General features: G+C 41.0%; 46 protein-coding genes. 22 read left to right on the forward strand and 24 right to left on the reverse strand.

The genetic code is table 11. The features are described 5' to 3' along the window. The 3 genes from ACR5KR_RS35060 to ACR5KR_RS35070 all read right to left on the reverse strand — a co-directional run. Nucleotides 1-2,248 (reverse strand): NACHT domain-containing protein (locus ACR5KR_RS35060; RefSeq protein WP_448270465.1); only part of this gene is annotated, 2,248 nt, incomplete at its 3' end. A 9-nt stretch (nucleotides 2,249-2,257) separates the two neighbouring features. Further along, complete coding sequence (locus ACR5KR_RS35065; protein ID WP_448270466.1) at nucleotides 2,258-4,462, reverse strand: pentapeptide repeat-containing protein; 2,205 nt, start codon at nucleotides 4,460-4,462, stop codon at nucleotides 2,258-2,260. Between the two features lie 441 nt (nucleotides 4,463-4,903). Next, nucleotides 4,904-5,044, reverse strand: coding sequence for a hypothetical protein (locus ACR5KR_RS35070; protein ID WP_340097004.1), 141 nt, complete (start codon nucleotides 5,042-5,044; stop codon nucleotides 4,904-4,906). Nucleotides 5,045-5,477: 433 nt separating this feature from the next. Here ACR5KR_RS35070 and ACR5KR_RS35075 point away from each other — a divergent pair, with 433 nt between their 5' ends. After that, nucleotides 5,478-5,792 carry a hypothetical protein gene (locus ACR5KR_RS35075; protein WP_448270467.1) on the forward strand — a complete coding sequence of 105 codons (315 nt, stop codon included), beginning with the start codon at nucleotides 5,478-5,480 and terminating at the stop codon, nucleotides 5,790-5,792. A 332-nt stretch (nucleotides 5,793-6,124) separates the two neighbouring features. Further along, nucleotides 6,125-6,412 carry a peptidase gene (locus tag ACR5KR_RS35080; RefSeq protein WP_448270469.1) on the forward strand — a complete coding sequence of 96 codons (288 nt, stop codon included), beginning with the start codon at nucleotides 6,125-6,127 and terminating at the stop codon, nucleotides 6,410-6,412. A gap of 325 nt (nucleotides 6,413-6,737) precedes the next feature. Here the strand turns inward: ACR5KR_RS35080 and ACR5KR_RS35085 are convergent, their stop codons facing one another. The 9 genes from ACR5KR_RS35085 to ACR5KR_RS35125 all read right to left on the reverse strand — a co-directional run bounded on the left by ACR5KR_RS35085 (nucleotide 6,738) and on the right by ACR5KR_RS35125 (nucleotide 12,548). Next, the gene (locus tag ACR5KR_RS35085) at nucleotides 6,738-8,561 is read right to left on the reverse strand and encodes a type IV secretory system conjugative DNA transfer family protein (RefSeq protein WP_448270471.1); all 1,824 of its coding nucleotides are present in this window, start codon (nucleotides 8,559-8,561) and stop codon (nucleotides 6,738-6,740) included. Continuing rightward, nucleotides 8,558-9,136, reverse strand: a complete 579-nt coding sequence (locus ACR5KR_RS35090; RefSeq protein WP_448270472.1) for a hypothetical protein — start codon at nucleotides 9,134-9,136, stop codon at nucleotides 8,558-8,560. The genes ACR5KR_RS35085 and ACR5KR_RS35090 overlap by 4 nt, the downstream gene beginning before the upstream one ends. Before the next feature lie 76 nt (nucleotides 9,137-9,212). Continuing rightward, nucleotides 9,213-9,884 carry a hypothetical protein gene (locus ACR5KR_RS35095; protein ID WP_448270474.1) on the reverse strand — a complete coding sequence of 224 codons (672 nt, stop codon included), beginning with the start codon at nucleotides 9,882-9,884 and terminating at the stop codon, nucleotides 9,213-9,215. An 8-nt stretch (nucleotides 9,885-9,892) separates the two neighbouring features. Continuing rightward, a complete protein-coding gene (locus ACR5KR_RS35100; RefSeq protein WP_448270476.1) occupies nucleotides 9,893-10,348 on the reverse strand; it encodes a hypothetical protein in 456 nt (151 codons plus the stop codon). 92 nt (nucleotides 10,349-10,440) lie between these two features. Continuing rightward, the gene (locus ACR5KR_RS35105) at nucleotides 10,441-10,635 is read right to left on the reverse strand and encodes a hypothetical protein (protein WP_448270538.1); all 195 of its coding nucleotides are present in this window, start codon (nucleotides 10,633-10,635) and stop codon (nucleotides 10,441-10,443) included. Next, complete coding sequence (locus ACR5KR_RS35110; RefSeq protein ID WP_448270478.1) at nucleotides 10,607-10,882, reverse strand: hypothetical protein; 276 nt, start codon at nucleotides 10,880-10,882, stop codon at nucleotides 10,607-10,609. Before ACR5KR_RS35110 ends, ACR5KR_RS35105 begins: the two co-directional genes overlap by 29 nt. Next, complete coding sequence (locus ACR5KR_RS35115) at nucleotides 10,879-11,103, reverse strand: hypothetical protein (RefSeq protein WP_448270480.1); 225 nt, start codon at nucleotides 11,101-11,103, stop codon at nucleotides 10,879-10,881. The genes ACR5KR_RS35110 and ACR5KR_RS35115 overlap by 4 nt, the downstream gene beginning before the upstream one ends. Then, the gene (locus tag ACR5KR_RS35120) at nucleotides 11,100-11,333 is read right to left on the reverse strand and encodes a hypothetical protein (protein WP_448270482.1); all 234 of its coding nucleotides are present in this window, start codon (nucleotides 11,331-11,333) and stop codon (nucleotides 11,100-11,102) included. The genes ACR5KR_RS35115 and ACR5KR_RS35120 overlap by 4 nt, the downstream gene beginning before the upstream one ends. A 3-nt stretch (nucleotides 11,334-11,336) precedes the next feature. Then, nucleotides 11,337-12,548, reverse strand: coding sequence for a ParM/StbA family protein (locus ACR5KR_RS35125; RefSeq protein WP_448270483.1), 1,212 nt, complete (start codon nucleotides 12,546-12,548; stop codon nucleotides 11,337-11,339). Nucleotides 12,549-12,691: 143 nt separating this feature from the next. Between ACR5KR_RS35125 and ACR5KR_RS35130 the strand changes: the two genes are divergently transcribed. The 4 genes from ACR5KR_RS35130 (at nucleotide 12,692) to ACR5KR_RS35145 (ending at nucleotide 17,311) form a co-directional block, all read left to right on the forward strand. Further along, nucleotides 12,692-12,871 carry a hypothetical protein gene (locus ACR5KR_RS35130; RefSeq protein ID WP_179076071.1) on the forward strand — a complete coding sequence of 60 codons (180 nt, stop codon included), beginning with the start codon at nucleotides 12,692-12,694 and terminating at the stop codon, nucleotides 12,869-12,871. A 224-nt stretch (nucleotides 12,872-13,095) separates the two neighbouring features. Next, nucleotides 13,096-13,818 (forward strand): hypothetical protein, encoded by a 723-nt coding sequence (locus ACR5KR_RS35135; RefSeq protein WP_448270486.1) that lies wholly within the window; start codon nucleotides 13,096-13,098, stop codon nucleotides 13,816-13,818. Nucleotides 13,819-14,099: 281 nt separating this feature from the next. Then, nucleotides 14,100-14,339 (forward strand): hypothetical protein, encoded by a 240-nt coding sequence (locus ACR5KR_RS35140; protein WP_448270487.1) that lies wholly within the window; start codon nucleotides 14,100-14,102, stop codon nucleotides 14,337-14,339. Further along, nucleotides 14,339-17,311, forward strand: a complete 2,973-nt coding sequence (locus tag ACR5KR_RS35145; RefSeq protein ID WP_448270489.1) for a DUF5906 domain-containing protein — start codon at nucleotides 14,339-14,341, stop codon at nucleotides 17,309-17,311. Before ACR5KR_RS35140 ends, ACR5KR_RS35145 begins: the two co-directional genes overlap by 1 nt. On the opposite strand, the gene ACR5KR_RS35150 is transcribed toward ACR5KR_RS35145, so the two are convergent. Further along, nucleotides 17,281-17,469 carry a hypothetical protein gene (locus tag ACR5KR_RS35150; protein ID WP_448270491.1) on the reverse strand — a complete coding sequence of 63 codons (189 nt, stop codon included), beginning with the start codon at nucleotides 17,467-17,469 and terminating at the stop codon, nucleotides 17,281-17,283. The two genes, ACR5KR_RS35145 and ACR5KR_RS35150, sit on opposite strands and share 31 nt — an antisense overlap. Nucleotides 17,470-17,673: 204 nt before the next feature. Between ACR5KR_RS35150 and ACR5KR_RS35155 the strand changes: the two genes are divergently transcribed. Next, nucleotides 17,674-18,315: a hypothetical protein gene (locus ACR5KR_RS35155; RefSeq protein ID WP_448270493.1), complete on the forward strand. Its 642-nt coding sequence runs from the start codon at nucleotides 17,674-17,676 to the stop codon at nucleotides 18,313-18,315. Between the two features lie 25 nt (nucleotides 18,316-18,340). Then, entirely contained in the window at nucleotides 18,341-18,661 is a 321-nt protein-coding gene (locus ACR5KR_RS35160; protein WP_448270495.1) for a hypothetical protein, read from the forward strand. 54 nt (nucleotides 18,662-18,715) lie between these two features. Here the strand turns inward: ACR5KR_RS35160 and ACR5KR_RS35165 are convergent, their stop codons facing one another. Then, nucleotides 18,716-19,129 carry a hypothetical protein gene (locus ACR5KR_RS35165; RefSeq protein WP_448270496.1) on the reverse strand — a complete coding sequence of 138 codons (414 nt, stop codon included), beginning with the start codon at nucleotides 19,127-19,129 and terminating at the stop codon, nucleotides 18,716-18,718. A 186-nt stretch (nucleotides 19,130-19,315) separates the two neighbouring features. Here ACR5KR_RS35165 and ACR5KR_RS35170 point away from each other — a divergent pair, with 186 nt between their 5' ends. Further along, on the forward strand, nucleotides 19,316-19,483 hold the full coding sequence (locus ACR5KR_RS35170; protein WP_448270498.1) for a hypothetical protein: 168 nt from the start codon (nucleotides 19,316-19,318) through the stop codon (nucleotides 19,481-19,483). Between the two features lie 15 nt (nucleotides 19,484-19,498). Here the strand turns inward: ACR5KR_RS35170 and ACR5KR_RS35175 are convergent, their stop codons facing one another. Beyond that, entirely contained in the window at nucleotides 19,499-19,717 is a 219-nt protein-coding gene (locus tag ACR5KR_RS35175) for a hypothetical protein (RefSeq protein ID WP_448270500.1), read from the reverse strand. A gap of 426 nt (nucleotides 19,718-20,143) precedes the next feature. Then, complete coding sequence (mobV, locus tag ACR5KR_RS35180; protein ID WP_448270502.1) at nucleotides 20,144-21,955, reverse strand: MobV family relaxase; 1,812 nt, start codon at nucleotides 21,953-21,955, stop codon at nucleotides 20,144-20,146. Nucleotides 21,956-21,964: 9 nt separating this feature from the next. Between mobV and ACR5KR_RS35185 the strand changes: the two genes are divergently transcribed. The 6 genes from ACR5KR_RS35185 (at nucleotide 21,965) to ACR5KR_RS35210 (ending at nucleotide 25,679) form a co-directional block, all read left to right on the forward strand. Then, nucleotides 21,965-22,177 (forward strand): hypothetical protein, encoded by a 213-nt coding sequence (locus ACR5KR_RS35185; RefSeq protein WP_448270504.1) that lies wholly within the window; start codon nucleotides 21,965-21,967, stop codon nucleotides 22,175-22,177. A 187-nt stretch (nucleotides 22,178-22,364) separates the two neighbouring features. Further along, nucleotides 22,365-22,631, forward strand: coding sequence for a hypothetical protein (locus ACR5KR_RS35190; protein WP_448270506.1), 267 nt, complete (start codon nucleotides 22,365-22,367; stop codon nucleotides 22,629-22,631). Nucleotides 22,632-23,506: 875 nt separating this feature from the next. After that, nucleotides 23,507-23,758, forward strand: coding sequence for an HU family DNA-binding protein (locus ACR5KR_RS35195; protein WP_448270508.1), 252 nt, complete (start codon nucleotides 23,507-23,509; stop codon nucleotides 23,756-23,758). A 113-nt stretch (nucleotides 23,759-23,871) separates the two neighbouring features. After that, nucleotides 23,872-24,198 carry a hypothetical protein gene (locus tag ACR5KR_RS35200; protein WP_448270510.1) on the forward strand — a complete coding sequence of 109 codons (327 nt, stop codon included), beginning with the start codon at nucleotides 23,872-23,874 and terminating at the stop codon, nucleotides 24,196-24,198. An 89-nt stretch (nucleotides 24,199-24,287) separates the two neighbouring features. Further along, the gene (locus ACR5KR_RS35205) at nucleotides 24,288-24,956 is read left to right on the forward strand and encodes a hypothetical protein (protein WP_448270512.1); all 669 of its coding nucleotides are present in this window, start codon (nucleotides 24,288-24,290) and stop codon (nucleotides 24,954-24,956) included. Nucleotides 24,957-25,028: 72 nt separating this feature from the next. Beyond that, entirely contained in the window at nucleotides 25,029-25,679 is a 651-nt protein-coding gene (locus ACR5KR_RS35210) for a hypothetical protein (RefSeq protein WP_448270513.1), read from the forward strand. Nucleotides 25,680-26,083: 404 nt separating this feature from the next. Here the strand turns inward: ACR5KR_RS35210 and ACR5KR_RS35215 are convergent, their stop codons facing one another. From ACR5KR_RS35215 to ACR5KR_RS35235, 5 genes are read right to left on the reverse strand one after another with little or no spacing between them, the layout of a single operon-like run. Further along, nucleotides 26,084-26,218 (reverse strand): hypothetical protein, encoded by a 135-nt coding sequence (locus tag ACR5KR_RS35215; protein WP_448270515.1) that lies wholly within the window; start codon nucleotides 26,216-26,218, stop codon nucleotides 26,084-26,086. Further along, nucleotides 26,208-28,877 (reverse strand): pPIWI_RE module domain-containing protein, encoded by a 2,670-nt coding sequence (locus ACR5KR_RS35220; protein WP_448270517.1) that lies wholly within the window; start codon nucleotides 28,875-28,877, stop codon nucleotides 26,208-26,210. Before ACR5KR_RS35220 ends, ACR5KR_RS35215 begins: the two co-directional genes overlap by 11 nt. Continuing rightward, nucleotides 28,867-29,142 carry a hypothetical protein gene (locus ACR5KR_RS35225; RefSeq protein ID WP_448270540.1) on the reverse strand — a complete coding sequence of 92 codons (276 nt, stop codon included), beginning with the start codon at nucleotides 29,140-29,142 and terminating at the stop codon, nucleotides 28,867-28,869. Before ACR5KR_RS35225 ends, ACR5KR_RS35220 begins: the two co-directional genes overlap by 11 nt. After that, the gene (locus tag ACR5KR_RS35230; RefSeq protein ID WP_448270519.1) at nucleotides 29,073-32,078 is read right to left on the reverse strand and encodes a pPIWI_RE_Z domain-containing protein; all 3,006 of its coding nucleotides are present in this window, start codon (nucleotides 32,076-32,078) and stop codon (nucleotides 29,073-29,075) included. Before ACR5KR_RS35230 ends, ACR5KR_RS35225 begins: the two co-directional genes overlap by 70 nt. Further along, nucleotides 32,075-33,325, reverse strand: a complete 1,251-nt coding sequence (locus tag ACR5KR_RS35235) for a restriction endonuclease-related protein (protein WP_448270520.1) — start codon at nucleotides 33,323-33,325, stop codon at nucleotides 32,075-32,077. Before ACR5KR_RS35235 ends, ACR5KR_RS35230 begins: the two co-directional genes overlap by 4 nt. 664 nt (nucleotides 33,326-33,989) lie before the next feature. Here ACR5KR_RS35235 and ACR5KR_RS35240 point away from each other — a divergent pair. The 5 genes from ACR5KR_RS35240 (at nucleotide 33,990) to ACR5KR_RS35260 (ending at nucleotide 36,945) form a co-directional block, all read left to right on the forward strand. After that, entirely contained in the window at nucleotides 33,990-34,583 is a 594-nt protein-coding gene (locus ACR5KR_RS35240) for a ParA family protein (protein WP_448270522.1), read from the forward strand. Then, nucleotides 34,580-34,984, forward strand: coding sequence for a hypothetical protein (locus ACR5KR_RS35245; protein ID WP_448270524.1), 405 nt, complete (start codon nucleotides 34,580-34,582; stop codon nucleotides 34,982-34,984). The genes ACR5KR_RS35240 and ACR5KR_RS35245 overlap by 4 nt, the downstream gene beginning before the upstream one ends. A gap of 416 nt (nucleotides 34,985-35,400) precedes the next feature. Then, nucleotides 35,401-35,694, forward strand: coding sequence for a DUF2281 domain-containing protein (locus ACR5KR_RS35250; RefSeq protein ID WP_448270526.1), 294 nt, complete (start codon nucleotides 35,401-35,403; stop codon nucleotides 35,692-35,694). Then, nucleotides 35,694-36,137 (forward strand): type II toxin-antitoxin system VapC family toxin, encoded by a 444-nt coding sequence (locus tag ACR5KR_RS35255; protein ID WP_196523921.1) that lies wholly within the window; start codon nucleotides 35,694-35,696, stop codon nucleotides 36,135-36,137. The genes ACR5KR_RS35250 and ACR5KR_RS35255 overlap by 1 nt, the downstream gene beginning before the upstream one ends. Nucleotides 36,138-36,387: 250 nt before the next feature. After that, nucleotides 36,388-36,945 (forward strand): GIY-YIG nuclease family protein, encoded by a 558-nt coding sequence (locus ACR5KR_RS35260; RefSeq protein WP_448270528.1) that lies wholly within the window; start codon nucleotides 36,388-36,390, stop codon nucleotides 36,943-36,945. Between the two features lie 222 nt (nucleotides 36,946-37,167). Here ACR5KR_RS35260 and ACR5KR_RS35265 read toward each other — a convergent pair whose 3' ends face one another. Continuing rightward, entirely contained in the window at nucleotides 37,168-37,314 is a 147-nt protein-coding gene (locus ACR5KR_RS35265) for a hypothetical protein (RefSeq protein ID WP_448270529.1), read from the reverse strand. A gap of 120 nt (nucleotides 37,315-37,434) precedes the next feature. On the opposite strand from ACR5KR_RS35265, the gene ACR5KR_RS35270 reads away from it, so the two are divergent. Together ACR5KR_RS35270 and ACR5KR_RS35275 are read left to right on the forward strand one after the other, a co-directional pair. Beyond that, nucleotides 37,435-38,454, forward strand: coding sequence for a tyrosine-type recombinase/integrase (locus tag ACR5KR_RS35270; protein ID WP_448270531.1), 1,020 nt, complete (start codon nucleotides 37,435-37,437; stop codon nucleotides 38,452-38,454). Between the two features lie 21 nt (nucleotides 38,455-38,475). After that, nucleotides 38,476-38,613 carry a hypothetical protein gene (locus ACR5KR_RS35275; protein WP_448270533.1) on the forward strand — a complete coding sequence of 46 codons (138 nt, stop codon included), beginning with the start codon at nucleotides 38,476-38,478 and terminating at the stop codon, nucleotides 38,611-38,613. Here the strand turns inward: ACR5KR_RS35275 and ACR5KR_RS35280 are convergent. Beyond that, the gene (locus ACR5KR_RS35280) at nucleotides 38,605-42,201 is read right to left on the reverse strand and encodes a hypothetical protein (RefSeq protein WP_448270535.1); all 3,597 of its coding nucleotides are present in this window, start codon (nucleotides 42,199-42,201) and stop codon (nucleotides 38,605-38,607) included. The two genes, ACR5KR_RS35275 and ACR5KR_RS35280, sit on opposite strands and share 9 nt — an antisense overlap. 87 nt (nucleotides 42,202-42,288) lie before the next feature. Beyond that, nucleotides 42,289-43,407 carry an AbiTii domain-containing protein gene (locus ACR5KR_RS35285; RefSeq protein ID WP_448270537.1) on the reverse strand — a complete coding sequence of 373 codons (1,119 nt, stop codon included), beginning with the start codon at nucleotides 43,405-43,407 and terminating at the stop codon, nucleotides 42,289-42,291. Nucleotides 43,408-43,614: the final 207 nt, after the last annotated feature.

Raw genomic sequence — 43,614 nt, forward strand, 5'->3', positions numbered from 1 at the left:
AGCGGCCACCAACACGCTGGAGTAACATACGCTCGGTGCAGTAGTCGAGGAAACGGGCATAGTTCCAGGGGATGTAGCCGTTGAAGTAAAGGATAAGGCGTAAAGTGAAGTGTTTAATAACGGGTGTTCCACTTCTAGGTATCGCCACCAATAATCCAAAAAGTAATCCAGACACAAAGCTAAAAATTAAAGCTTCATTTAAACTATTCTTTTGTAGAATTCGTTGAATCAAAAAGATTAATATTGTGGAAGGTAAAAACACGAAGACTGATAACTTGACTGTATTTTTAGCAGATTGCCAAATACCTTGGTTAGAAATAATTTTATTTTCTATTTCTAAACCATGAAATCCAAAAATCAGCCCCAAAATCAGCCCAGAAATCAGCCCAAAAATCAGCCCAAAAATCACCGGAGAATTCAGCCTAAAAGTCACCTGAGAATTTAGCCCAGAATTCAGCCTAAAAAGCACCTGAGAAATCAGCCCAAAAATCAGCCCCAAAATTAGCCCTCCACTCAGCCCCAAAATCAGCCCAAAAATCAGCCCATTTTTCAAATTATGATAAGAAAACTTTAGAATTTCAATTGCTTCAATTTTATCTCCAATCAGCCCAGAAATCAGCCCCAAAATCAGCCCTCCACTCAGCCCAGAAATCAGCCCTCCACTCAGCCCTCCACTCAGCAGCCCTCCACTCAGCCCTCCACTCAGCCCAGAAATCAGCCCTAAAATCAGCCATTTTATAATGGTTTTGTTGAAAAATTTATTAGACTTAATTAAACCTATCTTTTCAAGTTTATACTCTATTATCTCGCCAAATAATCCATTAAGCAGCCCTCCACTCAGCCCTCCACTCAGCCCAGAAATCAGCCCTCCACTCAGCCCAGAAATCAGCCCTCCACTCAGCCCCAAAATCAGCCCCAAAATCAGCATTTGTATAAATCCCCAAACAATCAAATTATAAATAACTTGGGGAATTTTAGTTTTTAACAAACTAGGTTGGATTTCTTCTATTAAAAACTCAGTTTTCGATTCTTGCAGCATTTCTTGAGCTAACCAAACAAGCCACATTCGCGTTTGTTTAGCATTAGGATGTTTTTTATCAAAATATACTCTAATATTAATATCTCGTGTCAGCATCCGCCCTACATAAGCATCTAGCAAATACTGAATACGGTCTGTTATAGAAGTCAAATTCTGCAATTGTTCAACAGATATTTCTTGAGATGCTAGAACAGTAATGCTAAGTAGTAAAGGAGTTTTAACTAACTCTAGTAACTCTAAGTCACTACTGATAGTTGACCACAGTTCTATATAATTTATAGACGTTAGATAATCACAAATTTGATTGTTAGTTAAAGGCTGTAAATAAATAGCACCATTAAGTTGTAATTGAGTAGCATAGTTACTATATTCCTCAATCCGACTACAAACAACTAAATAAAACGCTCTAGTTTCGCCTGCTAAAAACTGATTAATTTTTTGGACACAAAGTTCTTGACGTTGTGGTTCAAGCTCATCAAGACCATCAAGTAATGGTAGTAATTGCTTATTGTCTACCCACTCTTCACCAAGCTTTTTTGAAACACCATATTTAGATTTAAGTTCTGCCACCAACCAATCAGTTATAGATTGGCGGTCATCTTTCCATGAGGATAAGTTAAATAAAACTGGAACGGGATACTCAGGCTCTTCTTCTGCACGGCTAGCTAAAGCTTGAGCCAGTTCTAATTGTGTGGTAGTCTTTCCTGACCCTGGCGCACCCAATATTAATAGTTTACCTGCAATTTCTTCTGAGTCAAAAACTTTTAAAATTGTTGTGGTGTCTGGGAGAGGTTCAGCAGGCTTTGAACCAATTTTTATCTCTGCATCCCAAGAACGTTTTACCTGTTGTGGTTGTGACTCTTTACCTAAATTAATTAGCACAGCATTGTGTAGAGACTGCCTTAATCGTGCTGTAACTTCTTCCTTGACTGCGGCTAATAGTATCCGTTCATTCTTTGGTCGTGCAGGGTCGCCTATTGGTGCTGTTGTCTGCTCTCTAAAGACAAAATTCCAGGTATTCCCTAGCCAGTTATTGTTACCTTGAACTACTGTATTATTGTCACCTAAAACAGATTTATTATTATCACCTTGAACTACTCGATTTTGATTTCCCTGCACTACATTTTGGGACGTAGAACTATCAGCCTGTTGCCTTGAGCTTGCATCAGGCTGTTGTGGTTCAGAGTTATCAGGTGGCTGCTGACTCATAATTCAGTTTTATAACCCCAATAGGTGAGAACCAGCAGCAACACCTAACCAAGTTGCAACTTTTACAATAATCGGCTTGGCTATTGTCCAGATTTTCTGACCCCCTTCTATGCCCTTGCTCGTTTTATCAAGTGTTTCTGCCACACTTGTTAAACGCTCTAATGCTCGTTGCTTATTTGGTTCTTCTTTATCCGTTGCTTTCTTAGCTGCACTCAAATCTTCAACTATTTCTTCTTTGGTATCGGCTGGTAATTCTGCCCCTTTAATTAAAGCTTCGAGTTGAGCCAGTAACTTGACAACATCTTCTTTAGTGAGTGATTCAGAGGTATCTGCACCCACTTGATTTTGTTGCGTTACCTGATTATTGTCACCAAGGACAGCCTGATTATTATCTCCTTGAACTGCGCGGTTGTTATCGCCTTGAACGTTGTTGACGTTGCCGCCTACAGAACCACCAACTGAAAAGCCACCGGGGTTATTAGTCATAGTACCTACCTCTTCTACTTGGATATTTGAATAAAAGCTTGGGCGCTCTAACGCCGTCATTACCATATTCTCTAATCTGCCGATTTGATTATCTTTTTCGGCTAAAAGTAATTTAATTTCTCGCTCCGGCAAGCTTTTTATCTCATTGTAAGCGTCAAAATATTCTGCACTCAGTTGAGATTTATCAGCTTTTGGTGCTGTCTTAGCACGAAGTAAAAACTTATCCTGTCCCCGTTTCTCCATTGCAACAATTTCAAGTTCAGCTTCAGGGTTATTCTCTGCCAACTGCTTAAATGAAATTGCGATCGCTCTGGGGTCAACTCCTTGGTTATGGTAAAGGTCAAGGGTATCAAAAATTGGTTGAATAAAATCCCCAAACTCTCCATCTGCAAAAACTTCTTTATTGTTATCAGGTTTGCGGAGTGGATCAGGATTTTCTTTTGTGTGCAGTCGCATATAAACGTATTCACACCGCACTCCATCAAATTTGGTGTCGGTGGTAATGCCCCAATCTTGAATGTATGCCCCGGTGAGAGTAGCTCCCGTTAAATCAGTTCCATTAAGTTGTGTCTGTACTAATTTCGCCCTTGATAAATCTGCGTCTTGTAAGTTAGCTTGGCTCAGGTCAGCACCAATAAAACTTGCATCTACCAAATTGACTCCTTGAAAATTGACTCCTCGCAAGTCTTCACGGTCAAAATTCAAGTCTTGTCCTTGAAGAGTCATCAGAACTTGACACACTTGTGTTTTTTGTAGGTAACTTGTTCCCGGACGGACACGGTCGAGCTTTTTAGTTTTGTTGAAACAGGTGCGAGTCAAATCAGCTTTTCTAAAATCCGTACTTTTTAGTGTGGCGGCTGTGAAATTAGCATCAGTTAAGTTGGCATTGCGAAAGCTTGTACCGTTAAAGGCTGCAAAAGCAACAGCGATGTTCCGAATAATGGCGTATTTTTCATCTCCTTTCATTGCTCTCCAACCAATGTAAGCACTAAATAAAACTCCGGCGACGGCGAAGGCTCTGGCGACGGCGAAGGCTTCGGCTAAGGCTCCGGCTCTGGCGAAGAAGTCTCCGGCTCCTCCGACGAAGGCTTCGGCTCCGACTCCGGCTCCGGCTAAGGCGACGGCGAAGGCGACGGCGAAGGCTAAGGCTCCGGCTCCGGCGAAGGCGACGGCGAAGGCGACGGCGAAGGCTAAGGCTCCGGCTCCGGCGAAGGCGACGGCGAAGGCGACGGCGAAGGCTAAGGCTCCGGCTCCGGCGAAGGCGACGGCGAAGGCGACGGCGATGACGAAGGCTCCGGCTAATTGTCCGACGAAGGCTCCGGTTAAGGCGAAGGCTCCGGCGAAGGCTAAGGCTCCGGCGAAGGCGACGGCGACGGCTGAATTTAATCCTTGGCGAAGGATAATTATAAAAATAACAATTACTACTATTAAGGCAGTCCAGCCCATACTCTGATTTGCTAGATTTGAATTGAATATATAAGTTATAAGCGTTCCAGTGAATGCTGAGAAAAATCCTGAAATTCCAGATAGGACGCAAGAAACACAAACTAAAAAAATAGCCCAACGCTTTTGCAATCCAGCAGTAGCATGGCTGAAGTTTGCCCGTTGAAGATTCGCAAGAGTAAAATCTGTACTGCGAATATCTGCATCGCTAAAGTTTGCACCCTCAAGATTTTGACCTTTGAAGGAGCGCCCACGGAGATTTTGACCGGAGTAGTCCTGGAGCATGGCAAGTGCTGTATACAAATTTCTTTTTGGCTACAGATATACCATGAACAATTCCAGAATTTTAACGTTTTAAGTTGATTTTCTATTTCTAGCGTCAGAATTCACTCGGAAATTGCAAGTCATAAACACCCTCGCTACGACGCTCCGCGATCGCGGATTTTAGGCAAGAGGTAGACGAGCGCCTGGGGGAAGAGAGCCTTCTTCAGCAGTTCTGGCTCAAGCCACCAACAGAAAACCCCGGTGATGAACCGAGGGCTAATGTCTGCTGTCTAGTTTCTGTCTGTCTGGTCTGTCCCTTATTCCATAAGGATTCTGTCTCGTTCTGTCCGTCTGCCTGATTAGAAGTGATTTCGATGGTCGAGGCATCTTGCCAGATGGCCAGTCAAAGAGAACAGGGTGGGGTATTATTCGCAATTGACGACAGAGGATTGAGTCATGTCGTCAGTCTTCTGGAGGGCAAGCGCGATGGCGTAACCGCCCGCTAATAGAGCGAACGCGTGGGTTGACAAAGCCCTTTGGAAATAGGAGATTAATTTGGTCAGGGGTGAGGATTTCTGCCCTGCCGAATCTGTTTATTTTCATAGGTTATAGCCTACATTGTCTAATTGCGGCTTCGATTTTCTGACGATAATCTTCATAACCAGATAATAGTTTTATTCCTGCGTCTTCCAAGGTATAAGACATAGTAAATACCTCTAATAATATCCTCATAAGCTCATTTTCCGCCAAAGAGCGCGATAACCAAAAGCAGGTATAGTCCGCACTAATAGGATTCGCTCATGTTGCAGCTGTTTCATTCGATTGTCGGCATTTATTTTCGTTTGGCGTTGTCGATACTGTCCCCGGTTGTGGGCGGGAATGTCGGGAAATGGGTGACTTTAGTCATATTTAAGTAGTGACGTTTAGTATATATGTGTTTTTGATTATTCCGAATATATTGAGAATATTCAAATGAAGTAATACAAGACATAAAAGGTATATGAACCGCTTAAAATCTTTTCTTTTTGGTAGTTTATTGACATCTATTTCAATCGTTGCTCTTTCAACTCATGCTAATGCCAGCGAAGGCAATTTTAAGCATGACCATTTAAATACTAATGCTATAGCTTTTAATAGTCCTAAAGTAATTCGTGAGCGTCAATTGCATGAACAACAGGTTCGTGAACAAAAGGCTCGTGAATTACGTGAGCGTCAAGCTCGTGAACAAAAGGCTCGTGAATTACGCGAGCGTCAAGCTCGTGAACAAAAAGCTCGTGAATTACGTGAACGCCAAGCTCATGAACGCCAAGCCCGTGAATTACGTGAACGTCAAGCTCGCCTTCACTACTAAGATTTAATAGGTTGAATATTTATTCATTGCTATTAGAGAGCTTTCAAAGCTCTCACTCTTCTCAGAAAAAAACCTTATAGTACTAGAATCTGGCATAGTGACTCATTCTCAGTGCTATCAAGAAAGCAACACTTCTGTGCGGCTGTACCTTATTAGTACTTAATTAGATATATACAAATATAGTGAATTAGTTAAATATCACTACTTATGTTTTCGTACCCAGGAGAGAAGTAATAGTACTTGAAGTTTAATAAAAATTATAGTTTAGTTCTGTATAGACTCCCAAAAGTATTCTCTCTTTGAGAATTTAATTTGATAATATAAGGTCACTTATGAACCGAGCTGTTCGCAAATATCATCGTCAGATTGCCATCATTTTATGCTTGCCTTTATTTCTGACTGTACTCACAGGTATGTGTTTTACTGTTGTTCATGAGTGGTTTCACCAACGTGAATTAGGTGAGTTGATTCTACATATTCACACTTTAGAAATCATCCATTTAGAAAAAATATATCCAATTTTCAATGGGTTGGGATTAATTGGTTTGTTAATTACTGGTTTGAGTATGACGGGTTTATTTCATAAACGTACAGATTCAAAATCAAAATATAGCTCATAAACCTACTAGACTTTCTATACAAGTGCGCTCACATTTTCATTCTCAAGAGATAAACCCTTTATGAGCAAGTTCTCTCACAAGGGGAAATCTCTTTTATTCCCGTTTTTTATCGTCTGATTTTTATATTTTTATTGTTACTAATGCTTTTCTTAAATACGCGATTTCTTATTGGTGTCTCTGCCGTGGTTGTCCGCGATGCCGTAAAGCTGCCGTAGGCTACGACCTATACAGGGCAAGAATTGTCGTAATTGTGCCGTATGCCGTGGACATCTAGAAAAGCCCGTAAAACATCCCTTATTATGACCACGGCATCACGGCAGGACTTTCACCAATCAGGCAGGGAATAGCTATCAAAAGCGTCAGAATTTATCTTATCCCTCTCAACTAATTCAGCTAACCCATCAATTAAGTCTTGCTCTGAGTAGCCAGATAGCCTGTCAGCTTTCTTCAAATCGCGTAATGTTTTTGGCGTTTTATTCTTGACATTCTGGAAGTATTCATAAATCTTTTTAGCCACCTCAGATAATGGTTTTGGATGTAGATTGTGAGCAGCAGTTAAATTAAATTCCATGTCAAATACTCTATCTAGATATTCCTGCTCCGAAGCAATGGAGTTGACTTGATTAGATAAAAGGGGCATTAATGCCACAACAAAACCCCCAACGGAAGCAATCATAACTGGACGCAGGTTTTGATAAGAGACTGCTTTAATATCCAAGTATTTAGATTTAATTTGCTCCCTTTCTTGCTTACCGGGAATAATGTCACCTCTATTTAAAATCAGTTCCAGCACCCCATAAGATTCTTGCTCCCTAGAGTTCTTGATATACCTGTTACCTAACAACAATAAATTGAGACAAAGACGAGTTTGTGCATCCATCTTCTCAATGCCCAAAGCCGCCAAATTAAAAGACTGTAAGGAGGCAATAAACTTAGTATTAAACTCTCTGCCAATCAGTAAAACATCAAGTAATTTACCTCCATAATTCCAATCAGAGTAATGCCTGCTCAATTGGTCAGCAATCACTAACCAATCATCCAGAATTAGAATCAATGGTGGTAAGGATTCGCGCTTTGATTCTGGTAGCTGTTTACGCTTTTTGTAGTCCGTGTAAAAGTTGTCAATTACCTCTTTGGCTAGGTCTGGGTTTTCCCCGTCAAAAACAATTACCCTTTCTTTCTCTCGTAAACCACAGAAACTATCATTCTTAGCACTAATTACCCAGATATCCGCGTTGGGAGAATCTGCAAGGATTTTCTCAATCAAATAATTGAGGGTGACTGATTTACCGCTTCCCGGTGCGGCAACTAAAGCAGTGGAACTATCTGCTCTGGCTAGGGCTTGCAAAGTATTCAGGGCAAGAGATTCTGATGGGTCAAGGCTACCATTCGTATTTTGTTGTAGCGTCTCTTGAGAGCTTCCTTCAACCTTATCCCCAGGATTAGCAATATCCTGCATTGACTGCCCTGGTAATGCCCCGGCTGGTTGACCCATTGCCTGTTGCAGTTGCACCCGTGCTTCGGCTTCTGCCCTTAACCTCACTTGCTCCTGAAAGATAGCTAACTCTTGCGGTGTCATTTGAGACAACTGCGCGGTTCTTACCCGTCTATTCTCAGACCATTGGTGAAATTCGTAGTCTAACTGCGCGGTGTAGCTTTCTTTGTGGAGCCTTAAACCGTATCTTAGTTTGGCGATTAGCCAATTGCTACGAATTTCTTCCCTAACTGAAGGCATTAGTTGTAGCAATCGCCATTCCCTAGCTTTAGATAAAGCGAAAGCGCTACCAGTTGCCACAACGGAGGCTAGGCCCCAAAGCGATTTATCAGGGTTGCTTGGTGGAATAATTCTTAATCTGGTTGCTTTGGTTGGTAGAAAATTATCACGTTGAAACTCTGGGTTAGCTGGGGCATAAGCTTCAGCATAAAATTCCGACTCTGGCATTATGTAACGCTTGTTGGGAGTGCAGTACCTTTGACGGTTAACGGGTTTGGTGAGCGTTGAGGGGATGAAGCAATATTCAACCAAACTCTGCTGAGTTCCTGTAAATGACTTTGCCCCACAAATTAACCCGATGGCCGCCAGCACTCCCACGGTGATATTGTTCACAGTACCAGAGCGCAAATATTCTTCAAATTGTTTGCGTTTCATTGGTTTGTTCCCCTGACGATTGCTGCCAACACCAACAACCCAAAAGCAGCTAACCCAAAACTGAGCCAAGGTGTTTCATTTTTTGGAGTTGGCTTAACTTCATAGCTTTTAACCTCCTGATAGAACCGCGTCTTACCTGCTTTTGATGCATTGGAGACTGCTCGATATTCGTCAAAGGCAATCCACAGCGAAGCTCCTACACTTGCAGTTTGGGCAGTCGCTACCAAAAAATCTTTGTCAATGTGGATTTGTCCATCGTATTGAAGCTTGGTCAGGGTATTGGCAAAAAATAGCCCAAGTACAATGCTGCCGAGTGTCCCAGAAGCGATCGCGGAAATCCCTAGAGTTGTTAGTAGGCTGACTCCAGCATTGGCGGTGAACACTCCCAAGAATGTGGCTAGGGCTTTGTTGAGCAGTTGCTTGTTAGCGAAAACATCGCGGATAGATTGCTCTAACCGTTCGCCGTCTTCGCTCTCCGGGGTCGGTTTTTCTGAAGTAGTTTCACCCCAGAGCATTGGTGTGGACTGTTCACTGGTGTTTTGGAACTGCGATAATAGGGAATCAATTTCATTCATGTTTACCTCGCAAGAGGGGTGAAACAGAAAAAGCCAGAGTTTTTGCTAACAACTGGCTTTCCGACTTACTTATGGGTTAGATGCCCATAAAATTGCGGAACCACTGCCCTACACGACTAATGCCAGCAGTGCGCGAGTAATTGGGCTTGGGTATGCGGTCGGTTGAGGCTTCACTGCCATTTGTCCACAGTGCGCTAGTTACGGCGGTTTCGTATGCCCTATCCGCCGCGTCTTGAGTCTCAGGCAGTTTGTTAGAAGCTTTGATTAAATCAACTTCATACTTAGCCAATGCCATAAGGTCGGCAGTAGCCCCAGATATCTGAATCAAGGATGAGCGTTGAGCGTGACGGGTTGCCTCCGCAGTGGTGGCGTTGACGTGTTCTGCCTGCATCTCGGACATCTCATTTTTGAAACGCTGCTCTCCTGTCTTACTAGTGTTGATAGCTTTCAGGGTTTGCGTTCCGTGCTTCTGGGTTAGTTGCACTAGTTCAGCGTAGGCTTGATTTATATCGCCTGTGGTTTCAATGATTTTCCGGTATGCCTCCAAAGCCTTGGGTAAATTGGCTTTGGCAGTGTCAGACAGTCGCGCCATGTCTGCAATTTTGGTGATTACCGTTTGATCGCCAAGGAGGGCTTTGTTGAAGTCCGATTCTGAGACATCAAACAGTCTGCCCATTGCTCCTAACGTACCGGGGGCATTGTTGGGAATATGGTTTTTGAGTTTTGCTGCTCCAAAATTACGTGCCATTTTATCTCCTAATAAGGGATGTAGTCATAGTCGATATTGCTGGATGATTGGGGCAACTTATCCCAGTAACCCATCTCTGAAAATCGGCTATAAATTCTCGTTGCTAATTGCCGTATTGGGTCGTCAAAATCATCAGAGATTAAATCAAATCTCTTCTCACCAAACGCCAATATATTTGCAATATCAGGGTCAATCCCATTACCCAAGAATTGACCAAATGCAGCAGAGTATGGATGGTCATCGATGGTTGAATGAGTTGCTAAGAATTCAGTTCCAGTGAAGGGTGGGTAATCTTCACTCTCGAATAACGGTGTGGAGAGTGCCTGAATATCTGCCTCAATATCCGCCTCAATCATTGCTGCCCATTGTTCAGGATTTTCTACTTTGAATTGCTGCTTTCTTAGGGCGGAGTCAGTCAGAGGTGATTTGCCCCAGTCGTTGGGATTTTTGTAATCGAGTGCCATGCTGCTAAAATCCTTGTAACGATGTGTACTTGATGCACTTTCGGATGAGGCGATTGCACTTACTTTGCTCGGTCAGGGCAATCGCTTTATCATCAGTTCTCACAAAACTCATTTAATTCAAAAACCTCTCTCTGCACTTGGTTTTGGCTTAGTTCAAAGCGTCTAGCTTTCGAGTCATTGAAAATGAAAGGTGCATTGACTCGACAATTAGAGTGGTGGCTGTAGCGCAGTTGTTGACCACGGAATTCGTAGAGGTGGTTACGTTGCAAGGCTGTCGTTGAAAGCATAAGGTTGTCCCTCAACTTGGGAATAAAACTCGATATTTAGGATTGCTTCGTGAATCTCCATCAAGGCTTGCACTGCATCGCCCAGACGCAGGTCATTCGATGTACTGAACTGCTCGGAGGCTTCGATTTGCTTGTAATTGGGAGATGCTTGCACGAACCGAAGAATCTGTTCGCAACCGAGGATGATGGTCATTATTTCGGTTGTTGTTAGGCTTGGCTGTGTCTTTTGGGTGTCTTGGTCGCTCATGACTTCCTTCCTTTTCTTTGAGCTTTTATCGGTGCGGTTGGGGCTTGTGGCTGGTTCGGTTTTTGAAGTACATAGCTGATTGCACCTCCACCCCCGATAGCTGCGGCGATAGTGAACATATTGTTACGACCGAAGTACTGGACTCCGAAATAGCCAAAAGCGATCGCTGCTGCTGTTGCACCAATGCCTAAAATCGTGTTTCTGAATCTGGTTCTGTTCATGCTGCCCCTTTAAAATTAGTGACCATTGCGCTAAGTGCCGATTTATTGGGCTGTGTAGATTGCACTGTTTCGGGTTTGGGCGATGGTTGTACATTGCCATGTTGAAAAATCAACTTCTCTACACCTGCTGATAATGCCTGTGTCGGTGCATCTTGAGGTAAATCAAACATCTTGCACAATTCAATTACTGCTAGGTAGGAGATGGTTATACGCCGAGATTCGTAATTCATTAATTAGGCTCCCAAAGATATTTGAGTTAATAGTTTCAACCCCAAGGCATTGATAAATTGGGGATTATTCAAAATCACAAAGCCTAAACCGGCTAAGTTTTGATCCACTACTGGCAGCGAAACACCCCCACCCCAGGCGACAAGGTATTTAGCGCGGTCTAGATAATTGCCAGCAGTCACAAAGTTGGCGAATTTCTCAATCCTGGTACTCCACCATTCATCTAGGCACTGGCTGTACTCTGCCTCAAACTTCTTGCCCGTGAGGTGGTTGCCTCCATAAGTGAAAGTTCCTTCAAGAATCCCCTGGTTAACGAGGCTGGGCGAGTGTTTCACATCCTTGGACAACAGACTTACTCGGTCGTTTCGCTTGTCGAGAGATCCGGCAATCATGCTGTGCAGTTCACCGCAACCACCCTCAATTAGGTGACGGTCAATCACTGCACCGCTACCGTTAAAGACAGTTACCAACCAAGTTGATGAACCGATATCGAGTGCGATCGCTAATTCTGAGGGGTCAAGAATTAGGGATGCTTCACCGAATAAACAATGGGCAATGCTGCCAAATCCTTCGGGGTAAATGCCTGCAACCGCGATGTCAACTGTCTTGCTGACAATGGAACGAGTAAGTGGGTGCAGATGTTCAAAGGTGTGAGTACCAGACACTCTGCGTTTAATCTCAGTTGCCCAGCGTTCTGGGTTGTGATTGCTCAAACTAATCGAAAGCTTGAACCCATCGGGAATATTCAGAACCGCTAAGTCTGCAAGTATGCTTTCTAGTGCCAGTTCTGCTTTTTTGGCTTTATCCTCGTGCAGCAAAGTGTGGTCACTTTGGGCTAGAGCCGCACTACCCCAAAAGAATTGAACGTCTTTTAAGTCCAGGCGTGAACCTTCTACATATCGAACCCATGCCCCATCTTTTGAGATGGTTTCGTGGTGCATGATGTTTCGGTTGCGAACAAGTGAGTATGCGGCAGGCATCATGATAGAAAAATCACCGATGATTGCCTTGCCATACCCTGCACCTGAGTCTTTTCCGACGATCAAGTCAGTTAGCCCTGATTTGGCTAACAAATCCGCTTGAACTAGCCAATTTTTGGCATTGGTGTATGTGGTTGTCATGGTTCTGTTGTTTGTTAAAGTCTTGTTTTTTCTGGCTTGGCGTTGATTTTTAGGCAAATCACGATAAATCCAAATATCCAGTTTGGGGCTTGCCATCACTTCGCTTTCCGGCTTCTATCACCTCTGTTCTGCGTCGTTTTTTGGCTTGCTAATGTTATGTTAACGCAATATTGTGCTGTTGCAACAGCGTGTTAAATGATGTTTTGTTATTGCAACAGTAAAATGAAGCAATAAATCTTATGAGTAATGGCATGGGGAGACGTAATAATCCAGACTATTCACAAATAACCGCTTTAATATCAAAAGATATAGCTAAAAAGTTTCGCCTCTACTGCACGGATCAGGAAATTCAGATTACAGACGCGGTTGAAGAAGCAATTAAAGAGTATCTGAGTAAAAGAGGTGTCTCACTAACTTGATGTTGCAACATTGCGCTAAAATCGCTGTGAAGCTGAAAAGCGATCGCAGAACATAAACAGACTAATCAAAACAAACCAGTATGACGATGACTATATAAAACGTTTGATACTACCTGCACTGGATAAAGAGTCTAACAAATGGCTATTAGTTCAGAAATGCAGTGTCAAGCATTAGTATCAGTACAGCCCGTATTAATTTCACATCATTAATTTTGATGCTGCCAATGTTAGCCGTGAAAGACCCACAAAGCGATTTTCAACTCCCCCTGCATAACGAAGCAGCATTAAAGTGGATTAGGGAGACGAAAAATTACTACTCCACTGTTGCTCTAGCAGTTGGTGGTACTGCGCTGGTATCTGGCAGCTTCATTAATCCGGCTGCCTGGGCTGCTTTTGCATTGGCTTACAAACCGTTGGTGATCATTCAAAAACTTGCACGGTTGGAAAAATTAACCGACCTACTTTTACAAGAGTTTAAAAGCCAGGGGATAGAAATCTTTCCATTTCCGGGAGGAGAGAAAAACCCTATTGACTTGTTTATTAGATTTCCACGAACAACTCACCTGTTTATCTCCATTCGTTCGATAGGAGATAGGGAGGTAGTCTACAACGAAGCCAGGGAAGCTTTACAACTCAGAAAGAAGGATAAGAATGGTTTGACAACCTGGAAACCTTGTCCACTACTTGAGTTGGCTGATTACGAAAAGTGGCTTAACAAAAACAGAGACTTGTTCGCAATGTCTTCTCGTGAAGCTACAAAAACGCCAACAGCAAAAGTTTTAGCCTTATGGACTCCTACTAGAGCGGCTTCAAATCTCAATGAACATTTATATTCGTCCGTGGGAAGTATGAGAATTCTGGCTCTTAGGAGAAAAGGTACTATGTTTGTGATTCAAGAGGGGGAAGTAATCGAGTTTGTTAGGGCTTGGTTAGCCCAATACAAATAGGCTAAAAGTTGAAAACCCCTTCGTCCAGTGTGGACAACGGGGCTTTCAAAATTAATTCCATTGGAATTGGGGATTGGGTTTCGCAGCCTAATTAGTATCCCTAATAGTAATTTTATCTTACACGATCAGGTGTAAAGCCAATGTAATACTGGCTCACCAGATATAAAGAGTGTTTCAAGAATTTTAGCAAAGCATGATTTTTGAACGTTTGTACTAGAAAATTACTGCCACGGGATAGCTCCAATTCCTCCACTACATACACATACTGGAGGATTTGTAAAGTGTCAAAAAAACAGCTATTTCATACTGATACTACCAGCAAGCTGCTATTCGCAACTATTGCTAACCCTTACCCCCACTGCGGTAAAACAGACTGGTGCTGCTTAATAGGTTCTTTTACAGTCTGCGATCGCGATCGCTTTTATCAGCCTAGCTATGCACTGGGCCAACCTAAACAATCGCCAACTTATGTATTAAGCAATTGTCAAAAATTAAATAATGTTCAAGGAGGTATCGCGTAATGGTTGCACAATTCCCCAATCAACAGGCGTTTTCCTCCTTCGACATCCGAAATTTTCAAGATCAGCTAGAGCCGTCCAAAACTAAAAATAAGTTTATTTGTCCAGTTTGTGGCGGTAATGACTTATCTATTGTCCCAGAAACCGGGAAGTACAGATGCTTCAATAATTGTGAGTGTAAGGACATCAGAGAGGCGATTAAACCTTGGGCTGAAGTTTTAGCAGAAAGGACAGGGGCTAATTACACTCCCTCACCCAGAAGAAATTCACCTCAGCCCAAGACGGTCAAGCCCAAAACAACAATAATTCCCGATGATTTTGCACTGGTCAGGTTAACTGAGCCAGCAACAGATATTCCCCAGCCCCAGCCACTAACAAGCAAGCCGCCAAAAGGCATCCCCGGTCATGCTTCACAAGTAACCTATCCTTACGGAAAATCCCAATGGGTAGTTCGCTATCAGTGGAAAGATACCAGCAAAGAGAAGGGTTATGATAAGTCCTTCCGCCAATGGCACAGGCTCCCGGACGGCACACCAGAGATGAGAAAAGGGGATGAACCCTGGAAAGCTTACCGCATTGAAGAAGCGATCGCCGCTAGTAAATTGGTGCAAGGAACCCCGGCAATACTCCAGCACGAAGGGGAGGGGTGCGTTGAAGTTGCTCGAGAGCATGGGCTTGCTGGATTTACGTTCCAGGGCAGTGCATGGGACAAAAAATCAATCCTGCCAGAATACCAACTCTTGAAAGAGTCAGGCATAGGGCTAATCATTTTTCTACATGACCCAGACAACACTGGACTAAAGAAACTCCAGACCTGCCTTGAATGTGCGGCTGAAGTAGGAATTGCTCTTGTTGGGATTAACCCAAATGACATCTGCCCCGATTTACCATATAAATCAAGTGACATCAAAGAAATCTTGGGGCAGATGGAAGTACCAGAGTTTATCCGCAGGTTAGAAGCAGAAATTCATGTGGCAGTTAACGCTCGTCAAGCAGCCGAAAGTCACATAAATAATGATGCTTCGACTCAAGAAACAGGTACAAGTTTTTTACAGCAAGCTTATCATTATCTATTCGGTGATAAATCTTGGATTTGTGCAAACGATGAGCTTTATTACCATGCACGGAATCATTACAAGTATTCCCCAGACTCAAAAGAACGTAGGCGCATTTCTGATTTCTGTGATGCTTACAAAGTTGAAGCTCCGAACGGAAAAATAACTTACCCTTACGCTTCTCCTACCTGGGTAAAGAAAGTTTTAGAGTGGGCGAAAATGCGAACAGAAATCGACCCAGAATTAATCAATCCACCAGGAGTTAACTGCATTAATGGAATCGTTCGAGCCGTCTGGAATGGCAAGAATTTTACTATAACGCTATCCCCACATACCCCCGAAGATTACTTTATTTATGAGCCATTAATAGAGTACGACCCCAACGCTGATAGTACAGATTGTGAGCGCTTACTCGCTTGCTTAGATAAGCCACAGCAAGAAGTTCTTTTACGAAATCTTGCTGTATCCCTTGACCTCCAAACTGTTAGAAAGGTTAGAGGAAGAGAAGCGAAAGCATTACTGGCGGTAGGACTAGGGTCAAACGGTAAAGATGCGATTCGCAAATGTGTATCTATTATTTATGGAGAGACTGGGATAACCAGCATATCTCTATCTGACTTTCAAGCTTACGATGAGGGCAGAAAGTTCGGACTTGCGCCACTAATGCATTCTCGGCTTAATTGGGCATCAGAAAACCCACAAACTTGCAGACTTGATAGAATACAAAGTCTGAAATTATTTGTCACAGGTAATAAGTTACATTGCGAACGAAAGGGTAAAGACCACATCGAGTTTACCCCGAACGCAACAGGCATATTCAACTTAAATGAAACGCCACCATTACAAGGGGTAATGCAAGCTACTCAAGATAGAATCGCAGTTTTGGAGTTTCTAAAAACATTTGTAAAAAATCCTGACCCCAACAACCCGAACGAATTACAAGCTGACTCACGTTTTGCTGATGATTCAGAGTTTGTTAGAACGAAAGTAGCCCCAGCGTTTTTAAATAAAATGTTAGAGGCTCTTAACAATCTTATCAAAGAAGGCATTGACTACGAATGTACAACTGATGCCTTCCGTAACGTTCAAAAAGACAACAATCATTTATTCCAATTCCTAGAAGATAACAACATAGGTTATTTGGAAGGGGGAGAGATTAGCGCACGGGCTTTATGGTCAATGTTAGAGATGTGGTACACCCAAAACGGCACACTCACTATAGATGAGAGCAACCGCAGATCATGGATCGACCAAGCCCGCCCCAGTGATAAAAACGTGAAGGGCATTAACCAAATCATTCCCCGCATCTCCCAACTGTTTCCGAAAGCGGTCAAAGGGACTAGGTACTGTGAAGTTTCAAAAAGAAACATCCCAATACTGAAAGGCATTGGGATTTTAGAAGTTACCCGCACCACTTTAGGCGAAACCCGCACCACTTCCGCACCACTTTCCGCACCAGAAACAACGCAAAATCAGGACTTCCGCACCACCCGCACCACTTTTTCGGATTCCACAGAAAACATTGAAGATCGGGAAATGCAATTAAATCTTCTGACTGCTCCAATGGAAAAAGAAGAATATGTACCCTCAACTGGTGCAAGTGGTGCGGAACCCTTGCCAAATAAGGAAAACTGCTGCGTAAACTCCTGCGTCACTGGTGCGGAGCAGCTAGAAAGTGGTGCGGGTGAATCCGAAGAGGTTGAATTTCTCGATAACCCAATCTCGCTGCTACAGGCTGAAAGCGAGGGCGACGATATCAACCTATATATTGGGCATCTGGTTGAAGTGCGATCGCTTTCCGGGGCTGTTAAGTTCGCGGGTGAGATGATCGGTTACGACCCAACTCACGGGACTATTACTGTAGCGACTGAGGAAGGCAACCGAGATGTCTACCTCAGAGAAACATTTGTAATTGGTTGAGTTGTCTTATTAACACCAGAGATTTCTTGAATAGAGGCGATCGCTTTCTTAACTGCGCGGAACGTGCGATCGCGGTCATTGTCTAAGCCATGACTGAAGATTAGCTGTATTTCTGACTGCGTTAGAACTTTGGCGCGTCCATGCCAATTGATTTTCATTGGCAGACTGTAGACCCTGCGATCCACAGCCTACAAGATTTGAATCCAATTAATCAAAGTAGCTTGACTCAAGTTAGGAAGAAGTCGCCAAAATCTGATCATGCTGATGACGACATTCAGCGAGTTGAATAAAGATCATTATTCTTTTCCAAGATAGGTGTTCGTTTTTTAACTATTTATTGGGTACTCTAACCTCAGAATGTCTTGAAAGAATATAAAAATTTACAAGGAAAGATGATGATTAGTTTTTCTCGCAATCAAGAAAACTGGATTAGCTATGAAAAAGGTTATGAGCCATATATAGGAATAATGACAGCAGATAAGCTGGAGAAAGCTTTTGAAAGAACAGAAAAAACTTTTAATCAAGCAATTATAGAAGAAGATTCTAAAAGATTGCTTGATATTATGAACAGTTTGAAAAAGCATAATAAATTTTTCAGGCTACCTAGTATTGCATACGTTGAAATTGAAAGAGAAGAAGATAATGATGATGATAATCCTATACGAAATAATTACATCATAGGAGGCAGGCATAGAATAACAGCATTACTAAGATTACTGGAGAAAAGTAATAAAAATAAATCTCATTTTGAAGTTCAGGTAGAAATGAGAAAAGTAAATAAATTTTTGGATATTATTGAATTAATTATTGCAGATAATGAAGGAAGGAGTATGTCAAAAAGTGAAGAAATTTACTTACGACAGCTTCAAGAAATTTTGCCTCTGATTCAAGATCCTAATATAACTTTCGCTCAATTTATAAATCAAATTCTAAATAATAATGCTGTTAATAAAAAAGGAAAAGAAAACATCATATCTGCTTATGTAGATTACCAAAAAAAATAATTTGGGTTTCAATTCAATTAGAAAATTGCACGGCAGCAAAACATATACACAATTAATAATAAAGTCGTTATTAAATAATCTTTTAAATACAAATCCTAAATTAGGAAAATGGGATGGAATAAAGTTGGAACGTGCAATAAAGTGGTGCTGGGGAGGTTACAAAGAAAGCCCTATTACAAATGTAATTAACAAATCCAATATTCCTTGGCGTAGTAAAAATAAGCCATTTATAGCAACATTACGGGAAACTCAGAAGTTAGCTAATGGCGATATTTATATAGGTAGATGCTATAAGGAGATAGCAGATTACGCGCTAGAAGAATGGGAGTTTGCTAATAAGCCTTGAGACAAATTAAATAAAAAACTACTCTCCTCCTCAGTCTTTTCTCTAGTCCCATCACTACCAACCTCTCGCACCTATTTTTTTACACACATAGATCATTCCCATTCCACTGCCAGATTGTGACTTAAAAGTTATTTCTTCGGGTGCCTCATCTTGTTCTAATAGTTGCCCTGACTTACTGTAAGTTTCCATACTAGTAACTGTTAATCTAGAATCAGCACAATCAGCATAGAAAGTAATTTTAAAAATTTTACCAGCATGACTTGTAATTAATTTAAATTCAGTTCCTTCGATTTCTTGTGTATCAAGGAGGATGGATTCACCTCTTTCGTTAGCACCTAAATATTTATATCTTTCAGCTTGTTGTGCATTCGCACTTCCGGCAATTAAAATTCCAGTGATAATTGTGAATGCTGTAATTATTTTAAGACGCATATAAGTTTTGGCTATTTGACTTTTTTTAGCTTGCACCTTAATACTTTTTTAATCCTCAGTAATCACATCAGAAGTTGTATAAAGACTTAGTAAACTGTTCCTTAATTTGCAGAAGACAACAAAATTTATTTGTAGCGACTATTATCGCCAAAAAGAATGCTGAGGATGATTTGAGGCAGTTGTTAGAGAACAGCACCACAGAACCCACGCTACTAAAGGTGAATGATGGCAACATACGTCGCGGATTCTTGCAGCGCTGAACAGGCATACGCCGAACTTTCGTGCGATGGCGTAACCGCCATGAGTCGGTGGCGATCGCTCCCACCATTGCAATGCTTTAGCGTTGGGCTAACTCAAATTTCCGCTTTTGCAGTTAGAAGTCAGCATTGAAGCGCTTTTTGGCTTCTACCCTACAGCAAGACACTTCTGTTCATATTCAATGCAAGCACTATCTTCAGAATTTGACTCAGCTATCAAAATTTGTTCATAAATTTCTAAACTTTCTCGCGGGGCTGTCGCTACCGTAGGCTCCATCAAAATCAATTCTGGATTGAAGGAATCCAAGTCTAAAATCCCAGTCATTGATGAACCACCCGGATCTACAACTAACTTTAGTAGACTCATCACAAGCACCTCACTTTTGGAAATTCAGTATGGCAATTTCCAGTAGCAAAATGCATCAGTATTGATATTATTTATCTTGCGTTATTCTGATGCTAATTCTCAGGCAAAATAATGCAAATAGTAGAAATATTGAGAAATTTGTCTATGATTTTTAGATGACTTCCTAGCACTTCTCGGAACTTCCTAGAAGTGATTTATGCCATTATTATGATTCTAAAAAGTCCTTTCTCTGAAACGCTTGTGGCATTAATAAGGCATATTTTTAAAATCTACGACGCACAGTACGCCATCTTTGGCGGAAAGTTTTTTGGAGCGAAAAATGATGATTTAAGTGAATTTCCAATCACTTGAACCAAAAAAGACTACTAAAAAACTACCTTTATACTACAAAACTAACTGTACAGTTCACTACTAGAACGTTGACTATTAAAGACTCAATTCATCATCCTGCTCCTGCTGTTGCTGATTCTGTTGCCTTAACTGCTGCCCATAATCGAGTAGCTGCTGATTCCAATCGTCAGCCTTGCACTTGAGCCGCTTGGACTGTGGCAGTAGTTCCTTAACAACTCGTGCAGCTGCATTGCCAGCATCGTCCGAGTCAAAAGCCACTTGTACATGATTGATATGCTGCAATTGCTCTACTGGTAAACTTTTGGGATTATCTACCGCCATGTACAAAGTTCTATTGGGTGGCACGTCGCCTCTAAGCTGATATTCCAGCATGGCAAAAGACACGGTATCAATGGGCGACTTCAAAAGCACTAATCTTTCTGCTGGATCTGTTGGCTGTCCGCCTAAGTGAAAGTAAAACCAGCCCTCACGCCGCTTAGTCCCAAACTCGTAGCCTTTGAAAGTGTTGTTTTCTCCCCGTGTCCCTCGCAGGAACGCACCTTGAGCTTGGGCTAGTGAGCCAAGATTCCGCATGACGAACACAGCGTTTTGTTGATCATCAGCGTAAACTAACCCCCTTTTATGCAGAAGTTCCACAAAATTTTCAGGTATTCCCCGTTTTTGGGTCAGGTAGTTGGAGACAGAAGACCACTTGCTTTTATCCTCAACTGGTAGCCTAAATTTGTCGCGCGGTTCTAACTGGATAATTTCAGCAGTCACTTTCTGAGCTTTGGCGATCGCTGCCCCAATAGCCCCAGCTTCGCCAAATCGCTCATGCAACCAGACGACCGCTTGCCGTAGATTGCAATTGTTAACGTGCATCACCAAATCAATTGCACCGCCTGATCCCTTTTGTTGATCGGGAGCGAAATCGTAGAATTTCTCGCCATCTATATTAATGATGTGTCCGTGACCCTTCCATCTGCTCTGATGAGTGCGATCGCAATTTAGCCCCAACTCCCAAGCCACATCAACAAGTGGCAAGTCGCGCAGTTGTTGGGTTTTCAATTCAAGCGTTCGCACAATTTCTTCTAGCCGTTGTCGTTCCTTCTCGCTGGCCCTAGCCCGTTGCTCTGCCCTCTCCAATCGCTCTGCCATAAAGGAGCGGTCAGCCAGTTGGTGGTTAATCGCTTGGAAGTGTTCATCAGACTGAATCCTGGCAACGTAATTCCTAGCTGATTCAAATGGCGTTGGCGCTAATTGGTTATTTGTAATGACTGCGGTGAGTGGTTCACTGTTAACCGCTTGGTAATATTCCTTTACTTTGGTGTGGGTTGCCTTACTGCCCTTGACCCCCCGTTCAATGCCCAAAGGAGCAAGTGCAGCAGCATAACTATCTTGCAGCTTGGATAACTTAATCCTTCCCTGTCCACCTCTGCCGCCAAACATCGCGTCATGACTGACTCTCCCGGTTTTCTCGTTCAATGGCACGATGTAGGCGTGAATGTGTGGGGTACTTTCATCTAGGTGAAGTTCTGCCCTGACGCACTTTGCCCCATAGTTTTGAGCTAGCCAGTCACGCGATGCTAAAGCCCATTGCTGCATCTTCTCATCAGACCACTGCCCATAAAGAGATGGATCAACGGGACGGAAATATTCAGGCGATGCCGAGAGAAACATCTCGGTGCATAACACTGCATCATGCCGTGGGCGATGCAGTAGCGTAGAGATTTTCTCCTTGACTATTTCCTCCAGGGCGCGTGAGTCTTCTCCCCCAATTAACCGGACATTCTCTCTAGTTGGATCTGCGTTGGGTGTTTCTCTGTTTCTGGTAACATGGTCATCACTTCCCGCAACGTTGCCGAATGTTTTTAGTTTCTCAATCCTGAGAATTGTTAGTGGCGACATCAAAGATTTATGCTACAAATGCAGTGCGAGTGTAGTACGAAAAAACCCCTTTGGGCGAACGGTGGTTTCATGTCACGAGCGCAGCGAGAGATGGCGCAGCCACCCGCAGGGCATGAAACCATAGTGAGTATGGTATCACTGATACAAAACCCCCAAATCCACTTTTGGGGGAGAAATCGCGCTTACTGCTTGGTGCGAAAATACGCCCAAAAGCACCTTTAGGGGGTATAACGACAGTCGTTTGACAGTCATCGGGGTTTTGGACAATGACTGTCAAACGACTGTCATTTGGTACAGTAGAGGGATACTAGGGGTAGTTTACGGCGCATTTTGACAGTCATTGAAATTTGGTATCAATCAAAACGATGGCTTACTTATAAACCCCTCTAATTCGGTAGGAATACAGGACATGGAGCAACCTGATTTAGAAGTGCTTTCGATTAAGCGCAGTCACGACAGTAGCGATGGCCAGTTGCTGCAATTTTTACGAGAGCGTGAGCGTCGAATGTCGGGCAGAGGTCTGACTAAAATTGTTTTGAGTACTTTAAGGATGTGCTGGGGGCCTTTTGTTTTTAAGAATCAGGGGGCTGACAGCGACACTCTTAAGACTGCTGTGATTTACTCTATCTCACAGTTGGAATTACAGATTCATTTGCTCAAGCAGTTACTCGATTGAGCAGTTTTTTGAAGTATCTTTGCAACACAAGTGTATTATATATTCTCAATAATTTTAGAGTTATTGAGAATGAATCCAGCGCTCAAAATTTGCTGTAAGTCATAGTCAGTCAGCATTACGCCAGAATTTTTCGCAAAAAGTCTTATGCTCAACTGGTAGCAGTAGGGCTACCGTATAGCTACCAGTTGGGGAATCATCAAATTTTCAACAACTCGCTTTTTTACTGCTCAACTGGTAGCGGGGTGTCACCAGTTGAGCTACCCAACAGCTACCACTTGAGCAAGGTATTTAGAACTACTATTTCAATACTGATAAACCACATAAAGCCTATGCAATAAGCGGTGTTTGCAGCATAGCTTTGGTATAACTCACAAGTGGAGTGCAGTTGTGATACTACAAAAGTAGTTATTGAGTAGTGTTTTTTGACGTTGGTTCAAAGTTTTTTTAGTTTTGGTTCAAAAAATCTGGCCAAACTTTTTGGCGTACTGTGCGTAAGTTTTGGTCAGGAATTTTTGGCGGAGAAATCAGGGTCGTTTATGAGGTTTTTGGGGTCGAAATCCTTACATTTACCTTGTGTTTACCTTGTAAATACCTTGGAGATGCCATTGCAGAACCTTATTTTTGGCAAAAAAGAGGCATTTTGTAAAAAACGGTGATTTTCAGTGTTGAAGGTGCAAATAAATCCTTATATTTGCCATTGGAATACCATTGAAATGCCATTGATTTACCTTATATTTGCCTTTAAAGAGAAAATCCTTGTTTATGCCTGATAAATGCCTTTTGGGTCAAATAATGTTTAGTATGCGAAGTTTTTCGGGAATAAAAAAAATAGTATGATTTCGCCACCTGCACATAAAAAATCGTTAGGAGGCAAGATGTCTATCGATAAAAAAGAACTGGTAAGGCGCGTTGGAAAACGCTTAAGCAAGGGTAGTGGCACAGTTGAAGAAATTATTGATGCCGCCCTCGAAGAAATATATGAATCGCTAAAACTTGGCGAGAGTGTTTCTCTACGGAACTTCGGGACTTTTTACGTCAGGACAGGGCGAGAGTGTTGGGTGTTTAAGTTCAATCCCTCCCAACGGTTGCGTCAGTTGTTTGGCTGGTCATCTACTTATAAGCCGTAACATCATCTGGAGGCGAACTCTCTACCGTGCCCCTTTAGGTGCGGTGGTCAACCTGAATGTCTGATAATATCAAGAGCGAAAAATTTGAATTTTTAATGAGCCAGGGGTAAGGTATGGAAGCTAAAAGCGAGGTAACAATAAAATTTAGCGGCGAATTACCAACAGCTACACCAGCCGCGAACAAAAAAGTTGAAATCGAGTTGACTGATCAGAACGGTATAGTGTTCACCGCTCAAGTTAATGCAAAAAGTTGGCGGAAGGCAGAAACTAGCGCCTCGGAATTCGCAGACTGGGCAGGGGCAGTTTCGGGCAAGCTTGGCCAACGCACAGAGAACGGTTTTGAGATCATTGACGCAGGAATCCAACTTTTTGAGAAAAAAGCGAAGGAAGTCAAACCAGATGTAGGGGCTACTGTATCTGAAGCTGGCGCTTCTTCATAGACAGTTTTTCTTGGCGCTCTCAGTTTTCTTTAAAAGCGATCGCTTTTCCAAAGGTTAGTGTTCTCATATATATATTCAAGATTGTCAGTATGACCATTACGAACGATACACAGCAGTTATCAGTCAATAATCAACCGATAACGCCGACAGATTCTCTACAATACCGTGCAATTGGGCGGCTATGGGGAAGATATGTTCCTTCCCCTGAGCTTATTTATAAAGGTCAGCTAATAACTGTTGATGGTGTAATCCTGAATGCTACTCTCAAAAAAAGAGCATCGAAAGTAGTTCAAGCTCAACTTGATTTATCACAAAATTATTTGTGGACTATCTACCCTAAAACACTATTAGAAACCTCTGGCATAGGACTAGATGTGAGTTTAATAAGTGTGAGGAAACCATCGGAGGATACCGAATCAGTTCAGACGGAATTTCAGTCACTAGCTGATAATTTTTCTGTTCAAGGTCTTGTCGTATATCAGGATTTTAACTCAGGAATAGTAGAAGTCAAGATTCAGCAAGAGCCTCGGAGTATAAATGATACTCCCAAGAATTTTAAACTGAGACTAATCGGATTTTTACCGCCCAATTCGGTGAAGTGTTTCTGGAATTTTCAGGTACGGCGTGTGGGGACTGACTTAGTAATTCAATCAGGAGAATGCATTAAATATATGGGTGCTAGGCAATCAAAAATTGAAAAATTATCAACAACGCCATCATCAAATACCCACGAGCAAGCCGAAGTTAATCCAACATAATAGGCGTAATCATCACCCTGTTATTACTCATTTACTTAATGCCAAAGAGTGTATCCCTGCAAATAATCAGTTATGCCCAAACGTAAATCAAATCAAAGAAATAGTTCACCATCACCAGAAATAGTCACGCCTCAAAAACCAGCTATTGTACGTGTCGTCAAGCAAGAAACTACTGATACCCCTGCACCATCTGAATCATCATCAACCACCGCACCAAAAGAAAATCAAAATAGTGTACCTGAGTTACACGTTTTGAATAACCAGAGTCAAAGCATTGAGATGGAGCCATCAAACAGTACTCTTCAAGCTGATGCTGGACTTGAAAAAATCAATGCAGCTATAGACTCGTCTGACTTCCCATTAACCGCATCAACACCAACAGTTAATCTAGAAGAATTAGCTCAAAACTCGTCAAGTAAAGCTATTGATTTAGCACAACCAGAACTAGAAAATAAACAACCCCAACTAGAGAAACGAATACCACCATATAAAAAATTAGAGACAGTTACTAATAGTACTGGACAGACCTTTGCTCTTGGGGAGGAGATACAAGTGAGTACCTGTAACTTTGGTTCTCAATCGGCTGTAATTACATTTTTTTATTCAGCACCAGATGGAAGTATTTGGTCTAGTTATTATCCTTTGACTAAAGACCAATGGCGGCGCGGTTGCTGCCGGATTGAATATTTGAAAAAGCTTGATGAAAATTTTTGCAATGGTTAACGGTGTAAAAGCACAGTTATTGAAAAGTTGTTGTGAAGCGATTTTGAAGAAAAGGTGATCACCGAAGACATCCACCGACAGTTCATTCTAAGATGGGCATATATACAGAAATCCTTATAGCGAACTCTCATTATTCGATTGTGTGCTTTTAGGCACATCAACCACATCAATCACCCCCAGAATATGGGGGTATTTTTCTGGCGGTAGTGGCTCTTGTAGAAGGACTTTCATTCCTGTATTCCACGAATGACTAAATAGGTGGAATCTCCGTCAGCATCAATCAAAAATTAAGAAACGCTTGCGTTCTCAAAACCGTAGATGGCTTACTACAAGCGTTTTTGTTAGGTAATGTTGTGCAACACTTTTGTGCGGGGGTAGCTAGCTAATGCGATCGCAACCCCACCTTAATTTTCATCCTTTAGCTCGGCTAAAAGCTTGTCTAGTCTATCGTTTGCATCTTTAGCAAGCTGAATGCATCGCACGCTTGCAGCCATTCCACCACCAGTAATAACAGTTCCCTCTGCAACACTATGGTTCACGAATAGCTTGAATTGGTCGATAGGCATCAAGTCCAACCGCACGGTGGAGTACTTCGGGAAAAATTGTAGCGTCAAGATACTGAATCATCCCATAAAGTCGCTGACACTGAACAAACGTTGCCCAATCACTAAAGCAGTCTGCTTCTTGAAGTGTCAAGCTTAAAATAACGCCACGGGGATTATAGCCTTGGGCTTGGGGTTTTGGTTTTTTAGGTTTCCCTGTCTTGTCGTTTTTAGTTATTGCTAATGGCACTAACTTACTTTCTTGGAGAATGCCACCGCTACGAGACTCAGGACGTTGGTTGCTTAAATAATAGTACCCACACTCAGAACCTTTTGATGAAGGGTGAAAAACACCTGTGGTATGTCCTTCAAGGTTCCCGTCTTCATCACAAGCACGATAAATAGGAACTTCTGTTGTATTAGGTGCAATGATATTAGCTATACGTATGTGGGGATATTTTGAAGTAGAGATAAAAGTAATATCTTCATTTTTGGGATTTTCTGAAGTGTCAAAAGCAAGGAAGTGCTTGCGCCATAATTTTTTCTGGAGAAATAGCAAACCATGAGAGCGAAGGTTATCAGCATCAAAGCAATAGATTGTTGGTTGTTTCGTTTCTTGGAATAAGTTGTTGAATACCCAGTTTTGGACTTTCTTCTTATTAAATTCGATGCTTTCAAATGCTCCTGATGCCATTTTTATTTGAAATAAGTAAAAATCTAACCATTCATCACATCCGTAAGCCTTAGCAGTAACACCGCTTTTGTCCATACGCACTGCTACAGGAAGGTACTTAGTTATTTCACCTGTATAAAAAGGAATTTTATAGACACCGACGCTAGCAACATCTGTAGGGAAATTTTCTACCTCAAAAGTTGGATAAAAATATGCACCAGCCATCGATAATCCGCTTTTTAGGGATGATTCTATACGATGAGAGAAATTACTTTTTAGAGACTTCTTTTTAACGAATTTACCTTGTTCTTTAGCAGCAGCTTGGGCTGCCTCCAATTTAGTAATTTCATCATTAAATTCTGCTTCTGTCAGGAAATCACCTTTGTCGTTTTCATCTTTAGGCTCAAAGTGGTCAGTAACGCTACCAAGCATTGCTAATGCAGGACGAAAGCAAGGTTTTGGGTCTTTTCTTGCATCTTTCCAAAAATGTTTCTTAGGTAGGATTTCAATTAAAGTCAAGGTTTTCTGATTTTGAGGTGATGGAGGAAGTAATTTTTGGAATTCTTTGATTCTATTAGCACAGTCAGTCCTCCAATTTTTTCCAGACATTTCTGCCCCTAAAACACCGAGGCTATGTATAGTAACATCGTCAATACCGTATTTTTTGGCGAGCGGACGGATTAATTCTTCAGCTTCTTTACTCTGCGATAACAATACTAATTTGAGATTAGGTGGAATATAAAATGGTGGAGATGTGTTTATACTAGCAAAATGCTTCTTGATAAATTCTTTGACTTTATTGTACTCACTACGTGGTTTTTTCAGCAATTTATCATTATCGCAACGTAAATAAAGTTCTATAAAACAAAACTCTTCACCTAGTACATTTTGTATGCGTTCTAAACAGGCTTTATGAAATATTGCATTATCTTTTGGAAAAAGTCCATCTTCTGCATTGTGCGAGCGTGATATTGTGTTACCGTAAACTACACCCCAAGCCAAATCGTTATTTTTATAGGGTGTTTGAACTACATCTTGAGCGTTAAATTTATCTTTAAAGTTAAGGGATTTTAGCAAATTTACAAGATTACCTTCAAAATCTATACCCCTTTGTTTACCCATGTATTTTAACTTGCAAGGGGCAAATATTTTAGAGTTTGTAGGACTGATATAAACAGTCTTACCTGTACTAAGATAGCCTAACTCCCAACTAACCCAACGCCTAATACCGTAATCGCAAGTAAGGTAGGGTTCTCCATTTAAATTGTAGTGGAATGCGAATCTCAGTAAGAAAGAGTAATAGTGTGTTGGTTTTTCTTTCTCTTCACTACCTTTCTTCTTTTTGTCTTGAGTAATAATCGTTGGTGGCCAACTGATAATTTCTTGAACATTAGACTTTTCTACTACACACTCATGAAATTGTAATGTTTCAAAAACTTGATTGCTGTTTGTATCGATTAAAGATAGCGGCTCTGCTACTATTGCACTAGCAATCAAATAAGGGATGAGACTATAGTACAAAGGGTCAGTTTTTAATTCTCCACCTTCAATACTCCATACAGTTTCAGGGATTTCTACCTGCTGAAATTCCAAGTCATGAGCCGAAAGTGAATGAATTTCTTGGATATCACTCGTGGTTAAACAATCTAAGTCTTTAAATGAAACATTTAACCAGTTCTTGACAACATTCACAATATATTCTTTGGAGATATTGTTAGATTTAGAATAAAACCAATGGGTATTAGATGTTAATTTAAATGCATTTGGGGAAGGAAATAAAATTTCATCATCAATTGAAATTGTTAGTGCTTGGTTAAGACATTCTATAGGTGGTAAAACATAATTTTTGTCATGCTTGTATTTCTGTAATCTGGAAAATAAATCTTTCCACTTCTTCGGGACAGCCAACGCATACAAATCGAATGTAAGTGATATCTTAGTCGGTATTTGAAGTGCAAATAATTGTATAGAGTTATATGCCATCTATTTTCTCCAATGCACGGTAAAAAGGTTCGTAAAGTGATCGCACTAGCGCGATGTCATGAGCGTCATAGCCTGTTCTGGTTTTAGCAAAGTACGGTTGCAGAACATACTTAAATCCTTTAAGTAAGGATTCTTTTTCAGTTTCAGCTTTCTTCTGGGCAAGGTTGGGTGCCCATGCTGCATCGATAAAACGAATTAAAGTCGGCTGATTACCACGAATTGTCCGGGCGATATCGCCTGCCAGGTAAGCACCATCAAACTCCAAATCAGTCCTTCGCGTACTTCTTTGGATAGTCCCTTGTGGGAATATTGCAAGATGGTGTCAAGACTTTTGAGAAAGATGCCATAGCCTTCGCTACGCCAAGAGTCGCAAACATCAATAAAGTTTCCTTCCCTCTCTTCTGCTATCGCTTTTCTTTCTCTCCACAATGCCAGTCGAAATTTATAATCAAGGTCATCAGGTGCGGGATGTGGACGAACTAAAAAATATGCTCCGCCAAATGCACTCAATCCTTCCTGATTTAACATGTTCTTACCCCGCCCAATTGCTGCTATTGGTGCAATCAAAATCGCTCGATTAGTATCAGCAAAATTTTCAATATTACTGCGAGAAATCAAAGATTCGTCAATTTCCTCTAGTGGCGATCGTGAAGTTAAAGCTGCCATCCGCTCTTTCCAATACGAGCTAGTATCAATGCTTTTGATGGCGTTGTAAACGAAATCAACCTGCTCGTAACTATTGACATACCAAATTAAACGCTTTCTACCTTCAGGTAGCGTGTCAAAATCACGTTGTAGGATGTCAGTTTTACGAAGTAGCGATCGCACTACCTGCAACAGGGCTTCTTCCTTATTTGTTGCCCCAGAAACCCGCACAGGCTTGCCATCTGGATAGTAACAAGGAGAAAAGTGGAAACTACTTTCGGAAATTGCTTCTATAGCTTTCCTAACCCTTGGACGTAGCAAGTAATCTACTTGGTTTTCCACATGATAAATAGGACTTTGCCCAGCCCAGCTTGTACCACTTAGTAACAAAGCGTGCGCTCCTTGAGTACCTTCATCAGCAAAGACGTGGGAAAAATTTTCCAACAGCCAGCGCCCTTGTCCGAGTCCTTGGAAGTACCAAAGTGTCAATTGATTCTCTTGCCGTTCCAGCTTGAACCCGCAAACCAAACCAGATGCTAGTCCCGGTATTAACCCGTAAAAATCCCGTGGAATACGGTTGAAAAAAACGATTTCCTCGGCTCCGTCTACTTGTTGCTCAAGTCCGTAAGCGGTTTTGATTGACTGTTGAAAAAATGACACGAAAAGGACTAATTTTAGGAACAATGCAAACTTGCTACAAAATCCCCACTTATCTTGAATTGCCTTCAACCAGCCTTTTTTCAAAAGTTCTGTTTGTATCTTTGTAATTGTTTCCTGCTGTTCTTGGTAGTTTTCGCTCTGAAGTCTCATTGCATACTCAGCAAGCCAGGAGTTTTTCCAATCGCCTTGCAGAAAATCAGCTAACTCCTGATAAACAGGGCTTTTATCAAGAATGAAAGTAGATGACTCAGTATCTATGCCCTCAGCCTTGGCAATTTCTAATACAAAATCTCTAGCAATGGACGAACAGGTAAAGAATTTCTCTGCCAGCCAGTCGCTTTCATCAGGGGATAGTTGCAATTGCGTGCAAATATTATCAACAAGCGTATCAGCATTTTGCAGAGCATGATTGAATTGCCCAAAAGTAAGCTGCCGCAGGTCGTTTCTAGAATTACGCAGCTTAGTTGCTCGCGTCCATGTTACTACTTGGTCTAGAAACCCATTACTCCCTCTCTCAATTAGTTTGATAGCAGGTAAAAATGTTGAGTCGAGGTTCGATTGCACCTTGTCGCACTCGTCAAAAAACACGACGCTACAAGTCCGGTACATCAATTCATAGTAGGTAATTGACTGTGGACTTACGTGCGGTAGAGGACGAGTGAATATAGCAGCGGCTACTGTTGTCAAAATGACATCTGAGTCAGCAAGTTCGTTAGTATCTCGGTGTCTTGGACACTGCCCAATCAGGGGACAAACTTTTACACTATCCCCATTACTATTGTTATTACTATTACCGTTACTGGTATTATTACTGTCGTCCGAGTCTTTTACTTCTCTTAAATCAAAGCACGGAGGAGAAGGAGGATTTGAAGGTTGAAAGTATTGGCTTAAGGGACAAGCTGTAGATAAGTGTGTGAAGCCGTCCATCCCACCATCTACACTATGCCAGTTCTCAATATGAACTTTTCGATTCCTTTGACTAATTACTACCGATACTCGTAAACCGACTTTTTTAAGTAGACTAGCCATTCTTAGGCACGTCACAACTTCGTTAAAGACAATGCCAACTCGCTGCCCTTTTTTTGCTACTGCTACAGTCAGAATTTCAATTAGTGTTGATTTACCTGCATTTAGCAGCCCAACTAAGTTTTTTACCCCGTCGAACACTATTGTATCGATTTCAGCAAATCCCATTCCTTGAAAATGCTCAAGGATGATATCTGACAAACGCCCTTTATGGTCTTGACCGCAGCATTCATCTAGAAGATTTGCAGCCGATTCCATTTCCTTCCGTGTGACAGAGATTGCTTTATTATTCTCGCGATGTACTGATAGAACCTTGCCTTGGCATAAGGGCAAATCCTTTGGAATTCTGATACTGTAAGCGTTATCTCCAGACCGAAAGCGATATTCTTTGCCGGGTTCTGCATATTTAACAGTACGCTGGCGATACTTCAATTTGTTACCAAGCAAGTCCTCAAAACCCTCAAAACGGTTGCCCCAGATAGAAGGCATGGATTTTCGAGTGAACCGATAAGTCTTATCATCAACATCGTAGGCTCGGTACTTCGAGGGAATTTGGTTGTATAACTTTAGCAACTGTTCTGTAACATCTTGGTTTGTTAAATACGGAACCAACTGCCTGAGATTAAATAGCGTTCTCTTTGCTTCTACTGTCTTCACCAACAAAGCCAAACGCGGAAACAGATAAAATCGATTAGATATTAGTAGCCATAGAGAAATTGCTGTTTCAAGTTCTGATTGAACACCTAACTTTTCAATAGCAAACAAGCATAGCTCTAAATCGAGCAACGCCTCAATCTGGTCTTTATGTAAACTCGTTTGTTTTTGCAGGGATTTTGTAGCTTTGTAGCGCCAAGACCTTGTTTCTCTCATGTCTTTCTCCCTTTATTTGTAGTGGGACTTTTACCGCGCTTCGTACTTTTCTCCTCAAGAGTTTTACTATTGGTAGAACGTGTGTCGCCTTCTGTATTGGTGTCGCTTTGCTTACTATTAGTAGCAGGTGTATCACTCTCCACCCCAGCTTTGCTCGCTTGCACTTCCACTTCGCGCACACCCGCTTTTTTCTTAGCAAGTGCAAAAACGGCATCATCGAAGATCGGTTTAACATTCTCCCACCGCCATCGTGATTTCAGTTCTTTAAGATAAGCAGGACGGTCTTTCTTCCGCTCCGCAGGGATGACGATATATGCAACATCCCAAGATGGTTCGCTGGGTATTGGTTCATCACCTAAATTCCTTACTAGTAGATAGGGATTAGAGTAATCCTTCAAATCGAGCGCCCATACTTCACCATCAGCAAACTTAATTCTCAAGTCATAGCGATCGCACTGTGGATAAAGTTCAACCTCCAGCCCCAAATCTACTAACTTCTTAAAGAGTTGAATTTCCGCACGTCCGGGGTAAAACCAAAAGCGTTCGATGCCACGTTTGAGTTTTAGGCAGTCACTTGGTAGTTTTACTTTGCGCTTGAGCCTGCGTCCGGGTGGACAACGGTTACAACTAGAGTTTGCAATTACTTGCCCTTGAGGATTTACTCCGGCCAGCGCATAACAGTACGGGCAGGCATAGAAGTTTTCCTCTAACTCATAGCAACTCGGTACAGGTTCGTAGCACTCATCTAACAGATCGGACAGCCCAACACCCAGTCCAAAATACCCTTTTGCTTCTACAAACTCCTGGTTCGACAAAACAGGATGCTCAATAATAAACCTTCGGAATTTGGTGTAAATTTGTACCCCTTGTGGGTGTGACTGACAGTGTTGCAGTAAGACAGAGGCAATTTTAGTTTGTTCTTGGCTCAGTACACTCCCACCAAAAGCTTCTGCTAATTCAATCGTTAATTCCGTAGGTTCCCCTAAAAAAAGCAAAGAGTCGCTTGAGTCTATTTCGTCGTCAATTTCCACTCCCCATTCTTCAAAGGGCTGTTCGCAAAGCTCGTAAAACTCTGGAATACTATCTGGTACATCTCCTGCTTTACCCCCCACTATAAATGCTAAAACTACCTTGTCGTAACCCAGTTGCAAGTCTTGAGGGTAAGGATAAAGCCTCCCCTGACGTGCTTGAACCCTGATTAGACCAGCAGAAATTTGCTCCAGTGTGGATATATTGAGTCTGATCACCAGTTACTACCGTAAAAAATAGAATTTTTATAATAGTAACGCTGAATATACGAGTTAGATATATAAAAATATTAAATTTTAGAAATATTTTCTAGACTATTGATCTGGGACTTTTACTTGAGGTGGCAAGACTGTAACTATTGATATGCTGTAAAAATTAAGAATGTATGTTGAGACTGTAGGGGAACTTTTGAGCTTTAGGAGCATTCGGCAGAAGGTTTCACGCTTTTTCCCAAAGTCAAAAATATGCTTTCTTAGATGCGCTGTGAATCTTAGGACGCAACCCTACCGTCAAAACTGTGAGCAGACTTAGGTGGTAAAATTTGCTATTTTTATTTTGAATTGGCGAAAATATGAATTGTCGAAAATATATATTGTTGTATTGCTAGCTATTTGTGTTATTGCCAATTTAAATAGCTCACGCAGACTGTACTAACCAGTAGACCATCCGAAGAGAGCGAAGCAACCTGATAATCAGGAGTAAAGTCAAACTGTCTTCTGTTCAGGTTTAGTCCGTCCAAGCTGACGGTTGCTACTTAGGATATTTTATATTTTTGAATTGGCAAAATTTTATATTGTCGGCAATTTAGCATTCTATAAATAAAGAAATACAAATTTTCGCCATTTTAAGAGTAAACTAGCAGCATTTACTGGAGTACATCTCGTGATAATCACCCTTGCCAGTTTCAAGGGAGGTGTTGCCAAAACAACAAGCGCCATCCATATTGCTTGCTTTCTATCTCAGCATGGCAGTACTTTGCTAGTTGATGGCGACCCAAACCACAGTGCTACAGGATGGGCAAAGCGAGGGGCATTACCCTTTAAAGTTGTGGATTTACTACAAGCTCCTATGCACAGCCGTAATTTTGACCATGTAGTTATTGATACAGCCGCTAGACCAAGCCACGAAGATTTGGAAGCACTCGCAGATGGGTGTAATTTATTAATCTTGCCTACTACCCCTGATGCTTTAGCGATGGATGCACTGTTGCAAACTGTAAGCACTCTCAAATCATTGGGCAGCGATCGCTATCGTGTGTTGCTTACAATTATTCCCCCAGCCCCTCGCTTAACAGGACAGCAGGCACGGGAAGCATTAGAGGCAGAGGGAATACCACTATTTCAACATGGGATTAGACGATTTGCTGTTTATGAAAAAGCGGCACTGGAGGGGTTGCCAGTTTACCAAGTAAAAGACCGCAGCAGCAAAATAGCATGGCGGGAGTATCAAGAAGTGGGTAAGGAGATATTGTCATGAGCAACCCTAAACCTAGCCCTTTTAAAAAGTTATTTCAAACCAAAGACGAACCACAACTTGAGCCAGAACTTTCTACTGAGGCAACTACAGAGAGTAACGTGAGACAGATTCCAACACCACAAAAGACAGCGCCAATTCAAGAAGAACCCCGCAAACGTGGCAGACCTGCAACAGGTAAGCGGTCAGATGATGCTTGGATTGGGCGTACCTATTATGTGAAACGCTCAACAGATTTAGATGTAGAGGAAGAATTACTCAAACTCAAAAGACGTGGCGTAGAGATTGATAAAAGCGAATTGGTAGATTTTCTAATGGCTGTCTGGGTGAAATACCAGCAAGGTGAAAATATAGATTTACTAATTGACGAATTTACGCCTTGGCGGAATTCTAAATTAGACTGACTCCTGACTGAATGCCTGGAACGTAGTGTAGCTGCAAGGTGAAAATGTAGATTTACTAATTGGTGAATTTACGCCTTGGCGGAATTCTAAATTAGACTGACTCCTGACTGAATGCCTGGAACGTAGTGTAGCTGCAAGGTGAAAATGTAGATTTACTAATTGGTGAATTTACGCCTTGGCGGAATTCTAAATTAGACTGACTCCTGACTGAATGCCTGGAACGTAGTGTAGCTGCAAGGTGAAAATGTAGATTTACTAATTGGTGAATTTACGCCTTGGCGAAATTTCAAATTAAACTGACCCCTGGTTGAATGTTTGGAACGTAGTGTAGTAAAGCTAAAAGAAACTATTGCGATAATGAAAAAGACTGATGCAGCTATGCCTGGATTTTCGTTCCAGTAGAGGACATACCCAATATGACTATTAAAGAACTCCTTCTCCAAGAAATTGAATCAACCCCAGATACCATTCTGGCTGAAACACTAGACTTTATACGCTTTTTAAAAACGAAGGAAACCCAACAAACACAGTCTGTTTCTGAAGTGGCTCCTTCCGCCGCTCACACTACGGTAAATTCCACAGGTCGCTCACTGCTCGAACACTTAAAAACAATTGGTAAATGGGAAGGCGATGATTTACAAGAGTGTCTTGAGCTAGTTTATGCCACTCGCGGCAAAGCCAAATTTGATTACGACAACCCCTTTGAATAATGTACTTATTAGATACAAATCACTGTAGCCAAGCAATACTTGGTAATGCCAATGTGCTTCGTCGCCTTGCAGAGGTGGAAAATTCTGTGATTACAACCTGCGCCATCGTTCAAGGGGAACTGATAGACATGGCAGAACGTTCTCAACGCAAGGAAAGTAACTTAGCCCTCATTGACCGTTTTCTAACGGGTATATACATCCACAACGTTGATGGATTTACTGCTACTATCTACGGGCAACTGAAAGCCGCTTTATTCAATCAATTTGCACCGAAAGAGAAAAGTAAGCGGAGAAAAACGAAAATCACTGATCTAGGCTTTGATGAAAATGACCTTTGGATTGCGGCTGTAGCCTTACAACACGGTCTTACCGTTGTGTCAGCCGACAGCGACTTTCAGAGGATTCGGGAAGTAAGGGCATTGTCCATTGAATCTTGGTTGTAAATTTTATGTACTTTGGGAGAGAGCGGGAAAAATTTTGACTTGATAAATAAGTATTTATACATAATTTTATTGACACCTTATTCTTAAATCTTTATCGATTCTACACTGTAGCAATATTGACCCAACATTATTGCGAAGCTATGACAGAGGAAGTATAGTTTGGTTAATTTAGGTGCATCACCAAGAATCTGTCGAGCAGTTAACTTTGTTTTCAAACACTGAATTTAGCTCAAAAAACACATTAAAAAATTTGAGATATCTTCCACCGATTAACTGTAATAAGGTATTGCTAGAGAGCAAGTCACGAAATTTTGAATTTCAGCAGGAGCAAAAAGAAAATAATTTAATTAGAAGACAAACAAAACTGTTTGATATCATATCTCTACCTTGCGAATGTCAGCTAGATCCTGATACTCTTAACCCTCTGAATTTGCCGCTCCAGCCATTAAATTTGGCTACAGAAGTTAATCAATTTGATAACGCTTGCATTTATTTTATTTTAGATAAAGCACTTCCGTTAATTTTATATATAGGTCAAAGCAAAAACTGCTGTAAGCGTTTGCGTACACTTAATTATTCTTCGAGTGGCGCTCATCATCGCAAAAAACAAATTGAGTCTTATCAACAATTAAATCAAAATTACGGATTTTCATCATCTATTTATATCGCCCGTTGGGACTTACCTATTTTTCGGGAAGAAAAGTATCGGTTAGAGTTAGAAAAAAGCTTAATTTTGAAGTGGTATCCTATTTTCAATCAACAGAACCAAGAATCAATTTTGTGGAGCAATTACTTAGTCAAAATATAGCTTAAATACTATCGTTATGCTTTGATTCGCGTTAGAAAGACCATTTTAGAGTGAATAGTTGAGTCAAACATGGATGATTTTTAAACCTATTGTTAATCTCTGCCAACTTAACAAGCGATCACTTTCCTGACAAACTGTATAGAAACTGGTACAGAGGAAGCGTATATACAAACCTATCCAGGCTTGTATTGACTACTGCGATGGGCTACGCCCGACCAAAGGTCATCGCCCATGCCTAGACGAAGACGATCGCGGCTGGTGGTTTGTATGGTGTGTTTCAATATCTGCTGCACCAGATGCCCAGTGTTTGCTATCAATTTTGATATCAAAGCAGGAAATTACAGACACAGCATGACTAATTAACACCATTCAACTTCCGCAAGAAGTATTTAGCTTTGAAGTGAATGTTTTGATTGATGCTCCCTCTTACCGAGGTATGATGTACGTTATTGGAAATTTGTATTATCAATAACGAAGCTGTAAGCACTTATGCCTAACGAGCCAATATTTGGTGAGCTAGTTAAAGTCGAGTTGGAAGCGTGTTTAGATGCACCGATCGCTCGGTATTTTGATGCACAACTTGACAAAGATCCAGATGTGTTGGCGCAGCTGTTGGCAGATAAGCGCAACCCCAATACTCGACGGGCTTATGAAAAAGATTTGAGGGATTTCTTTTTGAAGATGACGAGCTTACCGCCGACTGGTGATAGTGTGCTGGAGTTTTTGCACTTGCAGCGAGAGCAGGCAGTGATGGTGGTGCTGAAGTACAAGGCGATGTTGATTAAATCTGGGTTGCGGGAGGCGACAATCAATCGGCGGTTGGCGGCGATTAAGTCATTGGCGAAGATGGGGCGGAAGTTGGGAGTGTGCAACTATTCCCTAGAAGATGTTTCAGGGGAGAAGGTCAAGGCGTACCGGGATACGCGGGGTGTTGATAGCAAAGCGATCTCTCTTGTGATTCAGCAGTTTGATAGGGAGACTTTGATTGGTAAACGCAACTATGCGATTTTTCTGGTGCTGTGGGGTTTAGCTTTGCGTCGCCAGGAGGTATGTCAGTTAGATGTGGGGGATTTTGATTTTTATGGGCGCAAGTTGAGAGTTTTGGGGAAGGGTAAGGGAACGAATGAAGAATATTTGGATATGTCTAAGGATGTGGCGGCTGCTCTTGCTGATTGGTTGATAGCGCGGGGGGATTTGAATGTTAATTTCCCAATTTTTACGGCGTTAGATTTTCATAATACTGGGCATAGATTGACGACGGATGCCATCTATAAAATAGTGGCTACTGCTTTTAAAAAGGCGGGGGTTAAGAAACCTATGTCACCTCACAGGGTTAGGCACTCGGCGATTACGGCGGCGCTTGATGCCACTGATGGGAATATCAGAAAGGTGCAGAAGTTGAGCCGTCATGCTGATCCCAGAACGTTGATGATTTATGATGACAACCGAAATAAAGACTTGTGGGAGATGTCGGAATTGTTGACTGGAATGTTGAATGATTCTGAGTGATAAAAATTAATCAAAAGAAACATGAAAATTTTCCAGTCCGGGAAATGGAAATTCAAAGCCTTATTAATTCTGGTAGCCATCACTTTAAGTTTCCTCATATTAGTTCGAGATTTAATCGCTCCAGATTCAGGAAGTTTAAGTGAAATTGAGTTAACCTAGTTCCTCCTCCCATTGCTTTTGCCAAAACTTTATAGAAGCCTTAGCAGATTCAGCCAAAGAACTATAAAATTTGTGTGGAGGGGAGCCTGTAGGAAACTGTTTTGCAATAGCCAAAGCCTGATTTTGTAAAGCAACATCCTCTGGCATTGGCTCTTCTGGAGTACAAACAACACGTACATCAGAAGTAGAAGGGTATCTGCTGTATAAATGAGAATTTACTGTTTTATAGCAATCATCTCCCAGACTGTAGGCTTGCTCAAGTAAATTAGCAGTAAAATCTACATGAGTTAATACAAAGGATTGAGGAGCATGTTTCAAGAAACTACTAACCGTCTGAATTTTTTCAGAATCTTCGGAATTAATCCACTCTTCAAGCACTTTAATACTTGTGGCGTTAAATCCTAATGAGACTTCCTCAAATAGTTTTGATACATAGTGGTTATGGTTATTCAACCAACATTTATATTTTTGAAAAACTTTTAGTGCATGGTTACGGATTTCTCTGAGAATATCCTCGTATTCGCTACTTTTATCGATACTATTAAGATGAGATTTTAACCCAGAAAATGGAATGGCTTGATAATTCTTATTTTCGTTAGACTGAGCATTTTCAATTCTGTTAAGCAGAAACTGAATTACTAAACGTGGCGATCGCTGTAATGCACACGCCACGAATTCACCAATAGTATAGCTACTAATGTTCAAAATATATTCAAGCTTTTGCAAGAGAATTTTTAATTCTATATCAGATAAAATATCTAGCGAAAGACCCATAGTTGGGTGAAATATTCCACACAATTCTTTGGCAAGCTCCGTGCTATCATTTATATCTGTAGTAAGAACCATAGCAGTGACAAATTTTGGCTGTACATTCCTCATGATGCATAAGGAATGGATAGTACATCCTCTAACTTGTATGTCTTTGTGAGCAAGTAACTTTTTAATTAATTCGACATCTTCAGATTGTAAGTTATTTAACCAGGTACGACATCCTTCTGCAATCGAAATACAAAGACTAGATGACTCAGTATCTATAGCCATTTGAGCAATTTTAATAGCACGATGAATATCGAATTGTCTGACTCTCCACAGTAATAATGACAGTTGTGGTGCAAGGTTTGAGTTTGGCTCTCTAATAATAGCTTCGCAAAATTGAATAACATACTCTGGCTCTGCATTTGTTGCTAGAGTATGTAAAAATTCTAATCGGTAAGCACCCATAAAATCTTGTAACTTCCGATTAATTTCAATACCTGATTCTTGAATAAATATTAATTTTTCGTTAATGATGTGTACCCCTTCATTCGCATCTGGATGTCTTTCCAAGAACTCTCCCACAACAGCAGATAATATGTCTTGGATACATTTCTCTTTCTCTTGCCAGTTATTTTGAGAATAAAGGTCTTTTGTGCCTCTGTTATGAATGAACCAATCAAGAGTATCACAGGCTGTTAATACACCAATTAGCCGGAACTCGTAAGTAACTGGTATTAAGTTAATAATTTCCAAAGCTTTTTGTTTAACTTCGGATGAATAACTTAAATGGATGTGCCATTCCAGTATTTCTATGACTTGAAGATGAATGAGTGGTTCTGTTATTTTCTGAACTAGCTGGCTGAGAAATTCTAATATTTGTAACTGCTCAGTAACCCACTCCTCACGCTGTTCATCAGAAATTTTTAGCCCAATCATTTCATGTGGTTCTTCGAGAGCCTTTCTTAAACTATCTAATGCTCTTCGAGACACTTTCATCTGCTCTGAAGTTGCACACTGTTGAATAAGACTAATAGCTTTTTCACGAATAGATTCCGTTTTCTCTCTACTTACTGCAAATGTGGTAGATTCAAGAGTTAACCCATCACTGCGCGTTGAATGAGAATTCTTATCTAATAATGGTTCGATAACATCTAGAGGAGAGTAAATGTGATTATGTATATTTGGTTTCTTCAACCATCTAGCAACTGAATCTAAAACTATTCGATTGACCTCTAAAGACTTAAAAATATCATACTTAGCTAATTTTGTTAGAATCCGTATAGGATGTTCAGGGTAAGGATTGAGTTCTCGCTTATCATTTTTTGCTAGTTCCCATAGCAAATCACAACAGCGAGGTAAATAGTCCAAAGTGTAGCCTATTCGTTCCAATAGCTCTGGCAGTTTTATTTGTACGTCAGTGTGAGTGAAGTGGTAGAGTTGAGGTATGCTATCATCGTCTGCTGCTGTAGCAGGATTACGCATTGCAAACTCTATTAGCTTCAGCACTTGCCTTGGTTGATAATAAGCGACTTCTTTGAGGAGATTCAACATTTGGCATCTATCATAATTTGATGCCTTTTGAAACTCATCTTTTATACTCCACCAAATTTCAGCAAGTAAATTTGTTTCCTCACCGTTTGTATGGTAGATACGCCAATCCAGTTCAGCAAGATTCCTAAGAACTTGCTCTGGGCAAATTTGCATAAAATTATTAAAAACCTGCTGTGCGTAACCCGTTAAATCTCCCTGCTTTGTTAGGCAAGCTTCATGCAAGATATAGTCAGAAAGGACATCAGGAGTAATACGTAGGGTATCTCCCCGACGGAGCAAAATACCTGATGTTTCCAGAATACCTAAAGTACTAACTAATCTAGGTTTGTCTATATTAAGAGAATTAACAGCTACCTGCTTAAATTCCTCGTTAGTTAATCGAATTGGTGCTGTACCAGCAATCAGCTGTAATAGTTCACGGCAAAGTTTAGGTTCGACTTGCTCGCTAACTTTTCCGACTAACTCATCTTGAAACCTTTTTAGTATCCAATTCCGAAATTCTTCATCCCGTTCAAGTAGTAGTGGATCTACTTTCTTTTCTGCTAGTAGCTTTCCACCAATCACAGTAATTAACGGACAATCCCTTGTGATTATTGCCAGCCTTTCAGCATAATCGGCATACTCATTGCTAAGTACCTGAATTGCCAATTCTTTCACTTCATCTCGGCTCAATTCTTTGAGAATTTCAAATTCCCAAATATCACGAGAATCAAATTTTGCTTGTGTTAAACGAGAGTGAAGGTAGTCAATAGCTTGAGGTCGAGAAGATAAAACTAATTTAAATATTTCGGAATTTTGTTTTAGAAAAGTTAGTAATACTAATAAATCATCAATTTGGTGTGCATCATCTACAACAATTACACATGGTTTTATTAGTAATTCCTCTAAACTTTCGATAGTAATTGGTACTCCCTGCATCAAAAAGCGCAGGGTAAACTGCTGATGATGTTCATCAAACTGCTGTGCAAATGTGTGGAGAAGTTTTGTTTTACCAATACCACCACGTCCGGTTAAGATAGCAACTCGTTGCTGTTCTGATTCGACAAATTTATGTAGTTCTGCAACAGACTTACTTCTGCCAACAAGTGACCAAGTGTGATTAAAAAGATTTTTGGCATTTAATAAGGGACGAAAAAAGTCTTCTGCTGTTATTGCAACCTGCTTACTTTGTCGAGGTAAATGGATATGTTGATGTTCAATATAATCGCCTTCAATCCGTTCGCTATAATTACCTCCTCCAGTATTAATAATGCGTTTTTCAGGCAGGTTATGCTCTTCCATATTTTCGCCCAAGCTAATTTTTAAATCTATAGACGGCGGTTTAGTAAACTATAAATTTAGAAGTATTTAAATTTAGTTTCTTTAATTTTATTCTACTTCCTGCCAGCCTTTGATAGCGCCAACAATAAAAGCACCTGCTGGGTTATCAATAGCTTTCTCTAAAGCTGCTAAACTGCCTTCTTTTGCTGCATTTTTTACACGTTTTTTAAAAGTTGGATTACTCTCAATATGCTTGATGGCTTCTGCTGCCACTACCATTTGCTGTGATGTAGTAGTAGTAGGGTAAGTCTGCTCTAATTGTTGTAGTAATAGCTGAATCTCAGCAGCAGCTTCAGCAAGACTTTGGGTCTGTCCAGCAGCGTAGTAATTACCTTGAACGTAGTCGCCTTGAATGCGCTCGTTATAGTTGCCGCCACCCGTATTGATATTGCGATTGCCAGTCATTGTTGTATCTCCTTGAAATACTCGGTTGCCTTCACCTTGAACGTTGTTGACGTTGCCGCCAACTGAACCACCAATTGAGAAGTTACCTGGATTTTGATTCATGGAACCTACACTATGTATTGTATTTATATAATAGATGTTAGGGCTTTTTAGAATAAATTCCTTAAAAATACTGTCGATTGTATTTGAATTATCATATTCTAAATCTAATTGGAGATCCTGAATTTCTAGAGTAAAATCTAATATTCTAGTTTTTATAGTATCTAAAATCCCTACAACCACATCAAAGCTAACTAATCTATAGGCACGTACCAACGATGCATTTGTATAAGTTTCTAGATGAGGATATACCGACATTGGCAAACTAAATGGAATCGATTCTCCCTTAGATGAATCAATAATTGCTTGTAAACCAGCAACATTTTCAGAAAACTGCCTTGTATGTAAAGACTTTATATGTTCTTTTGGAAAAGTCGATTTTACACCTAGAGGTCTTTGATTAAGAAATACAAGATTTCCAAAATGTAGACCTTGTAAATCACCGAATATAGGTACATATTCTACACTTCTATAATCTGGCAATTCTATCCTATCAGAATAACCTGTTAATTCATAATTAACCCAGTTTTTCAAAGGGGAATAATCTAATTTATATGCTAAAGATTTACACTGTCTCAATATATCAGCCAACCTTATTTCCTGAGTATGACAGTTAGTTTCAATATTTTTAATTAAATTTAAGATTTCATGAGACTTAGACATAGTTTTCGTTTATTTCAACGGATCAAGCCTTCGGGATAACTTTACTTGTCGCCGGGAATAGTGATTCCCCCGCTTGGAGGTATCTCCTTATACTTTTTAACAGGTTTTGATTATAACCTTCCCCTCGTGAAAGGGTTGTATTTTCCTAATTTCGCCTGAACTCCATTTGCGCGAAGTGGTCTTGCAGTAGTTTGTGGATGAAGCGGT

The sequence above is a fragment of the Nostoc sp. DSM 114159 genome, assembly GCF_053470285.1.

What these genes read in the sequence shown, in the direction of transcription:
- ACR5KR_RS35265 (WP_448270529.1), bottom strand. Translation starts at nt 37,314, where the DNA reads ATGGTGTTAATTAGTCATGCTGTGTCTGTAATTTCCTGCTTTGATATC.
- ACR5KR_RS35115 (WP_448270480.1), bottom strand. Translation starts at nt 11,103, where the DNA reads ATGAACAGAACCAGATTCAGAAACACGATTTTAGGCATTGGTGCAACA.
- ACR5KR_RS35150 (WP_448270491.1), bottom strand. Translation starts at nt 17,469, where the DNA reads ATGAAAATCAATTGGCATGGACGCGCCAAAGTTCTAACGCAGTCAGAA.
- ACR5KR_RS35245 (WP_448270524.1), top strand. Translation starts at nt 34,580, where the DNA reads ATGAGCAACCCTAAACCTAGCCCTTTTAAAAAGTTATTTCAAACCAAA.
- ACR5KR_RS35120 (WP_448270482.1), bottom strand. Translation starts at nt 11,333, where the DNA reads ATGAATTACGAATCTCGGCGTATAACCATCTCCTACCTAGCAGTAATT.
- ACR5KR_RS35170 (WP_448270498.1), top strand. Translation starts at nt 19,316, where the DNA reads ATGATGGCAACATACGTCGCGGATTCTTGCAGCGCTGAACAGGCATAC.
- mobV (WP_448270502.1), bottom strand. Translation starts at nt 21,955, where the DNA reads ATGTCGCCACTAACAATTCTCAGGATTGAGAAACTAAAAACATTCGGC.
- ACR5KR_RS35110 (WP_448270478.1), bottom strand. Translation starts at nt 10,882, where the DNA reads ATGAGCGACCAAGACACCCAAAAGACACAGCCAAGCCTAACAACAACC.
- ACR5KR_RS35145 (WP_448270489.1), top strand. Translation starts at nt 14,339, where the DNA reads ATGGTTGCACAATTCCCCAATCAACAGGCGTTTTCCTCCTTCGACATC.
- ACR5KR_RS35130 (WP_179076071.1), top strand. Translation starts at nt 12,692, where the DNA reads ATGAGTAATGGCATGGGGAGACGTAATAATCCAGACTATTCACAAATA.
- ACR5KR_RS35065 (WP_448270466.1), bottom strand. Translation starts at nt 4,462, where the DNA reads ATGCTCCAGGACTACTCCGGTCAAAATCTCCGTGGGCGCTCCTTCAAA.
- ACR5KR_RS35275 (WP_448270533.1), top strand. Translation starts at nt 38,476, where the DNA reads ATGAAAATTTTCCAGTCCGGGAAATGGAAATTCAAAGCCTTATTAATT.
- ACR5KR_RS35105 (WP_448270538.1), bottom strand. Translation starts at nt 10,635, where the DNA reads ATGCTTTCAACGACAGCCTTGCAACGTAACCACCTCTACGAATTCCGT.
- ACR5KR_RS35195 (WP_448270508.1), top strand. Translation starts at nt 23,507, where the DNA reads ATGTCTATCGATAAAAAAGAACTGGTAAGGCGCGTTGGAAAACGCTTA.
- ACR5KR_RS35205 (WP_448270512.1), top strand. Translation starts at nt 24,288, where the DNA reads ATGACCATTACGAACGATACACAGCAGTTATCAGTCAATAATCAACCG.
- ACR5KR_RS35175 (WP_448270500.1), bottom strand. Translation starts at nt 19,717, where the DNA reads ATGAGTCTACTAAAGTTAGTTGTAGATCCGGGTGGTTCATCAATGACT.
- ACR5KR_RS35070 (WP_340097004.1), bottom strand. Translation starts at nt 5,044, where the DNA reads ATGAAAATAAACAGATTCGGCAGGGCAGAAATCCTCACCCCTGACCAA.
- ACR5KR_RS35095 (WP_448270474.1), bottom strand. Translation starts at nt 9,884, where the DNA reads ATGGCACGTAATTTTGGAGCAGCAAAACTCAAAAACCATATTCCCAAC.
- ACR5KR_RS35230 (WP_448270519.1), bottom strand. Translation starts at nt 32,078, where the DNA reads ATGAGAGAAACAAGGTCTTGGCGCTACAAAGCTACAAAATCCCTGCAA.
- ACR5KR_RS35185 (WP_448270504.1), top strand. Translation starts at nt 21,965, where the DNA reads ATGCTACAAATGCAGTGCGAGTGTAGTACGAAAAAACCCCTTTGGGCG.
- ACR5KR_RS35090 (WP_448270472.1), bottom strand. Translation starts at nt 9,136, where the DNA reads ATGAATGAAATTGATTCCCTATTATCGCAGTTCCAAAACACCAGTGAA.
- ACR5KR_RS35255 (WP_196523921.1), top strand. Translation starts at nt 35,694, where the DNA reads ATGTACTTATTAGATACAAATCACTGTAGCCAAGCAATACTTGGTAAT.
- ACR5KR_RS35080 (WP_448270469.1), top strand. Translation starts at nt 6,125, where the DNA reads ATGAACCGAGCTGTTCGCAAATATCATCGTCAGATTGCCATCATTTTA.
- ACR5KR_RS35250 (WP_448270526.1), top strand. Translation starts at nt 35,401, where the DNA reads ATGACTATTAAAGAACTCCTTCTCCAAGAAATTGAATCAACCCCAGAT.
- ACR5KR_RS35220 (WP_448270517.1), bottom strand. Translation starts at nt 28,877, where the DNA reads ATGGCATATAACTCTATACAATTATTTGCACTTCAAATACCGACTAAG.
- ACR5KR_RS35280 (WP_448270535.1), bottom strand. Translation starts at nt 42,201, where the DNA reads ATGGAAGAGCATAACCTGCCTGAAAAACGCATTATTAATACTGGAGGA.
- ACR5KR_RS35190 (WP_448270506.1), top strand. Translation starts at nt 22,365, where the DNA reads ATGGAGCAACCTGATTTAGAAGTGCTTTCGATTAAGCGCAGTCACGAC.
- ACR5KR_RS35100 (WP_448270476.1), bottom strand. Translation starts at nt 10,348, where the DNA reads ATGGCACTCGATTACAAAAATCCCAACGACTGGGGCAAATCACCTCTG.
- ACR5KR_RS35285 (WP_448270537.1), bottom strand. Translation starts at nt 43,407, where the DNA reads ATGTCTAAGTCTCATGAAATCTTAAATTTAATTAAAAATATTGAAACT.
- ACR5KR_RS35200 (WP_448270510.1), top strand. Translation starts at nt 23,872, where the DNA reads ATGGAAGCTAAAAGCGAGGTAACAATAAAATTTAGCGGCGAATTACCA.
- ACR5KR_RS35210 (WP_448270513.1), top strand. Translation starts at nt 25,029, where the DNA reads ATGCCCAAACGTAAATCAAATCAAAGAAATAGTTCACCATCACCAGAA.
- ACR5KR_RS35125 (WP_448270483.1), bottom strand. Translation starts at nt 12,548, where the DNA reads ATGGCAAGCCCCAAACTGGATATTTGGATTTATCGTGATTTGCCTAAA.
- ACR5KR_RS35135 (WP_448270486.1), top strand. Translation starts at nt 13,096, where the DNA reads ATGTTAGCCGTGAAAGACCCACAAAGCGATTTTCAACTCCCCCTGCAT.
- ACR5KR_RS35085 (WP_448270471.1), bottom strand. Translation starts at nt 8,561, where the DNA reads ATGAAACGCAAACAATTTGAAGAATATTTGCGCTCTGGTACTGTGAAC.
- ACR5KR_RS35270 (WP_448270531.1), top strand. Translation starts at nt 37,435, where the DNA reads ATGCCTAACGAGCCAATATTTGGTGAGCTAGTTAAAGTCGAGTTGGAA.